Origin of the sequence: Pseudoalteromonas sp. RB2-MNA-CIBAN-0110 (assembly GCF_040309305.1) — a bacterium.
In the GTDB taxonomy this organism is placed as follows: Bacteria; Pseudomonadota; Gammaproteobacteria; order Enterobacterales; family Alteromonadaceae; genus Pseudoalteromonas; species Pseudoalteromonas arctica.
The window spans coordinates 1-57,671 of the sequence record NZ_JBEOOQ010000018.1 but is presented as its reverse complement, the minus strand read 5'-3'; the positions used below and the strand labels follow the sequence as shown (position 1 = coordinate 57,671).

Sequence of the window (57,671 nt, the reverse complement as noted above, 5' to 3'; positions counted from 1 at the left end):
TCCGATACCTGACATTAAAGATGAGGCTGAGCTTATTAACCGCTTTGATGAAGTATTTAATAATGAGCTAGTGGCAGTTATTGCCGGCTCAAACATTAATACTGATTGGGAGAAAGTTGGTTGGCGCGGCATTATGCTAAATAACGGCGTTATGTGGGTAGATACCGACGGTAGAATTATTGCAATAAATACACAAAATGCCAAAGAGGAGGCACTTGCTAAAAGCTTAATCGAACAAGGTAAGCAATCCTTGCACGCAAGTATTAATACTTTTGAAAAACCAGTACTCGATTGGAAAACGGCTAACTACCATATTCGTGTTGATGATTTAGGTGATGGAAATTAGCGTTATGCAGTGTGGGGTATTAATAAAAAACCAAGCGACAAGCCTGATATGGTTTTACTAAATGGCGATATTACATTTGAGGGTAGCGGCGGGAATCATCACTATACGTTTAAAAATGGTCGCTATAGTTATGTGCTACAAGTAACTATTATTGGCTGCGATACATCACCACCAGGTTGGCTTGAAGTTTATAAAGACGATGAGCGATTACTATTTGAAGATGTTATAAGCACTCATTAATGTATGTTTTAGTATGCTTGATAATGTAGAACTGTTTTTAACAGTAAAACGTTCTAATAATTAGTATTTTTATAAAATAGATCTAAGTGGTAGGCTAAAAGTAGTAAGTATAAAATAGTAAGTAATTAAAAATAGTTCTCGCGCAACAAGGAACCCTCCTGTAAAGCGCTTTGCCAAGGAGTTTAGTATGATCACGCTTACCATTAATGGTAATAAACATGAGTTTTCTGGCGATCCGTCAACGCCAGTATTATGGTATCTCCGAGACGAATTGAATTTAACCGGCCCTAAATTTGGCTGTGGCATGGCACAGTGTGGTGCGTGTACTGTGCATATTGATGGGGTAGCTCAGCGCTCGTGTGTATTACCTGTAGCGGCAGTAGCGGGTCTTTCAATTACAACAATTGAAGGGTTAAGCGAGCAGGGTGACCATCCAGTACAACAAGCATGGGTTGAGCATAAAGTACCGCAGTGTGGTTTTTGCCAGTGCGGCCAAATGATGCAAGCTGCAAGCTTATTAGCTGCCAATCCAAACCCTTCCGATGATGAAATAGTAAGTAATATGTCGGGAAATATTTGCCGTTGTGGTACATACCCGCGTATTCATAAAGCAATTAAATCAGCTGCTAAAACAATGGCGAGTGTTCAGTATTTCGACCCAAATGAACAAGGGGAAGAAGTATGAACCAAGATAACAAATACTTTGATTTAAACCGCCGTAAGTTTTTAAAAACCAGTGCAATAGGTGCGTTGGTACTCGGTACTTATTTTGTAGGCAGTGCGCCAAGAGCATTTGCTGGCGTACTAGAGCAACCATCTGAGCTGGCAAAACGCGCAAACTTATTTATTGCACTGCGCCCAGACGGCATGGTTGAAATAACCTGTCATCGCTCTGAAATGGGTCAGCAAATTCGCACCGCGATTGCACAAATAGTTGCCGATGAAATGGAAGCCGCGTGGGATAAGGTTATTGTTATTCAGGGTAAGGGCGACCCTAAATACGGCGATCAAAATACCGATGGCTCGCGCAGTATCCGCTACAACATGCAGCGCTTGCGTGAAATGGGCGCAAGTGTGCGTTACATGATGCAGCATGCTGCTGCTAAGTATTGGAAAGTTGAGCCACAAACCTGTACTGCTAATCAACACGTTGTTACACACAGCTCAGGTAAATCGCTTACTTATAAAGATTTAATCGACTTAGCGCTTACAATAACGCCACCAGAAGCTGACAAACTAACGCTTAAAACACGCAAAGAATGGCGCTACATTAATACCGGCATGGCACACATAGATTTAGCCGATTTAGTAACAGGTAAAGCTATATTTGCAGCCGATGTACGCGAACCACAAGCGCTGGTGGCTATAATTGAACGCCCGCCGGTAGTAGGCGGTGTTGTTAAGTCGTTTGATGCCAGTGCTACAAAAGCGATAAACGGCGTTATAGATGTTATTGAAATACCTGCACCAAAAGGCGCACCGCAGTTTCAGCCAAAAGGTGGCATTGCGATTATAGCTAAAAACACATGGGCTGCATGGCAAGGGCGTAAAGCATTAAAAGTCGTGTGGGATGATGGCAAAAATGGCGATTACAATTCAGAAGAATTTAAAAAGTCATTATTAAAAACAGTACAAACTCCACAGGCAAACATACGTGATAAAGGCGATGCCATGGGCGTGTTGGCTAAGTCGAGCAATAAGCTGGTAGCTGATTATTACGCGCCGCACCTTGCTCAAGCACCAATGGAGCCGCCTTGTGCAACAGCTATGTACCACAAAGATAGTGTTGATATATGGGCTGCTACGCAAAATCCACAAGCCGATATGAAAACAGTGGCGGCAATGCTTGGCATGGATGAGAGCAAAATTAATGTTCACGTTACCATGTTAGGAGGCGGCTTTGGGCGTAAGTCAAAACCTGACTTTTCAGCAGAAGCAGCTTACCTTTCAATGAAAGTAGGCAAGCCTATTCGTGTGCAATGGACGCGTGAAGACGACATACAACATGGTTTTTACCATGCAGTTTCGGCTCAGCACATTGAAGCATCACTAGATAAAAATGGCGCAATAGAATCGTATTTACACCGCACCGCGTTTTCACCAATTACCTCTACCTTTTCAGAAGGGGCGACTACGCCAGGAAGCTTTGAACTGCGCTTAGGATTTACCGATAACCCCATTAACACACCTAACATGAAGTTAGAAAACGGTGATGCGCAAGCCAAAGCACGAATTGGTTGGATGCGCTCTGTATCAAATATTTTTCATGCCTTTGCTATTCAGTCATTTATTGGCGAAGCAGCGCATAAAGCCGGTCGCGACCAAAAAGACTATTTACTAGACACTATAGGTCCGAGTCGCATTGTTGATGTAACTGAGCAAAATGCCACATACGATAATTACGGTGGCGATAAAGCGGTTTATCCTCTAGATATTGGCAGACTGCGCCATGTTATTGAAAAAGTAGCTGACATGAGTAAATGGGGGCGAGAGCTTCCTAAAGGTCGAGGTTTAGGAATAGCAGCACACAGAAGCTTTTTAACTTACGTAGCTACGGTAGTTGAAGTAGAAGTGTCGGATGCTGGCGATTTAAAAGTAATTAAGTCGTGGGTTGCCATTGATGCGGGTACGGTTGTAAACACCGACACCGTTAAAAACCAAACCCAAGGTGGCTCTATTTACGGGATTACAACTGTAATCAGCGATGGTATTACCTTTGATAAAGGCCGCGTACAGCAAAGTAATTTTCATGATTATCGCGTACCGCGTATGAGCGACTCACCTCTTGAGATTGACGTTGAAATTGTACAAAGTGATGCACCACCAGCAGGGGTAGGCGAGCCGTCTACACCAGTTTATGCGCCAGCATTATGTAATGCTATTTTTGCAGCGTGCGGAAAGCGTATTAGGCAGTTACCGATTGGTAACCAATTAAAAGCGTAGCTAAATAACCTACAGCTTAAACAAAAAAACCGCCAAAATGGCGGTTTTTTTAAAGCGGTTAACGCGGCTTAACGACCTTTTTCAAACTCATCAACTTCACGCTCTGCTTCTTCTTTAGATTTACCGTATTGCTGCTGGATTTTACCAACTAGCTCTGTACGGCTACCTTCAATTTTATCTAAATCGTCGTTGGTAAGATCGCCCCATTTTTGTTGAGCCTTACCTTTAAGTTCTTTCCAATTACCTTCGATACGATCGCTGTTCATAAGTTTATCCTTACTTTAGGTTAGTGAATTAACTGTCAGTTATAAAGTAGCAAGCCTTGTACCAATGAATAATAATGATTTTATTGTTTTTATTATCAGTTGGTTATATTTTTATGTTGAGCGATTTTGTTTTTAATATTGAGCTTTTTATTAAAAAATATACATAGCAGCCTGTAATTATTGCTGACATAAGTTACGCCGCTTTGATGTAACTCATTCTTAAATTTTTGTTTTAAGCTAATATGCAGGTATTAAACAAAGTAGTTAAGCTGAGTGAGTTATGAATACTAAGACGTGTGAATATGGAGTGGGTGACTGCTCATACAAAATGGCAGGTGAGTTAGCAGGTATTACACAATTGGTGAATGCGTTTTACGATAATATGGACGCTTTAAAAGAGGCTGAAAATATAAGGAGTATGCATTCAAAAGACTTATCGGCATCGCGAAAAAAGCTCGCTTATTTTTTGTCGGGCTGGTTAGGTGGTCCTAAATTATACGCTGAACATTTTGGCAGTATTAACATTCCTCAAGCGCACAAACATTTACATGTAGGAATTGAGCAAAGTGATGCATGGCTTTTATGCATGCAAAAAGCGGTTGATAAGCAACCTTACGAAGCCTCATTTAAAATTTACTTAATGCAGCAATTACGAGTGCCTGCAGATCGAATTAGAATGGTGTCGGGTAGTTAATAGCAATTATTAATAAACATCTACCGCGGTGTCGCTGCGGTTTTTTGTTACAATGCCTGCAAAGCAATTTAGGGTAAATAGCTGTGCTGCCGGTTCAAGACATATATCAACAACTCGTTACTACATTACAAAGTAATCCTATTACGTTATTACAAGCGCCGCCTGGTGCGGGTAAATCTACGTGGTTGCCGCTGCAACTAATGCGCGATGGGCATTTTAAACGTATTGTAATGCTAGAGCCTCGCCGTTTAGCTGCTCGTAATATAGCCAGCTACCTAGCAAAGTGCCAAAACGAGAGTGTTGGGCAAAGTGTGGGCTTGCGGATTAGGGGCGAGAGTAAAGTAAGCGCTAATACGCGTCTTGAAATAGTTACCGAAGGCATGCTAACGCGCATGTTGCAAAACGACCCCGAATTAAGCGATATTGATTTACTGATATTTGATGAATTTCATGAGCGTTCAATTGCAGCCGATACCTCACTTGCCTTTGCGCTCGAGACCCAAAGTGCGCTGCGTGAAGATTTAACCATTATGCTTATGTCGGCAACTCTTGATACTGAGCGTTATACAGCGTTTTTTGACTGCCCTGTAATTCAATCAAGCGGTCGCAGCTACCCAATAGACGAAATATACATACCCATAAAAGATGAAAGCCGTTGGCTTGATGCAATTCCTACCATAATAAAACAAGCACTTAATGAGCAAACAGGTAGCGCATTGGTATTTTTACCTGGACAATTTGAAATACTACGCGTGCAACAAGCACTTAGCGATTTACCCAGTAACTGCATAGTAGCAACGCTATTTGGCGAGCAAGATAAAGCCAATCAGCAAGCTGCTATTGCTCCTGCACCAAACGGCATGCGCAAAGTAGTGCTTACCACCAATGTAGCCGAAACCAGTTTAACTATTGAAGGCATACGCATTGTAATTGACAGCGGCAAGCGCCGTGCAGCTACCTTTAATTTAAAAACAGGGGTCACTGAGCTCACAACACAAAGTATATCGCGCTCGTCTGCTGTGCAGCGTGCAGGGCGTGCAGGGCGAATAGAGCCGGGCATTGTTTATCGAATTGGCTCAAAGCAAACCTTTGAGAGACGTAATAGCCACGACAATCCCGAAATACTCACATCAGACATAAGCCAACTTATGCTTGAGGCAAAGCAGTGGGGAGCCAGTACTGATGAGCTAACCTTGCTCGATAAGCCCACTGAGCAACAAGGCGAGCAAGCAAGTAACCTGCTTAACATACTAGAAGCTATTGATAGCAAAGGTAAGCTCACACCGCTTGGCAGTAAAATGTTAGGTTTTGGTGCTGATATTCGTTTGGCGCATATGCTACTAAAAGCGCAAATACTTGATGACCAACTCCCTGGTATTTTTAGGCTCGCTATTTATTTAGTGGCATTACTTGAGAGCCGAGTAAACAGTGCAAACGAGTTGAGTTTAGCGCTGCATAGCCAACAGCAACGTCCGCATCCGGTATTTAAACAACAGTTAAAATATTGGCAAAGCCGCTTAAAAGTAAAAGACGAAAACAGCGAATTAAATACGCATTATATTAGTTTGCTAGTGGCATTGGCATACCCCGATCGCATCGCTAAAAAACGCGGTAATGGTTACCTACTTGCCAATGGTGCAGGTGCTGAGTTAAATGCCGATTACTGGCACAACGACGATTACTTAGCTATAGCAACCATGGGCGGGCACAAAGGAGGGCGTATATTTACAGCCACTGCGCTTAACACATTTGAGTTACAAGAATTTTTACCGCATTTATTTAGTGAACTTACTCGTTGTGAGTTTGACGAAAAATCAGCACGTTTTATTCATCAAGATGAAGTGAAACTCGGGGCTATAACGCTCACCAGCCAGCCTAGTAAACAAAAACTAGATAAGAGCGAGCGCGCTAAAGCGTGGCTAAACTTATTTGCTAAACACGGTTTTGCATTATTTAACGAGCAACCTGATGCGCAGCAATTGCTGATACGTATGAGCTTAGCAAGTAATTTAATGCCTGATAAATTCCCAAAAACAAATGAGCAACAACTCATTCAAAATGCAGCGCAGTGGCTAAGCGTGTTTTTAGAAGATATTAAAACGCTCACGCAGCTTAAAAAGTTTAACTACTTTGAAGCATTACAAAACTGTTTTGATTGGCAACAACAAACCGCTTTAAAAGCACTGTTACCACTGCGCTTAACGGTGCCAAGTGGCTCAAATATAAAAATAGAATACCAGCTTGATGGCCCCGCAAAGCTAAGCGTGCGTATGCAAGAAGTTTACGGCTTGACCAGTACGCCTATGCTTGCCAACGGTAAACTGAAACTGCTTATGGAGTTGCTATCGCCAGGTAAACGCTCACTGCAACTTACTCAAGATTTAGCCCACTTTTGGGCTAGCAGTTACCGCGATGTGCAAAAGGAAATGAAAGGTCGTTACCCTAAGCATTTTTGGCCAGACGACCCTGCCAACAGCGTTGCAACAAATAGAGTAAAGAGCAAAATGTAATTTGCCGTATTTTATAACTTTATTTACTTTAAATAGTGTGTTTTTATATTAGAAACAATAAGGAATGTTAAAAATGAAAATAATATTTGCTGCTTTACTTCTACTCTCATCGGGTGTCAGTGCTAACAATTACCAAGAAGAAGTTGATAAATTTTTTGAATTGTACTCTGATGAAAAAATAAGCGATGCTGTTGATTCCATTTACGCAAGTAATAAATATGTGTCGTCGATACCTGATCAGGTAAAACAGATAAAAACACAGCTATCCTCACTTGATGATCTTGTTGGTGAAATTAATTTCATTAATAAGGTTTCTGATTATAAAGTTGGGGAGCTTTTTGTTCATGTAACCTACCTAGTAACCTACGATAGGCAGCCTATTCGTTTTGAATTTCAATTTTTTAAAGTGAAAGAAGGTTGGAGAATTTATTCAATGTCTTTTGATGACAATATCGATGAAGATATAAAAGAACTTGCAAGAAAAGCTGCGCTAAAAAATTAATGTATTAATAAATTTAGTCGTTTTAGTAAAAATACTTTTTTAAAAGTAATCGTTATGAAGTGCAAGCTAAGCTTTCTATTAATTATATTTTTTAGCTTTACAGCCCGTGCCGATGAGACGTTAGACCTAAAGTTGTTTGCACAAAGTTATTACAACGCCATGACCGCAACACAAGCACCTAACGCAGGTGCTAAAGAGCTTGAGGCTTATCTTGTTAACCGATGATATTGGCAATCAGCATATTCCGTATCAACCGGATGACTCACGTACTCCAGATGGTAAAAAGCAAATGCGCAAAGGTATGAGTTTTTACTTAGGTGCGCACACATTGTTTGAAAGCACACTGCTTAATACATTTGTATTTAACGATACAGGCTTTGCTATTCGTTATAAGAGTCATGCAAAGGGCATTCACCCGCAAAGTAAGCAGCCAATAGAATACACCTCCACAATGATGGAAGTAATAGAAGTTGAAAACGGTAAAGTGGCGATGATCCGCAAGTATCACGAATAACAAATAAGGATATATATGAAACATTTACTTATCGCACTATCAATATTAATGCTTAGTGCATGCGTTAGTACAAAAAGTGATTTTAGATTTGATGGCTCCACACCAGAGACAACTCAAGTGGGAGTTAATAAAGTTTTAAAAGCATTAAAGCCTCAAGATTCCATGCGTTTTTTAGGCGCTTTAATCGCAATTCAATTTTCTGACGTGCAAAGCTTAGACGATATTATGGGCGACCCGACCATGATGGGGGAAATGAATTACTTTATTATTGGCAAAAAAATAGATGGTTTAAATTATTACGAAGTACTGGAGCTTGCGAGTTCGTCTCCATCAAAAGTTGAATTTTCTGTAGTGGAATAATTTCAGCTTTTTGTACTACTTTAAATGTGTAATACCAATCCGCAATAATACTTAATCATTTTGCGGGGCTAAACGTGTCGCTACCTGCGTTAAAAAATTCTCATTTAGAACAACTAAATAGCGAATTTTTTGCCTAGCTATTAACACGTTTTTCCGCCCTCAAAATAGACCACTTAATTAAGCGAATTGGTATAATTTTATGTCTATATTAAATATATTATTGAAAAGGCTAAAGTTTTAACGCTATAAAATTTAATAGTAAGCTTTGTTTATTCCTGCTCATGAATTTATACTACGCTTTAGTAAGAAGCTAATTATTTATGGTTTAGGTACAGGGAGTCTAAAATATAAAAATGTAAGCTACTTTGACTTAATTTTACACGATTAGATAGAGACTATGACATTAAGATTTTTTGTAATAATAGGTACTTTGATTTTAATGTGCTTTGTAACAAGTTTATTAGTAGGGTACCGCTATTTCTTTAGCCTGCCGACCATAAACACTAGTATTGAAGATTATCAAAATCGTGAATTATTAAGTCTTAAAATTGCGCTTGATAGAGAGTTTATATTTTTAGAAACACTCAATTATGACTACGCCGTATGGGATGATACCTATAATTACATGGCTGATTTTGACGTAGAATATGTAGATTCAAACTTTGTAGGTGACACCTTCTACTCTCTCAAAATTGATGGTGTGTTTATTTACGATATAAACTTTAATATGGTTTACGGGCAAGCGTATGATTATATTAAACATACTGAGTTTGATGCGCCTGATTTAGATTTACAGGTTAATAAATTAAACCGCGCAATTATTCCTAATTCAAAAGCCTCTGAAGACGACAACAGTTTAAGCCATTCTGGTTTTTTGCAAACAGCGGACGGCCCTGTCATGTTTGCATCGCATGTAATAAAGCGAACAGATAAAACAGGTGAGCCTGTTGGTAGTATTGTTTTTATAAAAAAAGTAAGACCGTCGTTGATCAAGTCCTTAGCTGAGATTGCACAAGTGGAGCTTAGCTACTCACAAATAGAACAGGCTAGTTCTTTAAACGATATTGCGACGCTTAAAGGGAGCCTCCAAGGAGAGGACATTGCCACTCAAAGGAAAAGGGTGATTCTAGATATAAACGGTAATCCACTTATTGCTTTGAACATTAAGCACCACCATCAAACACTGCCAGTTTTATTTGATCACTATTTAAAACTTATTTTGTTAATGTTTTTTGTAATGTCACTTTTGAGTTTCTATATTGTAAATCGTTACTTTATTGAACCACTTATTAACGGTGCGTCCGCTATCAATTCAATGTTGGTTAAAAACGATTTACAGCCTCTGAGATTCAGTAATAAATTTTTAGAAATGCGCGTTTTAATTAGCGGGTTTAATGCATTAATTAAACAAGTTAAAGATCAAAATTTTAAGCTTGAAAAAATAAGTAAAATTGATGGGTTAACCCAAATTTACAACAGGCGTGCCTTTGACGAAATTATTGTGGCGCAATGGGAACAGGCTCAACAGCAAAAAAATGCCTTTGGAATAATATTACTTGATGTAGACCATTTCAAAAATTATAACGATTTTTATGGTCACCAAGGCGGAGACAACGTTTTACAAGCTCTTGCCCAAAAGCTAAAGCAAGTAGCTAAGCAAAACATAGGTACAGTGGCGCGCTATGGCGGCGAAGAGTTCATATTATTCTTTAAACAGCTTTCTTATGAAGAGTTTGTAGATATATCTCAGCAATTGCTTTTGGCGGTTAGGGAATTAAATCTACCTCATGAAGCGTCGCCTGTACGTGAATATTTAACAATTAGTGCTGGGTGTGTATTTGCTACAAAAGAAACCTTAAGTAGTAAAAATGTGTCTATGCAATCACTAATTAAAGAAGCTGACATAATGCTTTACGAAGCGAAAAACTCAGGTAGAGATAAAACATCAATCAAATCTATATAATTCAAGTGAATTATTAAAGATGCATCAGCTGTTTTTTATTATAAAACGCTTAAACCTCTTTCCCGCTATGGCTCTGTGCTAGGTCGTCAAGTTCGGCGCAAGTGTAATCAAAACCACTTTCGTCGTATTCGTATGTCACTTTTACACTATCGCCGCCATTAAAAAGTCGTGTTTTTACATCGTTAACCGGCCAGTCTTTCAGCTCGTGTAAAAACCGGTTAGCAACTTGTGAAGATTCAAAACAATAGCGAATTTCTGTTTTCATAAATAATAAAGCTCTGGCTGTTTACCCCTGCAGCTAGTGCATTATTAATGGGGCGTTCATGATTCGGTTACAAAAAATAAAGAGTTAAATTGTAAATTTTGTGTTTCAATAAATGCATCAAACTCGGTACACACTAACGTACTTTAATTAACAAATGATGACGACTTTACATGCATTATAAATTTGCTCTGATCGCAAGCACGGTTTTTATACTAAGCGCTTGCGGTGGTTCAGGCTCCGATGATACGCCAACCGTTAACGGAAATAAAATCCCCATTTTGTCAGTCGCTGATATTCCTAGTGAATTAAGTAAGGGCCAAACAATTGAGCTAACAGCAACAGCCAGTGATAAAGACGGCACTATTACATCGGTTGTATGGCAACAAACGCAAGGGCCTGAACTAATTAGCGGGCCTTTAGAGGCAGTAACCACCTCAGTAACACTGCTAAATGCGCAAAGTTATAAGCCTGTTAATTACGCTTTTTCGGTCACAGCAACCGACAATGAAGGAGCAAGCAGTGTAAAAACGCTGAGCTTTATAGCGCGCAATAATATGGGTGAGATTAGCGCCGCACGGTTACTACACCAAGCAACAATGGGGCCTAAGTTTAGTGAAATACAAAACGCACAAGGTTTAAGCGAGCAGCAATGGCTTGATAAACAAATAGCGCTACCTATTAATTATCACCGTGATTATTTAGTAAAGCTAAATGACGATGACGACTTTAAATACATAAGCCGCATAGATGCATGGTGGAAAGCAGTAATGCAAAGTGACGATCAACTTCGTCAACGTGTTGCGTTTGCGTTAAGTGAAATATTAGTGGTGTCGGATGAGAAAAGTGCCTTAAGAGGCCAACCTGAGGGCATGATCACTTATTACGATTTATTACTAAAGCATGCCTTTGGTAATTATCGTGACTTACTCGAAGATGTGACGCTTTCGCCTATTATGGGAACTTATTTAAGCCATTTGGGTAACGAAAAAGCAGACGATACACTTAATATTCGCCCAGACGAAAATTATGCACGTGAAGTAATGCAGTTATTTACTATTGGCCTTGAAGAGCTAAACCTAGATGGCAGCGCCAAGCTTGATGCACAAGGTAATACCATTGCCACTTACGGACAGGTAGAAATAGAGGGGTTTGCACGCGTATTTACTGGTTGGACGTTTGCCGATAGTGAAACATTTAAGCGTAAAAGTCGTGATTATATTAAACCAATGGAAGCATTTGACGAGTACCATTCTAGTAAACAAAAAACCTTACTAAATGGCGAGGTTATACCACAAGGTTACGCAGCAGAAGAGTCATTGCAAATAGCGCTCGATAATTTATTTAATCATCAAAATGTTGCGCCATTTATTACTAAGCAACTTATTCAGCGATTAATTACGTCAAATCCAACCCCCCAATACGTTGAACGAGTAGCTAATGTATTTATTGATAATGGCGCCGGTGTACGCGGCGATTTAGCGGCTGTAGTAAAGGCTATATATTTAGATGATGAAGCGCGGCATTTTGGCTCAGTGCTTAATTACCAAGGTAAAATTAAAGAGCCTATTTTAAAAACTGTACAGTTTTGGCGAAATCTCGATGCTAAATCGCCAGCGGGTTATTATAAAACATGGAATTTAATAAATAGCTACGGGCAAGGACCCATGCAATCGGCTTCGGTATTTAACTTTTTTAGGCCTGATTATCAAACCGCAGCTTTGCGAAATGAAGGTATTGTTGCGCCAGAATTACAAATAGCAAACGACGCAACACTGATTGGTACCATGAACGCGCTTTACGCAAGTTTAGTTTGGAGTACCGCAGAAGCGCGCAGCGATTTAAATTCAAATAGTATTTATATTTATGTTCAAGACGACATGAATGTTTTAGAGAAAAACGGTGTTAGCGCGCTATTAGCTCAGTACAACACGTTATATTTTGCAGGCGCAATGAGCAGTGACACGCGCCAAGCGTTACTTGATTTAGATGCCTATTTTAATGAAGAGCAATACCGTGAACGGGTTTCGTATTTATTATATATGATTGCTATTTCACCTGAATTTAACGTGCAGTATTAGGAGCGCATAATGAGCATTAATCGAAGAGAGTTTTTGTCGTTATGTGTAAAAGGCAGTGTATCGGCTGCCGCGTTAACGAGTCTTCAATTACAAGCATTAACTGGAGCGACTAATGCCGTTGAGCTAGGTGATTACAAAGCATTAGTGTGTGTGTATTTATACGGGGGGAATGATTCGTTAAATATGCTAGTTCCGCTTGAAGGCGAGCAACGGAGTTTGTACGAACAAAGCAGGCAAAACCTAGCGGTAGAGAGCCCACTTGAGCTAAGCAATAAAAGCCAGTTTGCCGGTGGAGTCGGTATTCATCCTTCACTTGAACCTATACAAAATGTGTTTGAATCTCAAAATTTAGCATTTATAGGTGGGGTAGGTACTTTACTCGCTCCCACAACATTGAGTGACTATAAAAATAAAACAATAGGTTTGCCTAAGCATTTGTTTTCGCATAATGATCAGCAAGCTGCATGGATGTATGGTCGAGAAAAACAATCACTTAATAGCGGGTGGGGCGCACGACTTTTAGAACGTTTAGAGCTACAAGATGAGTTTGCAGCTAATGTATCACTCGACGGTACTAATTTATGGCAAACGGGAAGTGCTAGCAATGCATTTGCGCTTAACAAAAGTGGCATTAGTAGTATTAACGCGTTTGGAGGGTATCAACCTCGTAGCGAGCACGTAACTTCTATTATGAACCGCTTACTAGGCAATACGAGCCATCCGTTAAGTACAGCTTATGCCAATGGCTTAACAAGTGCGATAAATAACACTCAAGCAATGAACAGCGCGTTAGAAAGCGCGCCTGCACTTATTACCCCATTTAGCGATAATAGTCTTAGTGAGCAATTTGCAGCAGTCGCTAAAACAATTAGCGTACAGGCAAAATTGAGCACTCAGCGCCAAGTGTTTTTTGTTTCCATGGGGGGGTATGATACGCACGATAACCAATTAACAACGCACCCTGCTTTATTAAATACGTTAGCTCAAGGGTTAAGTGAATTTGATAGCGCGATGAAAGAGCTTGATATGGCAGATAAAGTGACTGCGTTTACTATGTCTGATTTTGGTCGCACGTTGACCTCAAATGGCGATGGCACTGACCATGGTTGGGCAGGAAACCAAATAGTAATGGGCGGCGCAGTAAAAGGCGGCAATATATATGGCGAGCTACTAACTCAACATTTGGATGGCCCACAAGATACCGGTGGCGGGCGTTTAATTCCAAGTGTTGCTAATGAGCAGTACTTTGCCACATTGGCTCAGTGGTTTGGTGTGCCAAGCTCTGAACTTGTTGATATTTTTCCAAACTTGAGTAACTTTGATCACACAACATTGGACTTTTTTGTGTAATTAGTCGCTAATAGTAATCTAAAAGCACTTGTTAGTAGTATAAGCTACTGGTTAATAGTGCTTATCTGTTTTAATAATAAAAATCACACACAATATAGGAATCATAAAATGAAAGTTTTAGTGAGCTTAGTTAGTTTAATCGCTTTTTTACTCGTCATACTGCCAGGGCCTTTGTATAAATTTGGTATTGTAGAATTAGGTGTTGCGTTTACGGGGTTTAAATTTGGCGTTTATGCTGGTGGCGCTGCATTGGTGCTACTTATAGTACAAGCGTTATTTATGCGTAAAACGTTAACGCTAAGCAGTGGTGTTATTGCACTTGTATTTTCGGTTGTGGCTATTGCTATGCCACTTAATATGATGAACAAGGCTGAAGGTGTACCGGCAATTCATGACATTTCAACTGATTTAGTTAATCCACCAAAATTTGTAGCAATTGCACCACTACGTGCAAATGCATCTAACCCAGTAGAATACGCGGGTGAAGAAACGGCAGTACAGCAACGCAAAGCATACCCGGAGCTGGTAACGTTAAGCTTTGCACAATCTAAAGCCGATTTAATGACAGCAAGCGAACAAGCAGTTAAAAATCTTGGCTTTGCATTGGTAAGTGCAAATACGGCTAAAGGTATTGTGGAAGCTACCGATACAACAACGTGGTTTGGTTTTAAAGACGATGTGGTAATTCGTATTAAAGATGAAGGCAGCCAACGTTTTGTTGATATTCGTAGTAAGTCGCGAGTAGGGCGTAGTGATTTAGGAAAAAATGCAGAGCGAATTCATTCAATTATTAATGAATTAAACAGCTTACTTGCAAAATAACTAAATTTAGCGCCCTAGTACTAATGATTGAGCCCAAACACTGTTTGGGCTTTTTTTGTGCCTATTTTATATTGTCAGGTTCTATTCACAGGCTATGTACTATGCTGTTGATGATTTAAATTTTTAACCACTATGGAGTTATTATGAAGACAGTAGGATATGCAGCAAAAAGCCAAGGTTCTGAATTGACAGAATTTTCTTTTGAGCGCCGCGATTTACGAAATAACGATGTAGAAATTGAAATTTTATACTGTGGTGTGTGCCATTCAGATTTACACGCCGTACGAAATGATTGGGGTGGCAGTGACTACCCATTGGTACCTGGGCACGAAATTGTTGGTAAAGTTATGTCGGTAGGTAGCGACGTTAAAAAATATAAGCAAGGCGACACGGTTGCTGTTGGTTGTATGGTTGATTCGTGCCAAAGCTGCGATCAATGTGATAACGACGAAGAGCAATTTTGCCGCGAAGGTATGATTGGTACATACGCAGGCAAAGACCGCATTAGTGGTGAAATGACCCAAGGTGGGTATTCTAAACATGTTGTTGTACGCGAAGAATTCGTACTTTCCGTACCAGAAAATTTAGACCTTTCTCGCGTAGCACCGCTACTTTGTGCAGGTATTACTACTTACTCGCCACTTCATAAATGGGGCGTAAAAAAAGGTAGCCGTGTTGGTGTTGTTGGTCTAGGCGGACTTGGCCATATGGCCGTTAAAAATGCAGTTGCAATGGGCGCAAGCGTTACGGTAATCGGCCGTAGTGAGTCTAAAAAAGATGATGCGGTTAAATTGGGTGCTCAGCACTACTTAGTGTCATCTAATGATGACGAAATGAAAGACTCGCAATCTGCCTTTGACGTCATTATAGATACGGTACCTGTAAAACATGATTTATCTATTTACACACCACTACTTGATGTAGATGGTACTTTAGTTATTGTAGGCCAAGTTGGTCCTGTAGATGAGCTAAGCACGGTGCCATTATTAATGGGTCGCCGTCGTATTGCAGGCTCACTTATTGGTGGTATTGCACAGACGCAACAAATGCTCGACTTTTGTGGTGAAAATAACGTGCTACCTGAGTGCGAAATGATCAACATTGACGAAATTAATACAGCATACGAACGTATGGAAAAATCAGACGTACGGTACCGCTTTGTTATTGATATGGCATCGCTAAGCGCTTAATTTACTAGGGCCTGTTTATCTTTCGAGGTTAAATTTGCAGCAGGCTGTTTGGTATTTAGGCAAGGCAGAGCCTATGTAGTGTGGTTATTCCCCGTAAGTAGGCGATAACGCAGCATAAATGCCAAACATGCGCTGCTCTTTGGGTTCTTTCTAGGGGCAATTTACTCTTTGTTGCTCGGTTTTTACTTAGCCCACTAGGTTACAAACCTCACGCCGCGATTAAATCGCCCCTAGATTGAACAAATTTTAATCCTGAAAGGTCAACAGGCCCTAGGTAAATTAAAAATAAAAGAGCCGCTAATTAGCGGCTCTTTTTGTATTTTAAATTAATCTGAACTCAAGTTAATTAGTAGCTTGCGCTGTTGGTTGCTGTTTGTTTAGTTGTAAGTAACTTAATAGCCACATACCCAAACCACCTAAAAACAATGCAGCTGCTACGTAACCTGTTTGATTAGGTGCAGCACCTTGCGCAATTGCAATTCCGCCAACCCAAGGACCTATAGCATTGGCAGTATTAAATGCGCACTGTACTAAGGCACCAATCATAGCGTGGCCTTCGGGCGCAACGTCCATTAAAAGCGTTTGAATCAGCGTAGCCAAGCCCACACTGCAACCAATAAAGAAGATCACTGCGTAAAGAGCCCAAATATTATGGCTTGCCGTTACATAAGCAAAGGCAAATACAATGGTACATACAAGCGCAAGGCCAGTCGTTTTAATTGCTGATTTATCGGCAGCTTTACCCAGTACATAGTTACCGAGCGTACAACCAATACCAAACATTACCATTGCGATAGAAATAGTATACGGGGCTGTTTTTGTTACCACTAAGATGGTGTCGGCAATGTAAGTATAAATACAAAACACCCCGCCAAAGCCAATAATTACAATACCCAAAATAGACCAAACCAGTTTGTTTTTAAGTACGCCAAACTCGTTTAGTAAGTTAGAAGGCTTAGCGTTATCTATATTTGGAACTACTTTGTAAACAAAAATAAAAGCAATAAATGCAAGCACTGCAGCGCCGGCTAAACAGTACCGCCAACTAAGGTTTTGACCCACAAGTGTTACAACAGGCACACCAACAATAGTGGCCACAGTTAAACCCATAAACACCTTAGACATAAAGCTAGCACGCTTACCTTTTGGGGCAATATCCGATGCTAATAAAATAGCCGCGCCAAAATATGCACCATGAGGTAAACCACTTAAAAATCTAAATATTACAAGCTGCTCAAGCGACGTTGCCATCGCGCTTAATCCGTTTGAGACAAACATTAAGCTTATAAATATGAGCAATGCTTTGCGCTTTCTCATATTAGCAGTGGTAAGCATTAAAATAGGGGCGCCCACTACAACACCAATGGCGTAAGCACTAATTGCATAGCCACTTTGTGATGGCGTTGAGCCAAATGTTTCGCTAATTAGTGGCAGCATAGGCATCATCGAAAACTCAGATAATCCTAAGATAAATGTGCCTAGCGCTAATACGAGTAAAATAGCGGTTCTGTTAAGTTGACTAGATGCCGACGTTACATCTGATGTCATAGATGATCCCTTAAGGTTTAATTTTAAAAATGAAATTGCACAATAGATCTTGAATAGAAAATATTATGTGTATGCTTAAATTTTGGTGTGAGAGGGTAGTCTGTGAGGGCGCTATTTTAAGTTAAAAAAAGTACAGAGTCATGCATAAATTAGTGGTTTTATTAGGTTTTTAAAATGTTAATTAGAAGAAAATACTACTTAACATTTATAAAATAAAAAAACTATTTATAAAGCATATATATATAAGATATTAAATATTAGCCGAAAGGTTATTTAAAGCTTATATTTACAGTACAGCTACATATTGATATCACATTAATTTGCTAATTTTTGTACTAATTTACTCCTTAAGGTTTTTATATGTTTGGTATTTCTAAAAGAAACGCAAAAATTGAAGAAATGGAGCTTCAATTAATTCAAAAACAATCTATTTTATCGGCAATTAATAAGCACGTTGCTTATATAGAGTTTACACCTGATGGAATAATATTAGACGCAAACCAGTTGTTTTTAAAAACGATTGGGTATAGCAAAGAGAAAATAATTGGTAAGCATCATCGTATGTTTTGCGAATCTGAATATGCAAAGTCAAACGAATATAGTCAATTTTGGCAAGCATTAAAAACAGGGAATTCTAAAGCAGGCTCGTTTTTAAGGTACAAAGCTAATGGCGATAAGCTTTGGCTTGAGGCAACTTACTTTCCTGTAGAAGAGCGCGGCGTAGTCACCAAAGTTATTAAAATAGCCTCTGATATTACGACCAGTTACATACAAAGAAAAGCGCAAGAAGCTATTGCAAATGCACTCGACAAAGCCTTGGCTACAATAGAGTTTACCCCAGAGGGTAATATTTTAAAGGCGAACCAAAACTTTTTAGCAACAATAGGTTATAGCTTAAAAGACATTGTAGGCAAGCATCATAAAATGTTTTGTACTAAATTGTTTTATGAGAAAAACCCACGCTTTTGGAGTGAATTAGCGCAGGGGCAGTTTAAGTCAGGAAAATTTAAACGTATTGCCGCCGACGGTTCAGAAATTTGGTTAGAAGCAACTTATAACCCAATTTTAGATAGCAAAGGTAATGTAATTAAAATAATTAAGTTTGCATCAAATATTACCGATCGAATTAATAATAACAGTGCAGTGACAGAAGCCGCTGCAATAGCACATGAATCGGCGGTAGCTACTGCTACAACCGCTAAAAAAGGCTCTGAAATACTACAAAGCTCTATAGCGAACTCCGACGCCATTGTAAGCCAAGTACTTAAATCGGTAGATTTAATAAAAAATCTTAATGAACAGTCTGCGGTCATAGGTTCCATTGTTTCGACAATTAGCAGCATTGCGGATCAAACTAATTTACTGGCACTTAATGCCGCAATAGAAGCAGCGCGTGCTGGTGATTATGGTCGAGGTTTTGCTGTAGTAGCTGATGAAGTAAGGCAGCTTGCAGCCAGTACGAGTCGATCTACTAATGAAATAGCAAGTGTTGTTAAAAATAACCAAGAGCTCACTAATGATATATCAAAGCAAATAACGTCAGTTTCAGACTCATCAAAACAAGGAAGAGAGCTTATTGCTAATGTGTCTGAGGTTATTAAAGAGATTGAACGTGGAGCCGATATTGTTTCTCAAACGGTAGCTAAGTTAAATACTTAGTTAATTGCATGTTCCTATGTTTAAAGCTGTCTTCTTATGTGCTCAAACACACCTAACAACATTTTAAATTGATAAAGTGCGACAATATGTCGCGCTTTTGCTTTTGCCACTCACACTATAATTACGCCAATTATTACAGTGGCATAAATTAACAATGGTTTATAAAAGCAAAACTCAAAAAATATATTTACTAACTCCTGTCGCACTTTTTATTAGCGGTGTGCTATCTCCTTTTGCATTTGCCGACGATACGCCTTTAGAAGTGATTGAAGTACACGGACATGCTCAAAATAAGCATTTAGCACTTGGTTCGTCAGAATCGTTATTAAGTGATTTAGGTGTCGATTTTTCAGCAGCGGGCGGCGTATCTAACTTACCTATTTTAAATGGTTTAATGGGCGACAGAGTTAAAGTGTTAATTGATGGTGCAGATGTAACCGCTGCATGCGCTAATCATATGAACCCGCCACTTTCGTATATCTCGGCTAATCAAATTACGTCTTACAATGTGGTTGCAGGCGTGTCGCCAGTAAGCGCGGGCGGGGATAATATTGCCGGTGTAATAAGCGTTAATTCTATTTCAACACAGTATAGCGATAGCAATGAATTAGGTTGGCACTCAGGTTATGTGTCAGCAAAGTACAGTAGCGTTGATAACGGACGTAAACTTGGCGTTGGTGCACGTTTAGCAAGTGACACGTTTAGCCTTAATTATCAGGGTTCGTTTAGTGACGCAGATAGTTATGAAGACGGTAACGGCGATGTAGTATTAGATACATTGTATCGAGCACAAAATCATAGTTTAACCGCAGCTATGCGCGATGATAAACAGCAATTAGTTATAAAGCTAACGCATCAAAAAATCCCGTATCAGGGATTTGCAAATCAGTATATGGATATGACCGATAACACCAGTTACGGTGCAATAGCTCAATACAAGCGCTCCTTTGAAAACAGCGAGCTTGAAGGGCAAGTTAACTGGCATAGCGTAAAGCACGAAATGGGCTTTTTCAGTGAAGAAAAAACAGGCATGATGCCAATGAAAACCGATGCACAAGATATAAGTACGCAGCTTAAATGGCGTATCGCGCTTGATAAAAACAGCAGTATTTTACTCGGTCAAGAATATTACAATTACAGTATTGATGATTGGTGGCCAGGTATTGAAGGCTCAACCATGATGGGACCAGACGATTACGTAAATGTAAATAACGGCAAACGAGAGCGCATAGCGGCATTTGCAGAATTTGAGAGCCAAATAAATACAAAGTTATGGTTAAACGCAGGCGTACGCATTGAAAGTATTAATACCCATGTTGGAGAGGTTCAATCTTACAACGATGACATGAGTATGACGGATATGGACGATATGAGTAGTATGGAAAGTATGACCATGAGCGATACGTCTGCAGATAATACCATTGCTGCACAGAATTTTAATGCTGGCGACAGAGATAAAACCGACACTATAGTTGATGCTAACTTATTAATTAACTACCAAATAACAAATTATGATGAGCTGCAACTTGGTCTTGCCCGTAAAAACCGAGCGCCTAATTTATACGAGCGATACAGTTGGGGTGTAAGTACCATGGCAACCACCATGATTGGTTGGTATGGCGATGGTAATGGCTATATTGGTAACCCTGATTTAGACGTTGAAACAGCGCATACAATAAGTGCTACTTATATTAAATCGGCTAAAGATGACCGTTGGCGATTAAGCACCAATGTTTGGTATACAGATGTGAGTGACTATATTGATGCTGATATTATAAGAAGCTTCAATAGTTATGACTTGGACAATACAGCGCGTAACATTTTTCAGTTTACTAATGTAGATGCTATTTTGTATGGTGCAAAAATAGATTTAACAGCCAACATTTATGAATCTAAGCAATTAGGTAACTGGCAGTTACACGCTAACGTTACTAATACGAGAGGCAAGCGCGACGATACTAACCAGCCGCTTTATCAAATTAAACCACTGCAAACCCAGCTAGGTATTAGCCAGCAAATAGGTCGATTTGAAAACGCGTTATCTTGGCAGTGGGTCGATACTAAAAGCCGTGTAGATAATAATCGTTTTGAAAACCAAACAGACAGCTACAGCCTGGTTAATTTAAGCTCTAAAGCCACATGGGATTCATTAACGCTAAGTGCTGAAGTGAGTAACGTGTTTGATGAGTACTACCAACTTCCGCTAGGTGGTGTAAGTATTGCGGCACTTAAACAAGATAGCAGCAACGGGTTTGAACAACTTGCTGGGCAGGGTCGTTCATTTAATGTAAGCGTTAGTTACGCGTTCTAACTAAACTAAATTATTAAAAATAAAGCAAAAGCCATAACTGTGTTATGGCTTTTTTTGCGTTTTAATATGTAAGCCGTAAACTTATTTTTATGAAATATTTGTATGCAAAAAGCGTTCTATTAAGCACGCTTGTACTAATTTTACAGCGTTATTTTAAGGCAATGCAGTAAAAGGCAGTAACTTGTTCATCACCCAATAATTAGGAAATACAGTGTTTAAGCAATTTAAAAATAAAGTGATGGGTGCGCCAACGGCCATGGCCGGTTTAGCTTTGGGTATTGCTAGTATGGGATGGACATGGGAAAACGTTTTTAATTTAAACTCCCAAGGGCAATTTTTGGGAGCGGTACTAGCTGGCGTATTAGTTTTACTTTTGGCTGCTAAGTTTTTACTGCACCCTCATTTATTAAAAGCCGATTTAGCACACCCAATTGCAGGAAGTGTGATCCCTACATTTGCAATGGCTAATCTTGTTATTTCAAACTCAGTTGGGCAATTTAACTCATTAGCTGGCGACATTATGTGGGTTTTCGCTTTTGTGCTGCATCTCACATTTTTGGTGAGCTTTTTATACCAGCGAGCAAAAAAGTTTAATTTTGAAGATATGGCGCCTAGCTGGTTTGTGCCACCAGTGGGGATAATTATTGCAGATGTTACTTTTTCGGGAAATCCGACATTAGCGTGGTTAGCTTATAGCGCACTGGTGATTGGTATATCAACGTACAGTATTATGCTGCCAATTATGTTTTATCGTTTTTTATTAGCATTAAAAAGTGACTACGAAATACAGCCAACACTTGCCATTTTAGCTGCGCCTGCCAGTTTAACATTAGCGGGGTATTTTCATATTGTTGCTAATCCATCACTCTTTATAGTGGGCGCATTATTTATATTAGCGATAATAAAAACACTGATTGTTTATGTGTTATTTATAAAGTTATTACGCAGACCTTTTACGCCGAGCTACGCTGCTTTTACATTTCCAATGGTTATTGGGGCAACTGCATTATTTAAAATGAAAGACTGGATGCAAAGTATAAACCTCGCAATACCATATGTAGATGCAGTTAGTTACTTAGCTACGTTTGAACTTATAGTCGCCACGGCAGTAGTCGGTTATGTAAGTGGTCGGTACTTTTGCCACTTTAAACTATCAAAACAACAGGTAACGTAGAGTTACTCTTGGGTTGCCTGTGGCTCATTACTTTCTTGTTCAGCTAGTTTTTCGCGCTCAGCTTTTGACACATAACCAGGTTTGTTGCTTTTATGTAGTTTAGCGTTAGTGCGTTTATCTTTCTTTTGAAATTTAGTGACGATTTTTTTACGACGGTTCACAATTAAATACCCTGTTAATTTTAAGTCGCGCATTATACATTCATCCTCATAAAAGCTGCTATATAAATATTCAGCTTAAGTTACCTGCGTGTTTAGCGTAAAGAGCTATAAGTAAGCGCTTCATAGCGTTATAATTACCGCTCTTAGTTATTAATTAAATGGGAATTGTTTTGAAAAAGTTAGCTTTAGCCAGTATTGCTTTATTTGCGTTTGGTGCTCATGCGCAGTTAAATAAAAATATTGATAGCGTTGCCGATTACGCAGTAAATACCTACCAAAATGCTCAAATACACACACTAACTAACTTAGTGGCTTTTCCGACCGTTAATAAAAGCGACATTACCGCTCCTCAAAATCCCGATTTTATTGGCTTTAAAGCACTTTTAAAAATGAAAGCCGCAGAGCTTGGTTTTGACTACCAAGATTTAGGCTACACCGTTTTAATTGGAATGGGCGAGCAAAGCGAAAAAGTAACGGTAGTAACGCACGGTGATGTGCAACCTGCTAATGCTAGCAAATGGAAACAAAGTCCTTTTATTATTGATACATCTGAACCGGGAAAATTAGTTGGTCGTGGTACGGAAGACGATAAAGGTGCAATAGCAACAGCGCTTTACGCCATGAAAGCAATTAAAGATAAAGGCATAACCCTTAATAACCGAATTGAGCTTATGATTTACCTTGCTGAGGAGTCTGATTGGGGTCCGCTTACTCAATTTATGAAAACGTATGAACAACCAAAATATGCAGTAACGATTGATGCATCATACCCTGTAGTGGTTGCCGAGAAAGGCTGGAGCTTAATTGCACCTACTTTTAATGCAACATCACCACAGACGGGTTTATATGTAAAGGATGTAACTGGCGGTGCGTTTAGAAGCCAAATTCCAGAAGACGCCAGCTTAGTACTTCACAATGCAGACGCTGCACTTATTAATACATTAAAAGCAAAAGCCAAAACATTAAATAAAGTTGAGTTTAACTTTAGTGAGCAAAATGATGCCTTAGCAATAAGTGTTAAAGGTATGTCAGCGCATTCATCAGAGCCGGAGTCGGGTATAAATGCGATTGCGTATTTAGCTGAGTTATTTAAAGGCGTGGAGCTTGAAAATAACAGTGACGGCGAGCTAATCGACTTTGTGAATCAGTTAATTGGTTTAGATATTCACGGTAAACAGTTTGGCGAAATAGCCTATAAGCACGAATTTATGGGCCCGATGACAGTGGCACCAACCGTTATTGAGCGCGATGGTAATGCGCTAACACTTGCTGTAAATGCACGTCGCCCTATGGGTAAAGACGAAGCTGTATTACAAAAGCAAATTGATGATGCGCTCGCTAATTGGCAAGCCACTAACAATGTAACGCTTGCCAACATAGAAACAATCATTGGCACACCTATGCTGCTTGATAGCGCGCCGCATGCGCAAAAGCTGCTTGATATTTTTAAGCATTTTACGGGCGACGAAAAAGCTGACTTTGTATCAATAGGTGGTGGCACTAACGCAAAGCTGTTTGATAATGCGGTATCGTTTGGTCCTTCAATGCCGGGTAAGCGCTACACAGGTCACTCAGAGCATGAATTTATGACACTTGAGCAACTTGAGCTTAATTTACGTATGTACACAGCGATGATGATAGAGCTAGGTAATATGTAACCTAAAGTTATTTAGAAAATGCAGCCTTGTTTAACTGAACTGACCCAGCAAGGCGGCTTTTTTGTGTTTATTAAAATTGGGCTACAAAGCTAAGATTATATACATCATAGTTATCATTATCAGTGTAATTAGCTGTGAAGTAGTAGCTATCATTAATAAAGTACTTACCTTCAATAACTAAATCAGAGTCGTTTGAGCCAATACCGACTGCAACATGTTTATTAAAGTAATAGTTTGCGAGCACATTAAAAACTGAGTCGTCGCCAACATCTAGGTAGTCAACATTTATAGCAAAATAACTGTCATCGTAAAGATGGGCAAAGTAACGTGATGATAGGTCCCATGACTCTGTTTCATCATCTGTTTCAACAGTAAAACCAATGTAGTCGGTGTCATTGATTTCATGATTATATTGAGCTTTAAATAAATAAACTGTATCGCTATATTCATAATCTAACATACGAACAGATACTTTTAGTGAATCAGCAAATAAGTAACCTAAACCAAGTGAATAGTTGTCGGCATCACCAATATTAGGTAGTTCAAAAGTTGCAAAAGCATTGCCGTAAAAGCCTTCTCCAAAAATACCTTTTCCACTATAACCATCTGAATTAAAATAATTTAAGCCTATATTACTATCTGTATCCAAGTAGCCATAATCATCCCACACACCTGAGTTTTGCTGTTCCTCAAAGTAATAGTGAGTTGATAACCCGTACACATTATCACTGTAATAATCAGAATCAATTTTTGCGTAGTTTATAGAGTTAAACCATTGTTTTGATTCTGACTGCTCGACGTTTGCAGACGCTGTACAGCTAAGTGCGAGTAAAGTGAGTGGCATTAAAAAGCGCATAAGTATCCCTTCTTATAATTAAGTAAATTTGTTACTAGAATGGGTATTATATTTATGAGGTTTTATAAGGCAATTAAATGATTGTAATAAAGTGTTTGGGTATTGTAGATTTTCCTAATTAAAAACGTAGGTTACCTCAGGCAAGTTTTCAAAGCTTGGTTTGGCAAATAAATACCCTTGCATAAGCTCAACACCTGCGTTTTTAAGCCATGTATATTCTTCTACTGTTTCAATCCCTTCAGCCAGTGCGATAATATTTAAATCGCGAAACATATTTAAGCAATGAGTTACTATTAATTGGCGTTTTTTGTCGTTGCTTATATCGCGTATTAGCGCCATATCCAGCTTAATAATATCTGTTTGAAAGTCAGCCAGTAGATTTAAACCAGAATAACCTGCACCAAAGTCATCGGTGGCGGTTTTAAATCCGAGAGACTGATAGTAATCAACAACGCGCTTTATGTGTGCGGTGTCTTCTATTTTTTCTACTTCAGTAAATTCAAACATAATATTTTGAATTGGGAAGTTATACTTTTTTGCAGCTTCTAGCGTGGTGCGTATACATCGCTCAGGTTTATAAATAGCATTAGGTAAAAAGTTAATGCTTAGCATTGATGTTATGCCCAGCTTTGAGGCTAATTGAATGGCTTTAATGCGGCAAAGCTGATCAAATGCATAGCGGTTGTCTTCATTTACTTTTGAAATGATTGAATAAGCAGACTCGCCATTTAAACCTCTAACCAGCGCTTCATAGCCATAAATAAGATTAGTTTTACAGTTTATAATCGGTTGAAAAGCCATAGAAAAATCAAATTCGAGATCGTTAGCGTCAGCACAGTTACTACACGTAACTTTTTCACAATCTTTTGATTTTTCGCTCATTTAGCTCATCCTCTTATGTTTATTTGTTTAGGTTAGTTGAGATTAGATTCTAACACAAATAGATTAAAGTATTGTTTTTTATGTTTTTATACATAATAAATAACTATGTAATTAAATGAAAAGTGATGACTAATGTCAGATCACTTAGTGACATTTAGCAGGTGTGTACGTTGCTTATTAAAACAATAATAGCGACATACATTACTTGGAGAATATAAATGAGCAATACAGTGACATTAGGCAAAAAAATTAAAGGATACTTACTTATTTTAACTTTGCTAAGCGTTATAAATTTACTAACTTCGCCTAGTTATATATGGGTAGTATGGCCAGCAATTGGGATGGGAATAGGGCTTGTAGTAAGTACTTTGAGTAGGAATAAACCTAGGGCGTGTTGATTTTTGTGGATTGAAATTTGTTCAATCTAGGGGCGATTTAATCGCGGCGTGAGGTTTGTAACCTAGTGGGCTCGATAACTGCTCCTGCGTTATTCTACTGGCTTACATCCATGTAAGAATAAGTAAAAGCCGAGCAACAAAGAGTCAATCGTCCCTAGAAAGAGCCCAAAGGGCAGCGCATGTTTGGCATCTATGCTGCGTTATCGCCTATTAATGGGGAATAACCACAAAACATAGGCTCTGCCTTGCCTAAATACCAAACACACTGCTGCAAATTCAACCACCAAATAACAACACGCCCTAGAGATATTTCTTTATAATAAGCAAGCCAAGTAATTACTTACTTGGCTTTTTTAGTAAGGAACTGTCTAAATAGTAAAGTCTAAATATTTAAAATGCTGATTGAAGTGTCGCATCTAGTGATATTTCGGTATTTAAGAGCTTGGAAATAGGGCAGCTCTTTTTGGTTTGCTCACATAAGGCTTGAAACTGTTCGTTTTGAATATCATCAATACGCGCTTTTACCTCAAGGGCAATATGCGTTACTGAAAAACCGTCATCTACTTCATCAAGGCTTACAGTGGCTTTAGTATCAATTTTATCTGCGGTAAAGCCTGCATCACCTAATGCAAGCGAAAGCGCCATACTAAAACATGCACTGTGCGCTGCACCTACTAATTCTTCAGGGTTTGAGCCTGCCTCATCTTCAAAGCGGGTATTAAAACCGTAAGGTTGTTTGTTAAGCGCGCCACTTTGAGTTGATATGCTACCTTTGCCTGTTTTAATATCGCCAGACCATGTTGAACTTGCCGTTTTTTTAATCGTCATCATCTTCTCCTTGCTTGAGTGTAAGCTTTTCAGGTTAGCTAAGCGTTATTTACAAAATAAACTTATATAAAGCCTTAAAAGCACTAATTACTGATGATGTTGCAAAATAGACGCCAGTTAATTGTTACTCTTATTTATTACGCCTGCAGCGCTCTGAACAGAAAATAACGTTATCCCAGTCGCGCTGCCATTTTTTACGCCACGTAAAAGGTTTATTACAAATAGGGCATATTTTTTGAGGTAAGTTTAGTTTTTTGTGCGCCATGCTTACTCAGCCTTACTGTTACTTTTAGTATCCGTTTTACTTTTTGTTCGAGTAACTTTTTGAGTACCCCCAACGTGCTTTTTAAGAATCCTCCCTATGGCGCGTTTAACATCGGCTCGCTCACGGTATTGCCATAAGCGTTCGCGTGCTTCTTTTGAGGCTGCTGTTAAATCAAGCATCGGTTCGGGATAATCCTCCCCTAACTTAAAGTCGTTAAAGAGTGCCTCCATCGGAGTTTGCTCCCAAGGCTGATGTAAATATTCAATAGGGAGTTTTTCAAGCTCGGGGCACCATTTTTTAATAAACGAACCTGTTGGGTCTTGATCTTCTGATTGTTTAATTGGGTTGTAGTGCCTAATGGTGTTAATGCCTGTTACCGAGGCTTGCATTTGAATTTGCGGATAGTGAATTCCGGGCTCAAAATCTAAAAAGTAATTAGCGAGAGGAAAGCTTGCTTGCTGCCAGCTTATATTTAAATGATGCGTTACAAAGCTTACAAGCATGGCGCGCATTCTAAAGTTTATATAGCCGGTGGCTTTTAAGCAGCGCATGCAAGCGTCAATAATGGGAATACCTGTTTGACCTTGCGCCCAGCGTTCAATATCGTTTTTAACATGTTCATCATCACGATACGGAAATACATGATAACCCGGATTAAGGGCTAAAAACTCCATAGAACATTCGCTCTCAAACTTTTGCATAAAGTGGCAGTGCCAATGCAAGCGCGATACAAACGCAGCAAGCGGGCGCTTCCAGCCTCTTTTGTTAGGGTGTTTTGAATGATATTCATCAATGGCCATTTGATACACTTGCCTAAGGCTAATGTTCCCCCATGCTAGGTACGGCGAAAGTCGGGAGCAATGTGTTTGGCTTAAACTTGGGCTCGATATTCCTTTTTGATAACCTTTACCGCGCTCGGCAAAAAAGCTCTGCATTACAGTTCGCGCATGCAGCGGGCCACCTTGTTGAAAGCTGTCGTGATCTTGCGTGTAAGCGCTTGGTAGCTCAGGTGTTTGGTAGTTATTGAGGGTAATTGTTTTTATACTCTTCCAATTAGGAACTGCAATAGGTGCTTGCATTGTTTGCTGCCAGCGTTCGTTCCAATTATTACGATTTTTTTTGCCGCGAATAACCGCGCCTGTTTGCGACTCTAGCCAATTAATATGGTTATGCTGGCACCATGCTTTTATTGCTTTATCGCGCTCAAAGGTGTTGTTTAAGCCTATTTCTTGATGGCTAAAAATACTAACTATTTCAAACTGTGCCTTTAACGATTCAAGTAAATCGTTCATATTTAAATTAAAGATATAAACACAGGCGTTAAAACGCGCTAGCTGATTATTTAACTCAACTATTGATTGATACACAAAGCGCCAGTGCCGCTCATTGTAGTGTGCATCTTCGAGCAGCAATGGCTCAAAGTTATAAAGTAATAGGGTAGGTAAGCCATTACTGAATGCATTTTTTAATGGTTGATGATCGCTAAGACGCAAATCACGTTTAAACCACACGATGTTTATTTTCATATAATTTGTTTATTGCTTTAAATAGAGATAAAAATTAGCTTGTTATTTAACTGAGTCAGCCAAACCTATACGTAACTAACTTGAATTAAGATTTAGTTTTAATGTATTAAAAGGAAAAGTATGTTTTTAGATTTAACTGTAAATAAAGAGCTTAATGTTTATTCGTATTTAGTTGGCGGGATCAGCCCTCGTCCAATTGCATGGATAAGTACATTAAGTAGCGACGGTGTGGCTAATATTGCTCCTTACTCATTTTTTACAGTAGCGAGTTGTAACCCACCAGTATTGAGTGTGACGCAAGTAAATCCACGCGATAAACCAAGTAAAGATACATTAATTAACTTATTAGCGACTAAAGAATGTGTGATTAACATTGTGAGTCATGAGCAGGTTGAAAAAATGAATCAAAGCTGTGCTAATTACCCTAGTGATGTTAGTGAGTTTGATGCTGCAAATATAACTAAAATTGATAGCCAAATGGTCGCAGTGCCGAGTGTTGCTGATTCAAAAGTACGCTATGAGTGTAAGCTACGTGAAGTTATTACTATTTCAAGCGAGCCTGGCGGCGGACAAATGATGTTGTTAGACATAGTGGGTATTTGTGTTGACGATGAGGTGTTTGTTGACGGTTATATTGACCCAACACTTTTAGATGCGGTAGGTAGAATGGGTGGGGATTACTATGCAACCACTAAAGACAAATTTGTACTTAAACGACCACAAATCTAGTTTTATATTTATTCTTCCTTAGTTTGTGCACATTGTTTGCACTTTTACTTGTTAACTTTGTTTTATTAAACGTTAAAGTAAAGGTTCAAACATTGAAAACACTTTTTAAAACAAAAGCCTCTAATGTAACTAAGTTATTTGCATTAAGCGCGCTTTGCATCGCTTTAAGCGCATGTAACAGCGATTCTACAAGTACTACAACAGACGGCGAGATAGTCAGTAATAGTGCTCCAACGGTTGACGCCGGTATTGACCAAACTGTTAATGCGGGCGATACCGTTTATTTAAGTTCAACAGTTGAAGATGATGGCGAAGTATCTGTTAGCTGGTCACAAACATCTGGCACTACCGTTAGCTTATCTTCAAGTACTGCAACGTCTACTGAGTTTGTTGCACCTGAAGTTTTAACCGATGAAGCACTTGTATTTGAAATCAGTGCAGATGACGGCACAAACGATGTCGTTGTAGATACCGTTATAGTTAATGTTATTGCTTCATCAGACTCAGACTCAGATACTGGTGCAGTTGATAATAGTGCAAAACTTACCAGCTGGTTAATTAACAACGATACAACCTCTACTTATATACAAAACAATGGCGCAGTGGTTGAAGATGTTCAATCAGTTGAGGTTGTTACTGTTACTGAGGAAGATGCTGACGTTGAATACATGTATGTGCAAACAACTGACATTCCTAAATATGACGTAACGCTTACACAAGACCAAGTAGACGTACTTAATAATCGCCCGCGTGCAGCTACTGATTTTTATAACGGTGTAACCTCAGCAGCAGTAGGGCAAACCATTTCGTTTGGTGAAGATATTGGCTATAACAGCAGCACTGAAAACTGTGATGACACAGGCGGTGCAGGCTATTGGCCTCCAGGACCAGGTTGCCCAACAGAACAAACAGTTGAGGCGTATTTTCCGATAACACCTACCGATTTATCTGACACTGAAACTTGTGAAACAGGTTTAGGTACAGTTGGCTTAATGGTTAATGGCACCAGTATATTTAACTGGGGCGATGGTATGAGCTACGGTAATAATATTTGGTATACATTAGCGCCCATTGCTGAGCAATACGATGTTGATGTGTGTGGCGGACATGCTGCTAACGGTGAATATCATCACCATTTTTACACGAGTTGCTTAGCTGATTTACTTGAAGATGATGGCGATGCGCATTCACCTATTTATGGGTTTGCAGCTGATGGCTATCCGCTTTATGGTCCTTATGAAAGTAACGGTCAACTTGCATTAAGCGGCTGGGAAATGCGTGATTATGGCGCATCAGAAAGTGAAGGTGGTTGTGGTACTGAGGGTGAGCGAAGCTGTACTTTAGTCGATCAATACGATGTTAGCCAAGGCACACAAACAAGTGATGCAGGTCCTGCTATTGGCGCAGAAGTAACGACGCTCTCTGGTAATACATTAAATGCCGACGATGGTTATTATTTTGAAGATTTCTACTACGCACAAAAAACAGTAACCGGTGCTCAATTAGATGAGCATAACGGCCACGATACTAACGATGGCAAGGGTTATCACTACCATATAACACTAACGTTAGACAGCGATGGTAAATTACAGCCTTCTTTCCCTTATCAAATAGGGCCTCGTTTTAAAGGTCAATTAGCCGATAATTCAATTGGTCGCTGTGATACGGGCGAAACAATGGGTCCACCACCGGGAATGTAAGGAGTAACTATGCGTTATTTTAAATACGCATTGATCCTAACTACTGCTGTGCTATTGAGCTTTAAGCTCTTTGCGCAGCAGGAAATGATGGATCATAGCCATATGCCTATAGCAGTGCCAAGTGATACGCCAATCCCGGCATTAAGCCTTAAGTTATTAAAAGATAGTATGTCGGGTTATAACTTAATTTTAGATACTCAGCGCTATGATTTATCTGTACCCCCTGAGGGCGCAATGAACATGCAGCAAATGATGAGCGTTACTACAAACGATGACACGGGCTTTTTACAAGGTCATGCTCATTTATATATAAATGGGGTTAAAATACAGCGAATTTACGGACATGCATTGCATTTACCTGCTAACTTATTTAAAAGTGGTATAAATACCGTATCGGTTACTTTAAATAATCATGGTCATATGTATTGGACCGCTCAGGGCAAAAAAATAGTTGCTACGCTGTATGTTAACGATCAAACCAAAGAGTTTATAACATACCGATTTGAAAGCTTTCCTAGCAAGGTTGAAAACACGAATTAATGAAAATTCATAATAAACTTTTTTTAATACTATTTAGTTTTACCTTTAGTGTTATTGCAGGGCTAGTAGTACTTATACAATGGAGTATAGGGCAAGGCGTAATTGATTTTGTTAATGCAAAAGAAGTAAAAGCGCTTGAACCACTTGTTGTGCAACTTGCAAAGCAATACGAACAAAACCCCTCATGGGAACGTGTTGTCGGCAATGGCGAAAATTTTAGAAAACTTATTGAATCGCAGCTAGAAAATAGCCAGTTTTTACCTAGGCCACCAGAAGGTCCAGGCCCCAGAGGGGGAATGATTCGACGGCCGCCACCCGATCATATTCGTTTAGGGGGAGAGCGCCGCCTACCACCTGAAAATATTGCTCACTACGCTTTGCTTGACGAAAATAAGCAGCGAGTAGTGGGTAGATACCTCAGCGATTTAAAATATATAACAACCCCAATTACAGTGGGCGATAAAACAGTGGGTTACTTAGCTGTATCTAAAAGAGATAGCTTGGTTGATGGTTATGAGCTTGATTTTTTACAGCAGCAAACTAACTACTTATGGTTTATTGCTTTAGCCGCTGTATTGCTTACATTGCTAGTTACCTTTTTATTGTCTCGTCACTTAGTTAGCCCAGTAAAGCAAATTGCTAATGGTATGCATCGCTTAACGCAAGGTAATTACGAGACCAAGCTTACGCTTGAGCGAAAAGACGAATTAGGCCAATTAAGCGAAGATTTTAATATCCTTGCATTTACACTCGCTAAAGATGAGCAAGTGCGCAAACGCTGGCTTGCCAATATTTCTCACGAGCTTAGAACGCCAATGAGTATTTTGCTCGGTGAACTTGAAGCTATGTTACTTGGCATACGTGAGCCTAATGCAAAAAATATTAACTCGGCTAACGACGAGGCATTGCATTTAAAACGCTTAATAGATGATTTACATATGCTCAATAGCGCAGAGTTAGGGGGTATGCATTACACTATGCAACCCACTGACATGGCGTTATTATTAAATACTATTGAGCAAAAATATCAGGTTGTGCTTGAACAACATAATATAAAAATTTACTTACTAAATAGCGCTAAACACATAACTGTACAAGCAGATAAAACCCGACTTTTGCAGCTGCTCGACAATATTTTAATGAACGCCGTGCACTATGCACAATGTACTACTATTTCATTAACGGCTAACAATATAAACATTAAAGGGCAGACCTACTTAGAGCTTATAATAGAAGATAACGGCGTAGGTGTAGAGCAATCGCATTTATCGCATTTATTTGAGTATTTATATCGAGTAGATAGCTCTCGTAATCGCCAAGAGGGCGGTTCGGGCTTGGGCTTATCTATTTGCCAACATATAGTTAAAGGCCATAATGGTGAAATAGCTGCTGAAAAAGCCACTCTAGGCGGTCTTGCTATTATTATTAGGCTACCAACTATTTAGCTTTAGTTGATTCAGATAAAAAATACGTAACTTGAACTTTGTTTGATATGGTATTTTTATCCTAAGTTTGGATTACTAATAACAGAGAACTCTATGAGCGAACAAATACTGATTGTGGAAGATGAGGTAAAGCTGGCTAACTTAATGAGTGACTTTTTAAGTAGCCATCATTTTGTTACTCATCAAATACATCACGGAAATGAAGTATTACCTTGGCTTGAAATTAACAGGCCGAGCGTAATTTTGCTCGACATAATGCTACCTGGTCAAAGTGGTATAGAACTATGTAAAGCAATCAGGCGCTTTTCAAATGTGCCTATTATTATGGTATCGGCAAAAGTAGAAGAAATAGATAGGCTGCTTGGACTTGAGTTAGGTGCAGATGATTATATTTGTAAGCCGTTTAGTTATGCTGAGCTGGTGGCGCGAGTTAAAGCTATATTAAGGCGATTAAGTAGCGCAAGTGATGTTACAGAGTCAACAATGAAGCTCTACGAGAGTACCTACAGCGTAAAATACAAATCAAACAGCATAGAGCTAACGAACTTTGAATTTCAGCTATTTAAACCTTTGTTTAACAACCCAAATCGTATTTATTCGCGCGATAGTTTAATGGACACTATGTACGCCGATCAGCGTATTGTGAGCCATCGTACTATTGATAGCCATATTAAAAAGTTGCGTAAAAAACTAGATGAAGTGACACAAACTGAAAGTGTTATTCAGTCTGTTTATGGGGTTGGCTACCGATTTGTGCATCCGCAGTAAGAGGTATTAGTGAGCTATGACGATGAGTTACTCATCATCGTCAGCATTTTTAATTCGCTCTAAACGGTCAAACTCTTCGTATTCGGCAGCTTGAATTTCATCAAGAATAGAATCTACATCAGCAAGTTCATCGCTGTCTTCAAATTCACCTGTAAGCGTTGAATTAGGCGTTAAATTGGCCTCTTCAAATAATGCCCACATTTCTTTAGCGTATTGAGTTTTTAGTATGCTTGGCGCAAATTCACCATAATAGCGGCGTATGTTATTTACATCGCGTGCAAACATAGCTTGTGCACTGTTATTTGCTGAAGCGTTAACTGCTTGCGGTAAATCTATAATTACAGGGCCGTTATTATCTACAAGTACATTAAATTCAGATAAATCGCCGTGTATTATACCTGCGCAAAGCATAAGCTTAATGTAATGCATCATGAGTTTATGCTGCTCAATCGCTTGCTCTTCACTAAAAACGACATGTCCAAGTTGAGGGGCTACGTTACCATTCTCGTCCGACACAAGCTCCATAAGCAGCACGCCATCAATACAAAAGTAAGTATCAGGAACACGTACACCCACGCCAGCTAAACGAGATAACGCATCAACTTCGGCATTTTGCCAAATCTCTTCTTCTAATTGACGGCCATAGCTAGAACGTTTACCCATAGCACGCGCTTGGCGTCCACCACGTACTTTTCGGCCTTCTTGGTATTGTGCCGCTTTTTTAAAGCTACGTTTAACCGCGTCTTTATACACTTTTGCACAGCGAATGTGCTCACCACAGCGGACAATAAATACATCGGCTTCTTTACCGCTCATTAGTCGGCTTATAACTTCGTCAATAAGGCCATCATCAACAAGGGGTTGTAGGCGTTTAGGTATTTTCACAGATTGCCTGCTAAGTAGGGTTGGTTATTAATCATTATTTATGAAAGTGCTCTGTATTTGTTTGTTTAATTGGCTCAAGCAGTATATCAGCTTTGAGAATTAAGGGCAGTAACACTACTGCCTGAGAGTAATTAATCGTATTATTTTATTAGCTTATATATTGATTGCAAAGCAATCAACCAGAACTTTTTAAATAAGCATTTAGATTACTATTTTTTATTAAAATAATTTATTACTTCCTCATTATTTGCACATTGTTTGCGTTTTTAAAGCGTAAGCTTAGTTTAATTCTTAAATACGAGGTTATTACTATGAAGCATTTTTCAACTCTTGCCACTGTGGCAATATTATCTATTGCTTTTTCAGCTAATGTAGCTGCTCGAGGCGGTGACAATCCTCCTGAAAAACCTGACTTTTCAACTATTGATACTGATGGTGATGGCGTAATTAGCTTTGAAGAGTTTAGTGCTAAAAAACCGCCACACGGCGATGCACAAACAATTTTTGATTCTATAGATGCCGATGGTAATGGCGAAATTAGTGAACAAGAACTTAGCGATCATAAACCACCTCGTCGTGAACGCTGAAAGGATACTAAAATGATTAATAGTATTAACAGTAGTTCTGCGAATTTTATGCCGCAACAAAGTAGTCAGGCTGCAAAACTAACAACAGAGCAAAGCGATTTTGTTAAAGAAATGCTTGCAGAGTTTGACGCTGAAAACTTAACCGAAGAAAACGCGCAAAGTATTCAAGCGGCATTTAAAGAACAAGGTATTGAACCAACAAAAGAGCTTGCTGATTTAATGAGCGAACTTGAGTTTGATGCTAAAAGCATTGGTGATGCAGGACGAGTGGAAGGTCAAAGACCACCACCGCCGCCACAGAACTCATTAGAATCAGTAGATACAGACGAAGTAGTCAGCTACTTAGATGAGCTATTAACTGAGTATTCAAGCCAGTTGTCTGATGAAGATAAAGAATCAATCCTTGCATCAGTGCAAGAGAAGTTTGGTTTAAGTGATGGCGATTCACTGCTAAATGTAACTGCTTAGGTGTTATAACTTAGAGTAAAGCTGACTGTTACTCGAAAGTCTTAAGTCCAAAGCCCAACGGTTAACTCTGTTGGGCTTTTTTATTGGCTTAATTTAAGCGTGTTTCTATTTTGCTGGTGCCATCTTCTTCGGTAAATTTAAATACAAAATCTTTTTTACCGTCTTGGTTTATATCTACCAGAAGAATATCTTTATTATTTTTAGGCAGTGTTAGTTTTAATTTTTTACGTTTATCATTTAGGAGTGAGTCTTGCTCTCCGTAATAAATATAGAGCGTTTTTTTACTGTATTTGTATACTGCGTCAATATAGCTGTCGCCGTTAATATCACCTAAATAGAGGGCTGGCTCGGAATCATCGCCGTTCATTCCTACTTCCATTTCTAAATCAAGTTCTATACTCGATTTATTGGCAAATGAGCCGTCGGGTTGCTGCTTATAAATGTTCATTTCTACATCTACATCAGTACTGCCACCGCCCAATGCCATAGACGCAATAGTACCTAAGCCAATATCTAAATCCATTTTTTGTAAATCAATTAAGCCATCATTATTAAAATCAGTTTTGAGCAATAACTCACTAGGGCCTTGTGTTTCAAATAAGGTAATGGGCGTATTACTAAAGCCTTTAGCACTTCCTAAGTACAAAGTATGTGCTATTTTTATATCTAACGAATCCATACCTTGCGTTGGCTTAAACTGTCTAGTTGTAAAATCTAGAAATCCGTCGTTATTAATATCAATAATTTGCTTTATTTTGCGAGTTTCGCCATTGCTTAGCTCGCCTAATTCGATGTTAAAATCAATTGAGGTGAGCTTTTGCTCAAAGCCTTCTGGATTAGCAAGTAGTACATCTGCTCCAAAGTCATTTGAAAAAACCAAGTCGCTTAACCCGTCGTGGTTAAAATCAATAACGACGGGTTTATTGTTAATATTAACTTCTAGAGAAAGCCCTTTTCCTGAAAAGCTGCCTTCATACATAGGTGTTTGTTTAAATTTGTTAGGCTTAAAGCTGCCATCTTTATTTTGAATGTATAAAGTACTGCTTGCTAACCCAGGGATGAAAATATCGCTTAGACCGTCGTTGTTGGCATCGAAGACAAAGTCTACTTTTTCAAATTTATCTATTTTTAATTGATTTAGAACCGACTCATAATTAAACAATAGTGTTGGTTTACCAGCTTGGGCTTTGTATACGCCATCACTTGTTAGTACGAGTGCTTGTTTATCGGTAATGTTAGCAAGTGTAGCCACATCAAACCCGATGGCATTTTTTGGTAAAGCAAGTTCACTACTTAGTGATGTGAGTAAATTGATGGCTTCTAGTTGTTTTGATTCTTTATTATATGCAAATAAAATCTCTGAATCGGTTGATACTAATTCATCCGTTGTTTTTATTGCCATTGTTTGAGCTATAGCGCTAATGGGGGTAAGTAAAGTGATGAGTGAATAGCAAAGTGGTTTTATCATGCAAATCCCTTTTTTATATTTAGTTGTATCGTTACATTTTTATTATTCACTTATATAAGCAACATCAGCGCACAACTTAACGTAGGGTCAAGCGCTGGCGGTTTGCTAATTAGCGTAAATTTAAACGTAATACACTTATGTAAGTTGGTTTATATTTAGCCTACGCTAATAACTATGTACTGGGTGTAAGTAATTGTAAGATTATGTTTTAAGGAGGGCTTATTGACCTTTCAGGATTGAACTTTGTTCAACCCAAGGAAGATTTAATTGCGGCGCGAGGTTTGTAACCTAGTAACAAAGAGTCAATTTCCCCTAGGCAGAACCCTTCGGGCAGCGCATGTTTGGCATTAATGCTGCGTTATCGCCTATTTATGGGGAATAACCACACTACATAGGCTCTGTATTGCCCAAATACCAAACAGTCTGCTGCAAATTCAACCTCGAAAGATAAACAAGCCCTAATAAAAAAGGTAGTGCAAAACTCATATGGCAGTTAAGCGCTTTTAGCAGGTTTTAGTTATCAACGGCACAGCTTATTTTGCTTATTTAAATAAGCATCTACAAAATCTACTTCCATCGGTTTTGAAAAGTAATAACCTTGCAGGTGAGATACACCAATATTAGTAAGCGTGTTTGCTTGTTCAATAGTTTCAACGCCTTCGGCAACAACAGTAAAATCTAAAGATGAGGCCATTTGTACAATTGCATGAATAATACTTAACCCTCTTTTATCCATATTTTGAATAAAACTTCTGTCTATTTTTACTATATCTACACCAATATCAAGCATGCTTGATAGTGATGAGTAGCCAGTTCCAAAATCATCAATTGAAATACAAAAGCCTTGCTTTTGTAGTGCTTTAACGGCTGTCAAAAATGTGAGTTTATCTTCGGCAAATACTGATTCGGTAATTTCTATATGCAGATCTTTAGGCTCTACTTGGTGATTGTTTACTATTTTTAATACCTTAGTTACAAAATTTGGATCTTGTAATTGTATTACCGATACGTTCACGCTTACTGCAATTTTTGTCGGTAAATGGTTGAATTTATTTGCTTGTATACATGCTTGTTCTATGACCCAGAGGCCCATTTGGGTTATTAAACCGTATTGCTCGGCAATAGTTATAAACTCATCAGGGAAAATATTTTCACCGTCTAGTTGCCAGCGTAATAATGATTCGAAAGAGGTTACTTTTGATGTTTTGCTATCTACAATTGGCTGAAATACTAGTCTTAAACTGTTTTCTTCTATGGCACTGGCTAGGCGTTGACTCAACAGGTACTCTCTTTCTTGTTTTAATTTGAGTGAATCGTTATAAATATTGATATTACCTTTAGCCATGCGTTTTTGGTGATACATTGCAATATCAGCAGAGCGAATTAAGGTATTTAAATCACTCCCGTGCTCAGGGTACATGGCCATTCCAATAGTTGCTGATACCCATTTTTGATATTTATATGTTTCATGCTCGGCGCTAATGCTTTGAAGCACTTTATTAGCAAACTCGATAAGCTCAGTTTGGCTTTGATACGTTGCTAAAATTAAAAACTCATCTCCGCCCCAACGGCATTTATAGAGTTGTTGGTTGCATACATTACTAATTCTCAGTGCTATTTCTTTTAATACTTTATCGCCTACTTTGTGACCCAACGAATCGTTGATTTGCTTAAAACCATCTAAATCTACAAATAATAAAGCAAAGGGTTCTTTAGGGTTATCTGCTAGTTGTTTGTTTGCATTTTTTAAAAATGCGGTGCGGTTTAATAGATTTGTGAGTGGATCGGTATTCGATAAGCGGTAAATTTCTTCAGTGCGTTGCTCGACCTTGTTTTCCATTTCATTAAGCAGCTCTCTGTTTTGGTTTTTGAGCTTGATTGCACTGTGTGTAAATGTGGCTGATTTGTACGAAGAGGCAATCATGATTGTGGCAAAAGTTAAACCTAATAACCCCAATACGTGTTGGTAGTGATCGTTTGAAAGCGCTAGCAAAAAAGAGTAGGGCGCCAATAAAGTAAAACTATATAGAACAGCGGTAAAACGACTTCCAGACAGCAAATTTGCAGAGCCACCGGCAAGCGCCGATAAAATAGCGATGGTCGTAGTAACTTCCACCGTAGATGAAGTGCTATGAAACCAAAGAGCATAACCACACCAAGACACAGCTGTTGATATACAGCCAATAGCAAAGCGATTTAGATAAGAATGTGTGTTGTAAGGTTGGCGAGAATTTTGAGCTTTCAAAAAAAGCCCTACATCAATAATACGTAAAGTAAGCACGCACATCATTATGCCTAACCAGACTACTTTATCGTGGTTAGTTTTCTCATTAGTTATATCAAAAGCAAATACTAAAGCAACGCTGACTAGTACAGAGACTGCAATTCCGGAAATAGCATTCGAGTATAAAATTTTGAGCGCTTCTTTTCGCTCATTATTACTTAAATTGTTATATGGCACTAATTAAAACCTTTTTCAAAAACAACCCCTAGGAAATTAAGTAAACCATTTAGCAAATTACACTAATGCAATACTGGTAATACAAAGAGCTTAATAAGCCTTTACGCAGCTAAATAAAACTTTAATGTAAAGTAAATATAGTTTACGGGAGGGATAAAAAAAGTTTAAAAAGTAAAAAGGCCCAAAATAAATATTTATTTTGAGCCTTAAAATTATCAAGCAGGTTAAAGTGTTAACGACTTTACTTGCTGTTCTATAGATTTAACCTTCGAAATCGCTATCGTTATGGCGCTCTGCCATTTGCTCTTCTTCAGGACCCCATGTGCGATTTACGCGACGACCACGCTTTACAGCGGGGCGCTCTGATATTTGCGTAGCCCAGCGTACAACATGGGTGTATGAAGCAACATCTAAAAACTCTGCTGCATCATATAAAGCTCCAAGCACTAACGATCCGTACCACGGCCAAATTGCAATATCGGCAATTGAGTATTCATCACCTGCCATGTATTCATTTTCGCTTAAATGGCGATTTAACACGTCAAGCTGGCGTTTAGTTTCCATGGTAAAACGGTCAATTGGGTATTGCATTTTACTTGGTGCGTAGCTATAAAAATGACCAAACCCACCACCTAAGTAAGGTGCTGAGCCCATTTGCCAAAATAGCCAGTTACGACACTCTGTTTTAGCTTTTAGATCTTTAGGTATAAGTACATCAAATTTTTCAGCCAAATACTGTAAAATAGAACCTGATTCAAAGATGCGAGTAGGCGGCGTGGTTGAATGATCCATTAGCGCTGGGATTTTTGAGTTTGGATTAATATCAACAAAGTCAGATCCAAACTGATCGCCATCACCTATGTTTATTAAATATGCGTCATAGTCTGCATCGGTGCAACCAAGCTGTAAAAGCTCTTCAAACATGATTGTAGCTTTTTGGCCATTAGGTGTCGCAAGAGAATAAAGCTGAAATGCGTGCTCACCAATAGGTAGAGTTTTGTCATGAGTCGCGCCTGCGATTGGGCGGTTAATGCTGGCAAACTTACCGCCACTTTCACTTTCCCACGTCCATACTTTTGGTGGCGTGTATTCGTTTTTATCACTCATAAATAACCTCTGTTAGATGAAATACATATATGGTAAATGTGGCCATAAAAAATAAATTAAAGGCCCTAATACTTAATTTACCGACCTTTTAATTTATCGGCTTTTGCTAATCTATAACCTAAAAACAACCCGCTTAGCGCTCCAAATAAATGGCTTTCAAACGATACATGATAGCGCTGAGGTAAAACACCCCATATAAAACCGCTATAAAGTATAGCCACTACAACTGCAATTATAATTGATTTTAATGAGCGTCTTACTAAGCCGTAGCATAGAATAAAGCCCCATAAACCATATATAACACCGCTTAAACCAACATGTATGTTACTGCGCCCAAATGCCCAAACTAAGAGTCCACCGACTAGAGCGGTAAAAATAAATACGTTATAAAAACGTTTTACGCTGTACTGGCAAATTAGCCAGCTTAATACTACAAATGGGATCATATTACTGGCAAAGTGCCACCAGCTACCATGTAAAAAAGGTGCGCATAGTATGCCAATTAATCCTTGGATACTGCGTGGATATATGCCTAAACCATTAAGATTTATGCCAGGTAGACTATTGATCACCTGTAGTACGAAGCAAATAACAACAATACTAAATATTGCGAAACGGGTACTCGTTAGTAATGACAGTGTGGTTGGCTTGGTTGCCATATAATCGCCCTAATTGACTTTAAGAGTTGCCAGTATAGGAATTGTATTTGCTAATGAAAAGCAATTAAAAAAGCACAGCATAAAATGCTGTGCTTAATTTTAATTATTACTCACTATTAACCTAATTTAGTTAATAGTTTTTTTGCAGCTAGTTCAGAGCTTGCTGGGTTTTGGCCGGTAATTACTAAACCGTCTTCTAGTGCTAATACACCCCAGTCGTCAGTTTTTTGATAATCGCCACCTTTTTTAATTAGCTCGTCTTCAACTAAAAATGGCACGATATCGGTAAGTTGCACTGCAGCTTCTTCAGAGTTAGTAAAACCAGTTACTTTTTTACCCGCTACTAATGCATTGCCATCAGCATCTTTAACATTTAAAAATGCAGCACTTGCATGACATACCGCAGCAACAGGCTTTTGCTCTTTTACAAAGCTTTCGATAAGTGAGATTGAATCAGTGTTGTCAACTAAGTCCCATAATGGACCGTGACCGCCTGGGTAAAATACAGCATCAAAATCGTTAGATTTTACTTCACTCAACACTTTAGTGTTTGCCATAAGGGTTTGCGCTGCGCTATCTGCGTCATAACGTTTTGTTGCATCTGTTTGAAAATCGACAAGCGTACTTGTCGGATCAATGGGTGGTTGACCGCCAGCTGGAGACGCTAATGTTACTTCAACGCCTGCATCAACAAATGCATAATAAGGGGCTGCAAATTCTTCTACCCAAAAACCTGTTTTTTCGCCAGTGTTACCAAGTTCTGCGTGAGATGTAAGAACCATAAGTATTTTTTTAGACATTGAATATATTCCTTCTGATGATTTGAATTAGTTTATCTTGCTTACCAATTACTATATGCACTAAAAGAGCTTTAAACAACGATGATAAATTTAACTTTATTGATTTAATAATTGATACAATAGAGGGGTTGAATTTAAAACACGCTACGGAGCACATATGAAGGTGTCGTTTGAGCAGTTAAAGAGCATGGTCGTATTTGCGCAAATTGTAGAGCAGGGCAGCTTAACCGCTGCGGCTAAACAGTTAGGATTTACGCGAGCAGTAGCAAGTTATCATTTAAAAAAGTTAGAAACCCAACTTGAAGTCACTTTATTAAATCGCTCAACTCGTACCATGGCGCTAACTGAGGCGGGCATTGCTTATTATGAGCGTTGTAGAATAATTACCGAACAAGCTAATGCAGCTAATCAGCAAATAGAAAATATAAAGAGTGAGCCACAAGGTTTACTTAAAATTAGCTGCCCTGTGAATGTGGGAATGCAGCTAATTGTGCCCGCAATAAATACGTTTAAGCGCCAATACCCTAAAATTAAAATAGACTTACAGCTTACTGACGATGTGGTTGATATTATTAAAAATGGGTTCGATTTTGCAATTAGGGGTGTGGCACTGAGTGACTCCAACTTGCAAGCAACCAAGCTGACGACAATGAGCACTTGTATTTGTGGCGCGCCGGATTACTTTACACATTTTGGTAAACCTAAAACTCCTTTAGAATTGGCAGATCATCAATGGGTGGTTTATCAACTAGGAAGTAAAACTTTAACACTTTCAAAAGATGGCAAAAAACACGACATTGCAATGCAAGGCGGGTTAAGTACTAATAACGCAGCTGCACGTACTGCCTTTGTAGAAGCGGGGCATGGCATTGGGCGTATTCCGCTTTACGATGCGTGGCCTAAAGTACAAGCTGGGCTACTTGAAATAATATTAGATGATTATAAAAGCAAAGATATTGAACTGTACGGGGTATTTCCGCCAGGGGCTGCGGGTTCTAAAAAACTACGATTATTTATTGATTACCTAAAAGCATATTTTGTAAAACAGCATACCGCCTTGGGTATGCTGAAAAGCGTTTAATTATTTTCGCTTTTAAAATATTTATAAAGCATTTATAAAATACTTATAAAGTACGGCTAAATAATGCAACCGCTTGTTGATACATATTAATTGCAAGGGCTGCATCGTATCGCTCACCTTCATCACGCATAAAGGCATGCTGGGCGTTAACTTCTTGCCATTGGTAATTAATGCCAGTGCTTACGCATTGCTGGTATATTTTAGTGCGACCTTCTTGTGGCACATGCGGGTCTTGTTTACCCCATATAAAGTGAATTTCGCCTTGTATATCAGCCATGCGTTCAAATGAGTTATTACCTGATTTTGCCGGTAATGTGTCGCTGTGAATATCAGTCGCGTATAAGCAAAAAGCCGCTTTAATTTCAGGGTTAAGCGCCGCTCTATAAGCTAAATGCCCTCCAATACATACGCCCATAGCGCCCACTGTACCTGTGCAGTAATGCTGCTGCTTTATAAAGTCGATCATGGCTTGCGTGTCGCTATCATGATGCTCAAGTGGTTTTTCCCACTTATCTGCATTGCCTTTATCTTTACCTGCATCGTCGTAAGCAAGCACAGTGCCCATAGGATTTAACTCGTGAAATACTTCCGGTACGAACACTACAAAACCATGGCTTGCTAAAATAGCTGCACTGCGAGCAATAGGTGCAGTTTGCTGAAAAATTTCAGAATAAAAAATAATAGCAGGGAATTGCCCTTGCGCCTGAGGGCGATATACGGTTGTTCGCATTAAACCTGTAGGTGTTGGCAAGTCTGCGTTATGTTGTTGAATTATCATAAAAGCGCTCAGTTAAATAAAATTATATATAATGATATGGTAACTGAGCGCGATAAAATAAACGACTTTTGTTGTCGAGTATTTAAATACTTGCAGGCATTTTATTACAACTAGCGTAATAACTTACGGTAGCCGGCCAATCTGAAAATATAGCCATTACCCCTACGTCTTTTGCGAGCACGTCAACAACCGTCATCATATCGCCATCGTTATCTATAACATCAGCAATAGATTGATAGTAATATCCACCGCCTTCATTAAGCGGACCTGAGCGCTCAAGGCTCCATGCAATAAGCTCTAAACCTGCTGCTTTTGCGTCAATTGCGTATTGTGATGGCACGATATTATTTTCGTTATCTATTGTTAGCATCATCCAAATTGGAGGGGCTAAAATTTTAACGCCGTCAGCCACAAGTTCGTCCATACCAGGTTGCCATGTTTGTGGGTTACTTGGATCAAATCCGGCTTCACTGTCGCGACCATCTAGGTATACGCTTTTATCTGCAAAGTCAGGGTTAGTGTTAATCCAGTATTTTACGTCATCAAGGTTAAACGATTGCGGATAAACTTTTGAAGCTGGCACGCCCATTTGAGTGTACTCGTCTAGCATTTTTTGCGCATATTGCTCTTGCGTCATTCCATCAAATGGCATGCTTACTTGTGGCGATTTAAGTTCTGGGGTCATTTTCACCCCCATCCCATTAAACAGTGCAATGCTTTGTTTATGAGTCATTAATGTGCCGCTGGTGGCGTATAAATCAGTGCGCCAACTTGGTGTGCCATCTATGTAATCGGCAACGGTCGTTGCATTAGTGTTTGCACCATCCATTTTACCTTCAAGGGTTAAAAACTCCGCTAAGCTTATATCGCTGGTACAACATTTAGCTGATGCGGCAATACCATTAGCAGGGTCGGCTGGTGTAAATGGCACACTGCATTTAGCTGCAAGCTCAGGAATGGCTAATATATTAGTTGTGGTGTGTAAGTCGCATTGAGAGTGGCGACATACTAGTTCTTTATCGTTTGTAAATGTAACATCGCATTCAACAATGCCTGCGCCCATTCTAGCTGCAGCAATGTAGGCTTCTTTGGTGTGCTCAGGGTATTGCATTGATGCACCGCGATGACCAATAGAAAAGTCGGTGCGGTAAAAAGGACCTTCACTGCATGACTCTAATTGTGTTTTTAAAGCGCTGTCGCTCATATCATTGACTAAATAATATGGACGAGTGCCTAGTTGAATATCTGGCGCATCACCGTTTGGTACTTCTACAATAACAGGCGTAGGTATTTCAACAATCTCAACTTCGGTGCTGGTAACAACCACTTCTTTTTCTATTATTTCTACATCGTCGTCGCAGCCAGCAAGTGTGGCTAACAATATACAGCCTGTAAGTAAGGTAATACGTTTCATTGTTTATCCTTAAAAGTAAAATTTGTACTACCTTAATGATTATTAATGACAATTTAGCTACAAGTTTATTAATTTACTTTTTTATTAAGCATTTGATTCACTAATAATGCACCTAACATTATAGCTGCACCAATACTTAACCTAACTATGTCAGCGTCTCTGTTCCAAATAAGCACGTTAACAATAATCCCTGCTGGGATAAGTAAGTTATTCATGACTGCCAGAGCTCCAACGTTGACGAGTGTTGCGCCTTTATTCCACATAAAGTAACCAAGGCCTGATGCAACAACCCCTAAATAAATCAATATGCCCCACTGAGTAGAAGTGGTTGGTAATTTGTTTGAATTACCAAATAATGCATAACAAATTGTGGCAATAATAAGTGCGCCTATAAAAAACCATCCAAATACGGTTTTATCATCAAGCTGATTGTTCATCATTAAGCGTTTATAGGTTACTTGGCCTACAGCAAAACTTATGTTCGCACCTTGAACTAATAATAAGCCAATTATGAAATTGCTATTTAGGTTTTCGTAACGAATGGTAATTGCACCAATTACAGCAATAAGTGCGATTATAAAAAAGCGTGGGTTAAAATGTTTGTTCAATGCATCATTTAGCAAGGTAATGTACAAAGGAGTCATTACTGTAAATAGCAGTACTTCGGGGACGCTTAAAAATAAAAAGGAGTGGTAGTAAAAGCTATACATAACACCAAGTTGTATAGCGCCAATCAGCATGAGCTTTAAGGCTAAAGGTTTAGGTGTTTGTTTAAACTTTAAAAATGGTAAAAATACGAGGGTTGCTAGTGCTATGCGAATTAACACACTAAACCATGCGTCAACCTGACCTGCTAAATACACGCCAATTAAACTAAATGAAAATGCCCAAAGTAAAGTTACTGCAAATAAGTACCGCATAGCCGTCGTCTTTTAATAATTAATGGCAGCAGTTTATCTGTTATAAATTAATGTATAAACAATAAAAGCCCGCAAGCGGGCTTTTATAAAGCAATAATTAATAAACTAAGTTATTAATTAATAAACTAAGTTATTAATTAATAAACTAAGTTATTAATTATTCAACTAAACCACGGCGCTTAAGTAGTGCGTCGGTAGTTGGTTTTTGACCTCTAAACTCAATGTAGCTTTGCATTAAGTCGCGGCTGTTACCTTTAGATAGGATTTCTTTACGGAACTTATCACCATTTTTACGTGTTAAGCCGCCGTTGTTTTCCATATGTGCAAAGGCGTCTGCTGCAAACACTTCAGTCCATAGGTACGCGTAGTAACCCGCTGAATAACCACCTGCAAATGTGTGGCTAAAGAAGTTTGATTTGTAACGTGGTGGAACAGGGTAGTAAGCAATACCGTGTTTTTCTAGCGCGTCTTGCTCAAACTTTTGAACGTCAGCTACTTTTTTATCAGAACCAAATGAATGCCATTCCATATCAAGTAGTGCAGCGGCTAAATATTCAGTAGTGCCGTAACCTTGGTTGAATTTTTGCGATTCAAGTACTTTATCAAGTAAAGCTTGTGGAATTGGCTCACCTGTCTTGTAATGCTTAGCATAGTTTGCAAGTACTGTTGGTTCAATCATCCAATCTTCATTTGCTTGCGACGGAAACTCAACAAAGTCACGTGCCGTTGCAGTACCCGCTAGGCTTGGGTATTTAACATCTGAGAATAACCCATGTGCAGCATGACCAAATTCATGGAACATAGTAGACACTTCGTCAAACGTCATTAGCGTAGGCTCGCCTGCAGCAGGTTTTGGAATGTTCTGCGCATTGTAAATAACCGGTTTAGTGCCTTTTAAGCCACTTTCGCTAACGTATGCACTCATCCATGCGCCGCCACGTTTACCTTCACGTGCATATGGGTCTAGGTAAAATAAACCAATAGCGCTGCCATCAGCATTAAATACTTCGTATACGGTTACATCTTCATGATAAACAGGAAGATCTTTACGTTCTTTAAACGTAATACCGTATAGTTTGTTCATTGCAAAGAATAAGCCATCGTGAATAACCGATTGCATTTCAAAGTATGGTTTAACAAGTGCTGGATCTAAGTTGTACTTTTCTGCACGTACTTTTTCAGCATAAAAAGTCCAATCCCATGGTTTAAGCTCAAAGCTTTCGCCTGAATCGTTAATCACTTTTTGAATAGCGGCTGCTTCAATTTTTGCTTTTTCAACTGCTTTTGGTGCTAGGTCATCAAGGATGCCGTAAACGTTATCAGTTGTTTGTGCCATACGCGACGTCATTACATAAGAAGCCCAATCTTTGTAGCCTAAAAGCTCTGCTTTTTGAGCGCGTAGGTTGGTTTCTTTAATAATAATAGGGCCGTTAGTTTTTGCTGCACGGTTTGCAGAAGCTTTAAAAATTCGCTCACGTAGGTCGCGGTTTTCAAGGCTGCTTAAAATTGGTTGTTGCGTTGTATTTACCAAAGTGATCATGTAGCCGTCTTTGCCCGCTTTTTTAGCTGAAGCTGCAAGGCCTGCAATTTCGCCTTCAGAAAGACCTGCTAATTCACTTTTATCTGTAACTACAATAACGTCTTCTTTAAACGATTTTAAAATGTTTTGTGAAAACGCAGTAGATAGCTGAGCTAGCTCTGAGTTAATTTCACGCATTTTAGCTTTTTCAGCGTCATTTAATTTAGCACCTGCTTTTACAAACTGCTTGTAGTAAAAATCAACTAGGCGTTTATCTTCTGCGTTTAATTTATCTTGATTGTCGTAAATTGTTTGTACGCGCTTAAATAATTCACCGTTTAAGTAAATATCATCTGAGTGAGCAGATAATACAGGCGCCATTTTTTCATCAATACGCTGGTATTCAGCATCTGAAATTAAACCAGATAAGTTATAAAAAGCAGCCGATACGCGATTTAATAGCTCCCCTGACAATTCCATTTTAACTAATGTGTTTTCAAATGTTGCTGGAGCAGGGTTGTTAGCAATGGCTTGTACTTGTGCCGTGTGCTGTGCGATACCTGCATCGAATGCAGCTTCGTAGTCTTTTGTACCAAATTTATCAAACTCTGGTGCCATATATTGCAATGGGCTTGGCTTAAATAAAACATTGTTTGCGTTCATGTCTTGCACTTGTGCTGCGCCTTCTTTTGCCATGTTTTGTGTATCGTTAGATGAACAGGCCGATAATATTAAGGCACTAGCAATAGTAGTGGCGATCAGGGTTTTACGCATAATAACTCCATAGAAAGATTAGCCGGAATAGGCTTTGCGAGTCGAAAAACCTAGTTAACTTATCAAATTTTGGCGTTTATACAATAAAGTTTATCGGTATTAAGGGGGATTTGAACGCAAATTAGCTAATATTTAGCTTTAAGGGAGGTAAAAGTAGCTCTAAAAGTAAACACCTGAGCTACTTAATAAGTCGTTGAGTCATAATTGCTTAGTTATATCCAAGTACAAATTTTCTCTCAGAGCCAAAGTTGCTAGGTTGTTGTTGGCCAAACTCTTTGTTGATAGATGCCAGTGTTTGCTCTTGTTCTGCAAGAAGGCACAAAATTTTATTTCGGTAATCTAGGCTGCTTTCAAATAAATGTAAGTCTACCTGCGGCTGCAAAGTAGCGAGTCTTTGATTTAAAGTAAGTTGTGTCATATGTGATCTCCAGTGCTTGTACACTATTTATATAGCACTCGGTGCAATAAAGAGTTAATAAATTGTTCATAAAAAGTATATTGAACTTATTAACTTGGCGTTTTAGTTATATTATGACTGCTAAACTTACCCAACACTGAACCGCTTTCACTTTATAGCGATTTAAATTTAAAGCGCTCCTTTGCTTGTTTTGGAAAATAAATGACCTTAGAACACATAAACCAAATTCTTGCCTTTGTTGTATTTAGTTACAGCGATGTACACATTACCGTAGCGAAAATTATTAAAGTGCCTTTAATACTTTTCGCTATTTGGTTTATTGTGACGCGTATTGGCAAGCTAATAACAAAAACATTATTGGCAAAAAAGTTAAGCCAAGATGCCGTGCATTTATTTACACGTATCTACTTTATTTTAAGTATCGCTATTTTAATTTTTACATCTTTAGAAGTATTAAGCATACCGCTTACTGCGTTTGCTTTTGTTTCAGGTGCAATAGCCATTGGTGTAGGCTTTGGTGCTCAAAATATTATCAATAACTTTATTAGTGGCTGGATACTAATGTGGGAACGCCCAATACGTATTGGTGACTTTTTAGAGGTAGGCAATGCAAAAGGCGTGGTAGAAACAATTAATACTCGCTCAACGCGTATTCGCCGAAATGACGGCGTACATATGCTTATTCCTAATTCTCAATTGCTCGAAAATACAGTAACAAACTGGACGCTAATAGATGGCAATGCACGCTCATCGGTCAGTGTAGGTGTTGCGTATGGATCAGACGTGATACTGGTTAAAAAGCTTATTCAACAAGTGCTTGATGATCATGAAGCAATATTGGCTAATCCAAAGTCATCGGTGTTATTTGATGACTTTGCAGATAGCTCGCTCGTATTTAACGCTATTTTTTGGGTGTGCGCCGAGTCTGAAACCATGCTTAGAAAAGTACGCAGTGATATTCGTTTTAGTATTTACGCTGTATTTGAAAAGCATGATGTAGTGATTGCTTTTCCGCAGCGTGATATTCATATCGACGGTGAAATTGCATTTAAGCGCTCATAGCTCAAATATGGTAAATATTAAAAGTCGCTCTTGGGCGGCTTTTAATAAAAACACAGGTGTTTCTATTTTAGGTTAACATGTAAAACAATCCCTTCTTCCTACTCCATTTTATTAAATCCAATAAAGGACATATGTCCTTAATATTAGAATTTCGCATCTAAATAGTGATAAAAACACGTGATTTTGTAGTTAAATGTTGCAAAAAAGTTTCTAATTATGTCTATATTTATGCAGTAAAATTGTCACACAATGGTATAATCTTAATCGTTCGTTCAGCCTTATAACATCGTTTTTGTACTCTCGGTAATAAGGTCCGCGCGCATGACGCAAGTCGCGAAAAATTGAACGAGCCCGCAATGAATACATTGCGCAACACAAAAAACCGTTGAACAAGAGTGCACAAAAAAGGTTAAACCCAACATGAAAGCAATGAAAAGATCTACGTTAGCTACCCTAATCAATGCAACGTTGTTCTCTGCAGTAGCAGGTACTTCATTTTCTTCTTTAGCTGCTGAAGAAAAAACAGCTAAAAAAAGTAATCAACTAGAAGTTATTCAAGTAACAGCTCGTAAACGTGTAGAAAACGCTCAAGAAGTACCAGTAGCAGTATCTGCTCTACAAGGTGATAACCTTGATGCGTATAGCTCAGCTGGTATGGATATTCGTTTTTTAAATGCGAAAATTCCAAGTTTATCTATTGAATCTTCATTTGGTCGTTCATTCCCACGCTTTTACGTTCGTGGTTTAGGTAATACCGATTTCGATTTGAATGCATCACAACCAGTATCACTTGTTGTTGATGAAGTCGTTCAAGAAAATGCAATTTTAAAAGGCTTCCCAGTATTTGATGTTGAACGCGTAGAAGTATTACGTGGACCACAGGGAACTTTATTTGGACGTAACACGCCGGCTGGCCTTGTTAAGTTTGATACTGTTAAACCAAGCCAAGAATTTGATGGTTATGGCTCTGTTTCATACGGTAGCCGTGGCGCTGTAGACACAAGTGGTGCTGTAGGTGGTGCTTTAACTGACCGTTTATCTGCTCGTGTTTCATTATTATGGCAAGATAAAGACGATTACATTGATAACCAAGCTCCAGGCTTTGAAGCTAAAGACGAGCAAGGTGGTTACACTGAAAAAGCGGCACGCGTTCAGTTTTTATATGAAGGCGATGATTTTACTGCTTTATTAAACTATCACACACGTGATTTAGATGGCTCGCCAATTGCCTTTCGTGCAAATGTAATTAAACGGGTACTAACGAGCTAGTAGATAATTACGAAAGTGATGTTGTTTATCAAGATGCAGCATCTCGTTCTACTCAACAAGTAGAATCTGAAGGTGCAAGCTTAAAGCTTGAGTGGGAACTTAAAAATCACACAATCACTTCAATTTCTGCATGGGAAAGTGCTGAAATATATTCGCGCGCTGATATTGACGGCGGTTACGGTGGCTTCTCAATAGATGACGTTCCAGTTGCTATGGGACCTGGTTTTATTCCTTTCTCTTCAGAAAGTGCTGATGGCATTCCAGATCATGACCAGTTAACGCAAGAACTACGCTTATCTAGTAACTTTGATGGTGATTTAAATTATCAAGTAGGTGTATTTTACTTTGATGAAGAACTAACGATTGAAAACTTTAGTTATGACACTTCAAATAATGGTGTTTTAAATGGTTATGTTCGCCAACAACAAGACACAACTGCATGGGCTATATTTGGTTCTGTAGATTATACTTTTTCAGATGATTTAAAAGTAACAGCGGGTCTTCGTTACTCTGATGATGATAAAGATTTTGTAGCTGATCGTACACTTAGCCCAATTGGCGGCGGTGCATTACTTGTAGAGCGTGACGTTAGTGACGACCATGTTAGCTGGGATTTATCTGCAAATTATAAAGTAAACGATGATGTTAACTGGTACGGCCGTGTAGCAAATAGCTTCCGCGCACCTAGTTTACAAGGTCGTATTTTGTTTGGTGATGATGTAACAACAGCTGAATCAGAAACTGTAACATCGTACGAAACAGGTATTAAATCAGACGTGTTAGATGGCCAAGGTCGTGTTAACGCGACTGTGTTTTATTACACAATGGACGACCAGCAACTTACCGCTGTAGGCGGTGGTGCTAACTTTAACCGTTTAGTTAATGCTGATAAAACGACTGGCTATGGTTTTGAGTTAGATACGCAGTGGGTATTAAGCGATGAGTTTAATGCAACGTTTAACTTAAGCTACAATAAAACAGAAATTAAAGATAACGATTTAGCTGTGGCTGTTTGTGCACAATGTACGGTAACAGACCCGACTTTCCAAGTAGCAGGTGCGTTTGGTCCTGAAGATCGTGCAATACTTGATGGTAATAGCTTACCGCATGCTCCTGAGTGGATCTCTAACTTTACGCTTCGCTACACTAAAGAACTTGCCGATGGTAACTTCTTCGCTAGCGGTGATATTTCTTATCGCAGTAAAATCAATATGTTCCTTTACGAATCAGTAGAGTTTGAAGGTAAAGAGCTTATTGAAACAGGTTTGCGTACAGGTTACACATGGTCTGAAGGCGATTACGAATACGAAGTAGCCGCTTTTGTTCGTAACTTATTTGACGAGCAACAAGTTATTGGTGCTGTAGACTTTAATAACAATACGGGTATTGTTAACGAAGAACGTTATGTAGGTGCTGAGTTTAAAGTTAGATTTTTCTAACTAATAGCTAAAAGTATTTATTTTAAAAGCCTGCATTGCGCAGGCTTTTTTATTTGTATAACCCCTTTTAGAGCTGCTAAAGTAGCGCCTAATTGGTTTATTTAAAGAGAAGAGCAATGGCTGGATTTTGGAATTACCGTGTGATTTTTTGTGAAGCAACGAAAGACGAAGCAGCGCAATATCAAATACACGAAGTAGAATATAACCTGAACGGTAAAGTGACTAACTGGTCAGAAACAGGCGCAGCCCCTTTTGGTACAACACTTGATGAGTTGAAAGATGACTCAGATCGTTTAAAAACAGCATTTGAAAAGCCTGTACTTAAAGTTATGCGTAAAACGCGTGGCTACGAGCTTGTTGATGTTGATACGGGTGAGGAAGCAACGGGTGAGCCACCAGCAGGCTTAACGCAATAACAACAATTTAATAAAAGGTGCTCAAGGCGCCTTTTTTATTGTCAAAATTTGGCTTAGGTTAAATAAGGAATGAGGATGACATTAGAAGCAGTATTATTTGATATGGATGGCACATTAGTTGATTCAGAAAGCATGCACTTTGTATGTTGGAGTAAACTACTTAAGCCTTATGGTGTTAGTTATTTAGAAAATAATTTTTGTCAGCGCTTTTCAGGACGACCCACTTTAGAAGCTGCAATCGAAATTAAGCAAGAGCATAACTTATCAGTAAGCGCACAGTTTTTAGCGGATGAAAAATACCGCTTATTTGGCGAATATGTAATAACACATTTACCACCACTGATGCCGTTTACTGAGCAAACGTTGAAAGCTGTAAAAGCGAGTGGCTTAAAAATGGCCCTAGTAACGGGCAGTGCTAAAAGTGAAGCTATGCCAATACTTAAAGGTTTAGGGTTTTATGAGCTGTTTGACACGGTGGTAACAAAAGACGATGTAACTAATCCTAAACCTGCTGGAGACCCATATTTACTGGCACTTAAGCAGATAAATATACAGGCAGGCAATGCAATCGCCGTTGAGGATACATTTACCGGCGTTACGGCGGCCAGTAACGCCTTGTTACGTGTTGTAGCCATTGCTAATAGCCACACAAAAGATCACGATTTTAGCCAAGCTACCTATAAAATGAGTAACTTAGATGAGTTTTGGCAATGGGTGCAATCTCAACTATAGTTTAGGCCAACTTTTACTTGCTTGGATGCGCCAATGTCTACTATTAAACACCTGTTTTTAATTGTTTTTGTACTTTTTACGCAATGTATAAGTGCAGCACAACCCTCTGTTTTACTCGCGAAAGTATATGACGAAACTAAGCATTACGATGTAAGTAAGTATTTAGTCAGTGAAAAATATGATGGCGTAAGAGCTATATGGACCGGCACGCAGTTTGTTACTCGCAAGGGCAATATTATTAATGCGCCGAGTTGGTTTACAGCGCCATTGCCAAATGTATGGCTTGATGGTGAGCTATGGACCAAGCGTGAGCACTTTTCTGCGCTTAGTGGCATAGTCAGAACTAAAAAACCTAATAATCATGATTGGCAAACTATTACTTATAAAGTATTTGATATGCCAGATGAAAATCTGCCTTTTAGCACTCGTTATAAAAACTATAATGAGCTTATTACTAGCCTAAACTCGCCGCACATTAGCGTTGTAGTTCAATATAGCTTTACTAATAATGAGCAGCTCACAGAATATTTTGAAAACATAACTAAGCAGGGCGGCGAGGGCGTAATGCTACATTTGGCTAGTGCTAAGCACAGCAATGGGCGAAGCAGTGCATTACTAAAATTAAAACCTTATTTAGATGCAGAAGCGGTTGTGATTGCGCATTTACCAGGTAAAGGAAAATACCAAGGTATGTTAGGGGCATTAAGGGTAAAAACAGCACAAGGGCAGGTGTTTTCTATTGGTACTGGATTTAGTGATGCAGAGCGCTCCACTGCGCCTGAGATAGGTAGCACTGTAACGTACCGATTTCATGGATTAACAAAAAACGGTTTACCGCGTTTTGCTAGTTTTTTACGAGTAAGAGATAGTTTATAGCATTTATAATTTTTACAAAGTGTGCTAAATTGCGCGGCCTTTTTGGTAATGTGTGGTGAAGTATGTTTGTAGGTTTTGATTACGGTAGTTCTAATTGTGCTATGGGTGTAATGAGCGAGGGTAATGTTCAATTAGTACCGCTAGAGCAAGGAAAACATTACTTACCGTCTACACTTTACACTCATCACAGTGCCTTGGTTGTTGACTTTGTTGCTAAGCATTTACATGGCACAGCCCATGAGCATGACTTTTTAACACAGCGCCAAGCATTATTAAATACCTTACCTCGTATTAAGTCAGACCTTGATTTACAGCCTTCAGATGAAACCCTATTTATTGGTCGTGAAGCGATTAGCGAGTACGTGCAGTTCCCTGAAGAAGGCTATTTTGTTAAGTCCCCTAAATCATTTTTTGGCGCAACAGGTTTAAAGCAAGGTCAAATTAACTTTTTTGAAGATATCGCAACCGCGATGATCTTAAAAATTAAGCAACGCGCTGAGCTCTCTTTAGGTAAAACACTTACACAAACAGTGATTGGTCGCCCAGTAAACTTTCAAGCTGTGGGTGGTGAGCAATCAAATCAACAAGCGGTCGGTATTTTAGAACGTGCTGCTAAACGCGCTGGTTTTAAAGACGTAGAGTTTTTATATGAGCCACTTGCTGCGGGTATCGATTACGAGAGTGATTTAACTCAGGATCAAAAAGTACTCGTTATTGATATTGGTGGTGGTACGAGTGACTGCTCGTTTGTACAAATGGGCCCGAGTTTTAGAGGAAATAGCCAGCGCGATGGCGATTTTTTATCTCACAGTGGTAAACGTGTTGGCGGAAACGATTTAGATATTGCTTTGAGCTTTCATGGTTTAATGCCGTTATTGGGTTTAGGCAGTACGTTTAAATCAGGTCTACCTTTGCCTAATCAAGCGTTTTGGCAAGCGTGTAAAATTAACGATGTAAACTTACAAAGTCAATTTTATAGTGAAAGCCATACCCGAGAGCTAAATGCACAATTACGTGATGTAAGTGCACCTGAGCTTTATAAGCGTTTAATACATTTACAGCAAAACAAGCAAGGTCATCAGTTAGTACAGCAAGGTGAAGCGGCTAAAATAGCACTTTCATCAGCTAGTGCGTTTGATTGTGATTTAAGCTTTTTAGATAGTGGGCTGAATAAAAATGTATCGGTAAGCGATTTAGCTGTTGCCGTTGAGAGTAGCATTAGTCAAATAGTGACTTTAGCAAAACAAGCAATCAGCGACGCTGCGACCACGCCAGACATTATTTACTTAACAGGTGGCAGTGCACAATCACCATTGATTAAAGCGGCTTTAAGTGAGCACTTAGGCAATATAAAAATGGTTAACGGGGACCACTTTGGTAGTGTTACTGCTGGCCTGACTAAATGGGCCAGCATGCTTTATAAATAACCTAGATTACAATTGAGGTTTAAAGATCTATTTGTCGGGTTGCGAGGTATTTTTCGTAATCTGGCAATGTACGTTCAAGCTCTACATCCATAAGTGGTGAGCTTAATAACATATCTGCACTTACCTCATTACACGCCACCGGAATATTCCAAACAGCGGCTAAACGCAGCAGTGCTTTAACATCAGGGTCATGAGGCTGTGATGCTAATGGGTCCCAAAAAAATATCAAAACATGTATCTCATGTTCAGCTATTTTAGCGCCAAGTTGTTGATCGCCGCCCATAGGGCCACTTAATAGCTGAACTACATCAAGTCCCGTGGTTTTTTGAATTAAATGCCCTGTAGTACCTGTACCATATAAAGTGTGCTTACTTAGTATTTCTTTGTGCTTTTCACACCATAATTTTAATGCTGCTTTTTTACCGTCGTGGGCAACTAAAGCAATATTTTTTTGTGCGGGAAGAGATTGTGTTTTTTGTTCCATGCTGATTCTTTTTTATTAGTTAGCTTAAACTCTGGGTAATAAATCTCTTAACCAAAGTGCATATATGGTCTCCTCCAGTATTGCAAGGTGTCATTCAACGATAGCAGGGACAGGTTTGCTGTCATATATACGGTCT

The 57,671-nt window shown here is 39.0% G+C and carries 50 protein-coding genes and 3 pseudogenes (1 of these 53 running past the window's edge); 32 read left to right on the top strand and 21 right to left on the bottom strand.

Annotation, left to right across the window (positions count from 1 at the left end; all coding sequences use genetic code 11):
• The 3 genes and pseudogenes from AAEY68_RS10740 to AAEY68_RS10730 form a co-directional block, all read left to right on the top strand.
• Positions 1 to 586: pseudogene (locus tag AAEY68_RS10740) on the top strand (hypothetical protein) (it extends 170 nt beyond the left edge of the window).
• 187 nt (positions 587 to 773) lie between these two features.
• A complete protein-coding gene (locus AAEY68_RS10735) occupies positions 774 to 1,271 on the top strand; it encodes a (2Fe-2S)-binding protein (RefSeq protein ID WP_197188601.1) in 498 nt (165 codons plus the stop codon).
• Entirely contained in the window at positions 1,268 to 3,529 is a 2,262-nt protein-coding gene (locus AAEY68_RS10730) for a xanthine dehydrogenase family protein molybdopterin-binding subunit (RefSeq protein ID WP_350585910.1), read from the top strand. The genes AAEY68_RS10735 and AAEY68_RS10730 overlap by 4 nt, the downstream gene beginning before the upstream one ends.
• Positions 3,530 to 3,597: 68 nt before the next feature.
• Here the strand turns inward: AAEY68_RS10730 and AAEY68_RS10725 are convergent, their stop codons facing one another.
• Positions 3,598 to 3,795: a CsbD family protein gene (locus AAEY68_RS10725; RefSeq protein WP_007581220.1), complete on the bottom strand. Its 198-nt coding sequence runs from the start codon at positions 3,793 to 3,795 to the stop codon at positions 3,598 to 3,600.
• A gap of 280 nt (positions 3,796 to 4,075) precedes the next feature.
• Here AAEY68_RS10725 and AAEY68_RS10720 point away from each other — a divergent pair, with 280 nt between their 5' ends.
• The 6 genes and pseudogenes from AAEY68_RS10720 to AAEY68_RS10695 all read left to right on the top strand — a co-directional run bounded on the left by AAEY68_RS10720 (position 4,076) and on the right by AAEY68_RS10695 (position 10,338).
• The gene (locus AAEY68_RS10720; RefSeq protein ID WP_024593530.1) at positions 4,076 to 4,489 is read left to right on the top strand and encodes a group II truncated hemoglobin; all 414 of its coding nucleotides are present in this window, start codon (positions 4,076 to 4,078) and stop codon (positions 4,487 to 4,489) included.
• An 83-nt stretch (positions 4,490 to 4,572) separates the two neighbouring features.
• Positions 4,573 to 6,999, top strand: coding sequence for an ATP-dependent helicase HrpB (gene hrpB / locus AAEY68_RS10715; protein ID WP_350585909.1), 2,427 nt, complete (start codon positions 4,573 to 4,575; stop codon positions 6,997 to 6,999).
• 73 nt (positions 7,000 to 7,072) lie between these two features.
• Positions 7,073 to 7,501 (top strand): hypothetical protein, encoded by a 429-nt coding sequence (locus tag AAEY68_RS10710; RefSeq protein WP_024593532.1) that lies wholly within the window; start codon positions 7,073 to 7,075, stop codon positions 7,499 to 7,501.
• A gap of 54 nt (positions 7,502 to 7,555) precedes the next feature.
• A pseudogene (locus AAEY68_RS10705) lies at positions 7,556 to 8,015 on the top strand (nuclear transport factor 2-like protein).
• A gap of 15 nt (positions 8,016 to 8,030) precedes the next feature.
• On the top strand, positions 8,031 to 8,375 hold the full coding sequence (locus AAEY68_RS10700) for a DUF6694 family lipoprotein (protein WP_024593533.1): 345 nt from the start codon (positions 8,031 to 8,033) through the stop codon (positions 8,373 to 8,375).
• Positions 8,376 to 8,772: 397 nt separating this feature from the next.
• The gene (locus AAEY68_RS10695) at positions 8,773 to 10,338 is read left to right on the top strand and encodes a diguanylate cyclase domain-containing protein (protein WP_350585908.1); all 1,566 of its coding nucleotides are present in this window, start codon (positions 8,773 to 8,775) and stop codon (positions 10,336 to 10,338) included.
• A gap of 49 nt (positions 10,339 to 10,387) precedes the next feature.
• Here AAEY68_RS10695 and AAEY68_RS10690 read toward each other — a convergent pair whose 3' ends face one another.
• On the bottom strand, positions 10,388 to 10,603 hold the full coding sequence (locus tag AAEY68_RS10690; protein WP_024593535.1) for a hypothetical protein: 216 nt from the start codon (positions 10,601 to 10,603) through the stop codon (positions 10,388 to 10,390).
• Positions 10,604 to 10,773: 170 nt separating this feature from the next.
• On the opposite strand from AAEY68_RS10690, the gene AAEY68_RS10685 reads away from it, so the two are divergent.
• From AAEY68_RS10685 to AAEY68_RS10670, 4 genes are all read left to right on the top strand, one after another.
• Complete coding sequence (locus AAEY68_RS10685) at positions 10,774 to 12,681, top strand: DUF1800 domain-containing protein (RefSeq protein ID WP_350585906.1); 1,908 nt, start codon at positions 10,774 to 10,776, stop codon at positions 12,679 to 12,681.
• Positions 12,682 to 12,690: 9 nt separating this feature from the next.
• Positions 12,691 to 14,031 (top strand): DUF1501 domain-containing protein, encoded by a 1,341-nt coding sequence (locus AAEY68_RS10680; RefSeq protein WP_024593536.1) that lies wholly within the window; start codon positions 12,691 to 12,693, stop codon positions 14,029 to 14,031.
• A gap of 108 nt (positions 14,032 to 14,139) precedes the next feature.
• Positions 14,140 to 14,853 (top strand): DUF1499 domain-containing protein, encoded by a 714-nt coding sequence (locus AAEY68_RS10675; RefSeq protein WP_024593537.1) that lies wholly within the window; start codon positions 14,140 to 14,142, stop codon positions 14,851 to 14,853.
• Between the two features lie 143 nt (positions 14,854 to 14,996).
• Positions 14,997 to 16,043, top strand: coding sequence for an NAD(P)-dependent alcohol dehydrogenase (locus AAEY68_RS10670; RefSeq protein ID WP_165726575.1), 1,047 nt, complete (start codon positions 14,997 to 14,999; stop codon positions 16,041 to 16,043).
• 342 nt (positions 16,044 to 16,385) lie between these two features.
• On the opposite strand, the gene AAEY68_RS10665 is transcribed toward AAEY68_RS10670, so the two are convergent.
• Positions 16,386 to 17,591, bottom strand: a complete 1,206-nt coding sequence (locus AAEY68_RS10665; RefSeq protein ID WP_007581242.1) for an MFS transporter — start codon at positions 17,589 to 17,591, stop codon at positions 16,386 to 16,388.
• 360 nt (positions 17,592 to 17,951) lie between these two features.
• Here AAEY68_RS10665 and AAEY68_RS10660 point away from each other — a divergent pair, with 360 nt between their 5' ends.
• The 3 genes from AAEY68_RS10660 to AAEY68_RS10650 all read left to right on the top strand — a co-directional run bounded on the left by AAEY68_RS10660 (position 17,952) and on the right by AAEY68_RS10650 (position 22,735).
• Positions 17,952 to 19,250: a methyl-accepting chemotaxis protein gene (locus tag AAEY68_RS10660; protein ID WP_350585904.1), complete on the top strand. Its 1,299-nt coding sequence runs from the start codon at positions 17,952 to 17,954 to the stop codon at positions 19,248 to 19,250.
• A gap of 154 nt (positions 19,251 to 19,404) precedes the next feature.
• Complete coding sequence (locus AAEY68_RS10655) at positions 19,405 to 21,561, top strand: TonB-dependent receptor (protein ID WP_350585903.1); 2,157 nt, start codon at positions 19,405 to 19,407, stop codon at positions 21,559 to 21,561.
• Between the two features lie 211 nt (positions 21,562 to 21,772).
• The gene (locus AAEY68_RS10650) at positions 21,773 to 22,735 is read left to right on the top strand and encodes a TDT family transporter (protein WP_024593542.1); all 963 of its coding nucleotides are present in this window, start codon (positions 21,773 to 21,775) and stop codon (positions 22,733 to 22,735) included.
• Positions 22,736 to 22,737: 2 nt separating this feature from the next.
• Here AAEY68_RS10650 and AAEY68_RS10645 read toward each other — a convergent pair whose 3' ends face one another.
• The gene (locus tag AAEY68_RS10645; RefSeq protein ID WP_007581250.1) at positions 22,738 to 22,929 is read right to left on the bottom strand and encodes a DUF2986 domain-containing protein; all 192 of its coding nucleotides are present in this window, start codon (positions 22,927 to 22,929) and stop codon (positions 22,738 to 22,740) included.
• Between the two features lie 137 nt (positions 22,930 to 23,066).
• Here AAEY68_RS10645 and AAEY68_RS10640 point away from each other — a divergent pair, with 137 nt between their 5' ends.
• Entirely contained in the window at positions 23,067 to 24,554 is a 1,488-nt protein-coding gene (locus tag AAEY68_RS10640) for a dipeptidase (protein WP_024593543.1), read from the top strand.
• A gap of 70 nt (positions 24,555 to 24,624) precedes the next feature.
• Here AAEY68_RS10640 and AAEY68_RS10635 read toward each other — a convergent pair whose 3' ends face one another.
• Positions 24,625 to 25,410 carry a putative porin gene (locus AAEY68_RS10635; protein WP_008136988.1) on the bottom strand — a complete coding sequence of 262 codons (786 nt, stop codon included), beginning with the start codon at positions 25,408 to 25,410 and terminating at the stop codon, positions 24,625 to 24,627.
• A 114-nt stretch (positions 25,411 to 25,524) separates the two neighbouring features.
• Positions 25,525 to 26,292: an EAL domain-containing protein gene (locus AAEY68_RS10630; protein WP_008136989.1), complete on the bottom strand. Its 768-nt coding sequence runs from the start codon at positions 26,290 to 26,292 to the stop codon at positions 25,525 to 25,527.
• 218 nt (positions 26,293 to 26,510) lie between these two features.
• Here AAEY68_RS10630 and AAEY68_RS10625 point away from each other — a divergent pair, with 218 nt between their 5' ends.
• Positions 26,511 to 26,690: a 2TM domain-containing protein gene (locus AAEY68_RS10625; RefSeq protein WP_076916397.1), complete on the top strand. Its 180-nt coding sequence runs from the start codon at positions 26,511 to 26,513 to the stop codon at positions 26,688 to 26,690.
• Positions 26,691 to 27,080: 390 nt separating this feature from the next.
• Here AAEY68_RS10625 and AAEY68_RS10620 read toward each other — a convergent pair whose 3' ends face one another.
• From AAEY68_RS10620 to AAEY68_RS10610, 3 genes are all read right to left on the bottom strand, one after another.
• Positions 27,081 to 27,518 (bottom strand): OsmC family protein, encoded by a 438-nt coding sequence (locus tag AAEY68_RS10620; protein ID WP_024593544.1) that lies wholly within the window; start codon positions 27,516 to 27,518, stop codon positions 27,081 to 27,083.
• Between the two features lie 130 nt (positions 27,519 to 27,648).
• Positions 27,649 to 27,783: a DUF2256 domain-containing protein gene (locus tag AAEY68_RS10615; RefSeq protein ID WP_076916399.1), complete on the bottom strand. Its 135-nt coding sequence runs from the start codon at positions 27,781 to 27,783 to the stop codon at positions 27,649 to 27,651.
• Between the two features lie 2 nt (positions 27,784 to 27,785).
• Positions 27,786 to 29,309, bottom strand: a complete 1,524-nt coding sequence (locus AAEY68_RS10610; protein ID WP_024593545.1) for a cryptochrome/deoxyribodipyrimidine photo-lyase family protein — start codon at positions 29,307 to 29,309, stop codon at positions 27,786 to 27,788.
• 120 nt (positions 29,310 to 29,429) lie between these two features.
• On the opposite strand from AAEY68_RS10610, the gene AAEY68_RS10605 reads away from it, so the two are divergent.
• The 5 genes from AAEY68_RS10605 (at position 29,430) to AAEY68_RS10585 (ending at position 34,491) form a co-directional block, all read left to right on the top strand.
• Positions 29,430 to 30,038 (top strand): flavin reductase family protein, encoded by a 609-nt coding sequence (locus tag AAEY68_RS10605; RefSeq protein WP_007581267.1) that lies wholly within the window; start codon positions 29,430 to 29,432, stop codon positions 30,036 to 30,038.
• 32 nt (positions 30,039 to 30,070) lie between these two features.
• On the top strand, positions 30,071 to 31,738 hold the full coding sequence (locus tag AAEY68_RS10600; protein ID WP_350585901.1) for a YHYH protein: 1,668 nt from the start codon (positions 30,071 to 30,073) through the stop codon (positions 31,736 to 31,738).
• Between the two features lie 9 nt (positions 31,739 to 31,747).
• The gene (locus AAEY68_RS10595; protein ID WP_024593548.1) at positions 31,748 to 32,278 is read left to right on the top strand and encodes a hypothetical protein; all 531 of its coding nucleotides are present in this window, start codon (positions 31,748 to 31,750) and stop codon (positions 32,276 to 32,278) included.
• Positions 32,278 to 33,723: an ATP-binding protein gene (locus AAEY68_RS10590; protein ID WP_024593549.1), complete on the top strand. Its 1,446-nt coding sequence runs from the start codon at positions 32,278 to 32,280 to the stop codon at positions 33,721 to 33,723. Before AAEY68_RS10595 ends, AAEY68_RS10590 begins: the two co-directional genes overlap by 1 nt.
• Before the next feature lie 93 nt (positions 33,724 to 33,816).
• The gene (locus AAEY68_RS10585) at positions 33,817 to 34,491 is read left to right on the top strand and encodes a response regulator (protein ID WP_024593550.1); all 675 of its coding nucleotides are present in this window, start codon (positions 33,817 to 33,819) and stop codon (positions 34,489 to 34,491) included.
• Between the two features lie 27 nt (positions 34,492 to 34,518).
• Here AAEY68_RS10585 and AAEY68_RS10580 read toward each other — a convergent pair whose 3' ends face one another.
• The gene (locus AAEY68_RS10580) at positions 34,519 to 35,376 is read right to left on the bottom strand and encodes a PA4780 family RIO1-like protein kinase (protein WP_010555357.1); all 858 of its coding nucleotides are present in this window, start codon (positions 35,374 to 35,376) and stop codon (positions 34,519 to 34,521) included.
• 311 nt (positions 35,377 to 35,687) lie between these two features.
• Here AAEY68_RS10580 and AAEY68_RS10575 point away from each other — a divergent pair, with 311 nt between their 5' ends.
• A complete protein-coding gene (locus tag AAEY68_RS10575) occupies positions 35,688 to 35,963 on the top strand; it encodes an EF-hand domain-containing protein (protein WP_007581281.1) in 276 nt (91 codons plus the stop codon).
• A gap of 12 nt (positions 35,964 to 35,975) precedes the next feature.
• Positions 35,976 to 36,431 carry a hypothetical protein gene (locus AAEY68_RS10570; protein WP_350585900.1) on the top strand — a complete coding sequence of 152 codons (456 nt, stop codon included), beginning with the start codon at positions 35,976 to 35,978 and terminating at the stop codon, positions 36,429 to 36,431.
• A gap of 88 nt (positions 36,432 to 36,519) precedes the next feature.
• On the opposite strand, the gene AAEY68_RS10565 is transcribed toward AAEY68_RS10570, so the two are convergent.
• From AAEY68_RS10565 to AAEY68_RS10545, 5 genes are all read right to left on the bottom strand, one after another.
• Positions 36,520 to 37,899, bottom strand: coding sequence for an FG-GAP repeat domain-containing protein (locus AAEY68_RS10565; RefSeq protein WP_165734720.1), 1,380 nt, complete (start codon positions 37,897 to 37,899; stop codon positions 36,520 to 36,522).
• 520 nt (positions 37,900 to 38,419) lie between these two features.
• Positions 38,420 to 40,360, bottom strand: coding sequence for a putative bifunctional diguanylate cyclase/phosphodiesterase (locus AAEY68_RS10560; protein WP_024593553.1), 1,941 nt, complete (start codon positions 40,358 to 40,360; stop codon positions 38,420 to 38,422).
• A gap of 261 nt (positions 40,361 to 40,621) precedes the next feature.
• On the bottom strand, positions 40,622 to 41,467 hold the full coding sequence (gene yghU / locus AAEY68_RS10555; RefSeq protein WP_007581288.1) for a glutathione-dependent disulfide-bond oxidoreductase: 846 nt from the start codon (positions 41,465 to 41,467) through the stop codon (positions 40,622 to 40,624).
• A 77-nt stretch (positions 41,468 to 41,544) separates the two neighbouring features.
• On the bottom strand, positions 41,545 to 42,126 hold the full coding sequence (locus tag AAEY68_RS10550) for a rhomboid family intramembrane serine protease (RefSeq protein WP_010555361.1): 582 nt from the start codon (positions 42,124 to 42,126) through the stop codon (positions 41,545 to 41,547).
• Between the two features lie 116 nt (positions 42,127 to 42,242).
• The gene (locus AAEY68_RS10545; RefSeq protein WP_024593554.1) at positions 42,243 to 42,926 is read right to left on the bottom strand and encodes a type 1 glutamine amidotransferase domain-containing protein; all 684 of its coding nucleotides are present in this window, start codon (positions 42,924 to 42,926) and stop codon (positions 42,243 to 42,245) included.
• Positions 42,927 to 43,083: 157 nt separating this feature from the next.
• Between AAEY68_RS10545 and AAEY68_RS10540 the strand changes: the two genes are divergently transcribed.
• Entirely contained in the window at positions 43,084 to 44,007 is a 924-nt protein-coding gene (locus tag AAEY68_RS10540) for a LysR family transcriptional regulator (protein WP_024593555.1), read from the top strand.
• A gap of 43 nt (positions 44,008 to 44,050) precedes the next feature.
• Here the strand turns inward: AAEY68_RS10540 and AAEY68_RS10535 are convergent, their stop codons facing one another.
• The 5 genes from AAEY68_RS10535 to AAEY68_RS10515 all read right to left on the bottom strand — a co-directional run bounded on the left by AAEY68_RS10535 (position 44,051) and on the right by AAEY68_RS10515 (position 49,830).
• Entirely contained in the window at positions 44,051 to 44,785 is a 735-nt protein-coding gene (locus tag AAEY68_RS10535; protein WP_024593556.1) for a dienelactone hydrolase family protein, read from the bottom strand.
• Between the two features lie 82 nt (positions 44,786 to 44,867).
• Entirely contained in the window at positions 44,868 to 46,199 is a 1,332-nt protein-coding gene (locus AAEY68_RS10530; RefSeq protein WP_350585899.1) for a glycerophosphodiester phosphodiesterase family protein, read from the bottom strand.
• Positions 46,200 to 46,267: 68 nt separating this feature from the next.
• Complete coding sequence (locus AAEY68_RS10525; protein ID WP_007581299.1) at positions 46,268 to 47,119, bottom strand: carboxylate/amino acid/amine transporter; 852 nt, start codon at positions 47,117 to 47,119, stop codon at positions 46,268 to 46,270.
• A 157-nt stretch (positions 47,120 to 47,276) separates the two neighbouring features.
• Positions 47,277 to 49,412: a M3 family metallopeptidase gene (locus AAEY68_RS10520; RefSeq protein WP_197176177.1), complete on the bottom strand. Its 2,136-nt coding sequence runs from the start codon at positions 49,410 to 49,412 to the stop codon at positions 47,277 to 47,279.
• A 208-nt stretch (positions 49,413 to 49,620) separates the two neighbouring features.
• Positions 49,621 to 49,830: a hypothetical protein gene (locus tag AAEY68_RS10515; protein ID WP_024590275.1), complete on the bottom strand. Its 210-nt coding sequence runs from the start codon at positions 49,828 to 49,830 to the stop codon at positions 49,621 to 49,623.
• A gap of 201 nt (positions 49,831 to 50,031) precedes the next feature.
• On the opposite strand from AAEY68_RS10515, the gene AAEY68_RS10510 reads away from it, so the two are divergent.
• From AAEY68_RS10510 to yegD, 6 genes and pseudogenes are all read left to right on the top strand, one after another.
• Positions 50,032 to 50,892, top strand: coding sequence for a mechanosensitive ion channel family protein (locus tag AAEY68_RS10510; protein ID WP_007581304.1), 861 nt, complete (start codon positions 50,032 to 50,034; stop codon positions 50,890 to 50,892).
• Between the two features lie 420 nt (positions 50,893 to 51,312).
• Positions 51,313 to 53,600 (top strand): annotated as a pseudogene (locus tag AAEY68_RS10505) (TonB-dependent receptor).
• 116 nt (positions 53,601 to 53,716) lie between these two features.
• On the top strand, positions 53,717 to 54,016 hold the full coding sequence (locus AAEY68_RS10500; RefSeq protein WP_007581307.1) for a hypothetical protein: 300 nt from the start codon (positions 53,717 to 53,719) through the stop codon (positions 54,014 to 54,016).
• A 75-nt stretch (positions 54,017 to 54,091) separates the two neighbouring features.
• On the top strand, positions 54,092 to 54,748 hold the full coding sequence (locus tag AAEY68_RS10495) for an HAD family hydrolase (protein ID WP_350585898.1): 657 nt from the start codon (positions 54,092 to 54,094) through the stop codon (positions 54,746 to 54,748).
• A 33-nt stretch (positions 54,749 to 54,781) separates the two neighbouring features.
• Positions 54,782 to 55,624, top strand: a complete 843-nt coding sequence (locus tag AAEY68_RS10490) for a DNA ligase (protein ID WP_350585897.1) — start codon at positions 54,782 to 54,784, stop codon at positions 55,622 to 55,624.
• Positions 55,625 to 55,686: 62 nt separating this feature from the next.
• On the top strand, positions 55,687 to 57,051 hold the full coding sequence (gene yegD / locus AAEY68_RS10485; RefSeq protein WP_007581315.1) for a molecular chaperone: 1,365 nt from the start codon (positions 55,687 to 55,689) through the stop codon (positions 57,049 to 57,051).
• A 19-nt stretch (positions 57,052 to 57,070) separates the two neighbouring features.
• On the opposite strand, the gene AAEY68_RS10480 is transcribed toward yegD, so the two are convergent.
• Positions 57,071 to 57,535 carry a methylglyoxal synthase gene (locus tag AAEY68_RS10480; RefSeq protein ID WP_002958191.1) on the bottom strand — a complete coding sequence of 155 codons (465 nt, stop codon included), beginning with the start codon at positions 57,533 to 57,535 and terminating at the stop codon, positions 57,071 to 57,073.
• Positions 57,536 to 57,671: the final 136 nt, after the last annotated feature.

Coding starts and splice junctions, on each gene's coding strand:
- AAEY68_RS10735 (WP_197188601.1), top strand. CDS start 774: ATGATCACGCTTACCATTAATGGTAATAAACATGAGTTTTCTGGCGAT.
- AAEY68_RS10730 (WP_350585910.1), top strand. CDS start 1,268: ATGAACCAAGATAACAAATACTTTGATTTAAACCGCCGTAAGTTTTTA.
- AAEY68_RS10725 (WP_007581220.1), bottom strand. CDS start 3,795: ATGAACAGCGATCGTATCGAAGGTAATTGGAAAGAACTTAAAGGTAAG.
- AAEY68_RS10720 (WP_024593530.1), top strand. CDS start 4,076: ATGAATACTAAGACGTGTGAATATGGAGTGGGTGACTGCTCATACAAA.
- AAEY68_RS10710 (WP_024593532.1), top strand. CDS start 7,073: ATGAAAATAATATTTGCTGCTTTACTTCTACTCTCATCGGGTGTCAGT.
- AAEY68_RS10700 (WP_024593533.1), top strand. CDS start 8,031: ATGAAACATTTACTTATCGCACTATCAATATTAATGCTTAGTGCATGC.
- AAEY68_RS10695 (WP_350585908.1), top strand. CDS start 8,773: ATGACATTAAGATTTTTTGTAATAATAGGTACTTTGATTTTAATGTGC.
- AAEY68_RS10690 (WP_024593535.1), bottom strand. CDS start 10,603: ATGAAAACAGAAATTCGCTATTGTTTTGAATCTTCACAAGTTGCTAAC.
- AAEY68_RS10685 (WP_350585906.1), top strand. CDS start 10,774: ATGCATTATAAATTTGCTCTGATCGCAAGCACGGTTTTTATACTAAGC.
- AAEY68_RS10680 (WP_024593536.1), top strand. CDS start 12,691: ATGAGCATTAATCGAAGAGAGTTTTTGTCGTTATGTGTAAAAGGCAGT.
- AAEY68_RS10675 (WP_024593537.1), top strand. CDS start 14,140: ATGAAAGTTTTAGTGAGCTTAGTTAGTTTAATCGCTTTTTTACTCGTC.
- AAEY68_RS10670 (WP_165726575.1), top strand. CDS start 14,997: ATGAAGACAGTAGGATATGCAGCAAAAAGCCAAGGTTCTGAATTGACA.
- AAEY68_RS10665 (WP_007581242.1), bottom strand. CDS start 17,591: ATGACATCAGATGTAACGTCGGCATCTAGTCAACTTAACAGAACCGCT.
- AAEY68_RS10660 (WP_350585904.1), top strand. CDS start 17,952: ATGTTTGGTATTTCTAAAAGAAACGCAAAAATTGAAGAAATGGAGCTT.
- AAEY68_RS10655 (WP_350585903.1), top strand. CDS start 19,405: ATGGTTTATAAAAGCAAAACTCAAAAAATATATTTACTAACTCCTGTC.
- AAEY68_RS10645 (WP_007581250.1), bottom strand. CDS start 22,929: ATGCGCGACTTAAAATTAACAGGGTATTTAATTGTGAACCGTCGTAAA.
- AAEY68_RS10635 (WP_008136988.1), bottom strand. CDS start 25,410: ATGCGCTTTTTAATGCCACTCACTTTACTCGCACTTAGCTGTACAGCG.
- AAEY68_RS10630 (WP_008136989.1), bottom strand. CDS start 26,292: ATGAGCGAAAAATCAAAAGATTGTGAAAAAGTTACGTGTAGTAACTGT.
- AAEY68_RS10625 (WP_076916397.1), top strand. CDS start 26,511: ATGAGCAATACAGTGACATTAGGCAAAAAAATTAAAGGATACTTACTT.
- AAEY68_RS10620 (WP_024593544.1), bottom strand. CDS start 27,518: ATGACGATTAAAAAAACGGCAAGTTCAACATGGTCTGGCGATATTAAA.
- AAEY68_RS10615 (WP_076916399.1), bottom strand. CDS start 27,783: ATGGCGCACAAAAAACTAAACTTACCTCAAAAAATATGCCCTATTTGT.
- AAEY68_RS10610 (WP_024593545.1), bottom strand. CDS start 29,309: ATGAAAATAAACATCGTGTGGTTTAAACGTGATTTGCGTCTTAGCGAT.
- AAEY68_RS10605 (WP_007581267.1), top strand. CDS start 29,430: ATGTTTTTAGATTTAACTGTAAATAAAGAGCTTAATGTTTATTCGTAT.
- AAEY68_RS10595 (WP_024593548.1), top strand. CDS start 31,748: ATGCGTTATTTTAAATACGCATTGATCCTAACTACTGCTGTGCTATTG.
- AAEY68_RS10590 (WP_024593549.1), top strand. CDS start 32,278: ATGAAAATTCATAATAAACTTTTTTTAATACTATTTAGTTTTACCTTT.
- AAEY68_RS10585 (WP_024593550.1), top strand. CDS start 33,817: ATGAGCGAACAAATACTGATTGTGGAAGATGAGGTAAAGCTGGCTAAC.
- AAEY68_RS10575 (WP_007581281.1), top strand. CDS start 35,688: ATGAAGCATTTTTCAACTCTTGCCACTGTGGCAATATTATCTATTGCT.
- AAEY68_RS10570 (WP_350585900.1), top strand. CDS start 35,976: ATGATTAATAGTATTAACAGTAGTTCTGCGAATTTTATGCCGCAACAA.
- AAEY68_RS10565 (WP_165734720.1), bottom strand. CDS start 37,899: ATGATAAAACCACTTTGCTATTCACTCATCACTTTACTTACCCCCATT.
- yghU (WP_007581288.1), bottom strand. CDS start 41,467: ATGAGTGATAAAAACGAATACACGCCACCAAAAGTATGGACGTGGGAA.
- AAEY68_RS10550 (WP_010555361.1), bottom strand. CDS start 42,126: ATGGCAACCAAGCCAACCACACTGTCATTACTAACGAGTACCCGTTTC.
- AAEY68_RS10545 (WP_024593554.1), bottom strand. CDS start 42,926: ATGTCTAAAAAAATACTTATGGTTCTTACATCTCACGCAGAACTTGGT.
- AAEY68_RS10540 (WP_024593555.1), top strand. CDS start 43,084: ATGAAGGTGTCGTTTGAGCAGTTAAAGAGCATGGTCGTATTTGCGCAA.
- AAEY68_RS10535 (WP_024593556.1), bottom strand. CDS start 44,785: ATGATAATTCAACAACATAACGCAGACTTGCCAACACCTACAGGTTTA.
- AAEY68_RS10530 (WP_350585899.1), bottom strand. CDS start 46,199: ATGAAACGTATTACCTTACTTACAGGCTGTATATTGTTAGCCACACTT.
- AAEY68_RS10525 (WP_007581299.1), bottom strand. CDS start 47,119: ATGCGGTACTTATTTGCAGTAACTTTACTTTGGGCATTTTCATTTAGT.
- AAEY68_RS10520 (WP_197176177.1), bottom strand. CDS start 49,412: ATGCGTAAAACCCTGATCGCCACTACTATTGCTAGTGCCTTAATATTA.
- AAEY68_RS10515 (WP_024590275.1), bottom strand. CDS start 49,830: ATGACACAACTTACTTTAAATCAAAGACTCGCTACTTTGCAGCCGCAG.
- AAEY68_RS10510 (WP_007581304.1), top strand. CDS start 50,032: ATGACCTTAGAACACATAAACCAAATTCTTGCCTTTGTTGTATTTAGT.
- AAEY68_RS10500 (WP_007581307.1), top strand. CDS start 53,717: ATGGCTGGATTTTGGAATTACCGTGTGATTTTTTGTGAAGCAACGAAA.
- AAEY68_RS10495 (WP_350585898.1), top strand. CDS start 54,092: ATGACATTAGAAGCAGTATTATTTGATATGGATGGCACATTAGTTGAT.
- AAEY68_RS10490 (WP_350585897.1), top strand. CDS start 54,782: ATGTCTACTATTAAACACCTGTTTTTAATTGTTTTTGTACTTTTTACG.
- yegD (WP_007581315.1), top strand. CDS start 55,687: ATGTTTGTAGGTTTTGATTACGGTAGTTCTAATTGTGCTATGGGTGTA.
- AAEY68_RS10480 (WP_002958191.1), bottom strand. CDS start 57,535: ATGGAACAAAAAACACAATCTCTTCCCGCACAAAAAAATATTGCTTTA.